The 49,330-nt window shown below is 61.4% G+C and carries 40 protein-coding genes, 5 tRNA genes and 1 riboswitch; of the genes, 10 read left to right on the top strand and 35 right to left on the bottom strand.

The annotated features are described in order from the left end of the window. Positions 1-2: 2 nt before the first annotated feature. The 17 genes from AC3ZU9_RS18035 to leuC all read right to left on the bottom strand — a co-directional run bounded on the left by AC3ZU9_RS18035 (position 3) and on the right by leuC (position 18,722). A tRNA-Val gene (locus tag AC3ZU9_RS18035) sits at positions 3-75 on the bottom strand. A gap of 107 nt (positions 76-182) precedes the next feature. Further along, complete coding sequence (locus AC3ZU9_RS18030; RefSeq protein ID WP_043205657.1) at positions 183-947, bottom strand: SDR family oxidoreductase; 765 nt, start codon at positions 945-947, stop codon at positions 183-185. 11 nt (positions 948-958) lie between these two features. Continuing rightward, a complete protein-coding gene (locus AC3ZU9_RS18025; protein ID WP_014719150.1) occupies positions 959-2,170 on the bottom strand; it encodes an O-succinylhomoserine sulfhydrylase in 1,212 nt (403 codons plus the stop codon). A gap of 65 nt (positions 2,171-2,235) precedes the next feature. Continuing rightward, entirely contained in the window at positions 2,236-3,741 is a 1,506-nt protein-coding gene (purF, locus tag AC3ZU9_RS18020; RefSeq protein ID WP_015884965.1) for an amidophosphoribosyltransferase, read from the bottom strand. A gap of 41 nt (positions 3,742-3,782) precedes the next feature. Beyond that, on the bottom strand, positions 3,783-4,340 hold the full coding sequence (locus tag AC3ZU9_RS18015; protein ID WP_015884966.1) for a CvpA family protein: 558 nt from the start codon (positions 4,338-4,340) through the stop codon (positions 3,783-3,785). Positions 4,341-4,534: 194 nt separating this feature from the next. Beyond that, positions 4,535-5,197 carry an SPOR domain-containing protein gene (locus AC3ZU9_RS18010; RefSeq protein WP_490091134.1) on the bottom strand — a complete coding sequence of 221 codons (663 nt, stop codon included), beginning with the start codon at positions 5,195-5,197 and terminating at the stop codon, positions 4,535-4,537. Next, a complete protein-coding gene (gene folC / locus AC3ZU9_RS18005) occupies positions 5,181-6,488 on the bottom strand; it encodes a bifunctional tetrahydrofolate synthase/dihydrofolate synthase (RefSeq protein WP_490091133.1) in 1,308 nt (435 codons plus the stop codon). The genes AC3ZU9_RS18010 and folC overlap by 17 nt, the downstream gene beginning before the upstream one ends. Then, the gene (gene accD / locus AC3ZU9_RS18000; protein ID WP_490091132.1) at positions 6,485-7,405 is read right to left on the bottom strand and encodes an acetyl-CoA carboxylase, carboxyltransferase subunit beta; all 921 of its coding nucleotides are present in this window, start codon (positions 7,403-7,405) and stop codon (positions 6,485-6,487) included. The genes folC and accD overlap by 4 nt, the downstream gene beginning before the upstream one ends. A 244-nt stretch (positions 7,406-7,649) precedes the next feature. Further along, complete coding sequence (locus AC3ZU9_RS17995; RefSeq protein WP_490091131.1) at positions 7,650-8,282, bottom strand: phosphoribosylanthranilate isomerase; 633 nt, start codon at positions 8,280-8,282, stop codon at positions 7,650-7,652. A 64-nt stretch (positions 8,283-8,346) separates the two neighbouring features. Then, positions 8,347-9,171 carry a tRNA pseudouridine(38-40) synthase TruA gene (truA, locus tag AC3ZU9_RS17990; RefSeq protein ID WP_043205660.1) on the bottom strand — a complete coding sequence of 275 codons (825 nt, stop codon included), beginning with the start codon at positions 9,169-9,171 and terminating at the stop codon, positions 8,347-8,349. Positions 9,172-9,454: 283 nt separating this feature from the next. Continuing rightward, complete coding sequence (locus AC3ZU9_RS17985; RefSeq protein WP_015884971.1) at positions 9,455-12,016, bottom strand: FimV/HubP family polar landmark protein; 2,562 nt, start codon at positions 12,014-12,016, stop codon at positions 9,455-9,457. 160 nt (positions 12,017-12,176) lie between these two features. Continuing rightward, a complete protein-coding gene (locus AC3ZU9_RS17980) occupies positions 12,177-13,187 on the bottom strand; it encodes an aspartate-semialdehyde dehydrogenase (protein ID WP_046035318.1) in 1,011 nt (336 codons plus the stop codon). 237 nt (positions 13,188-13,424) lie between these two features. Further along, positions 13,425-14,537 (bottom strand): aspartate-semialdehyde dehydrogenase, encoded by a 1,113-nt coding sequence (gene asd, locus AC3ZU9_RS17975; RefSeq protein WP_015884973.1) that lies wholly within the window; start codon positions 14,535-14,537, stop codon positions 13,425-13,427. A 64-nt stretch (positions 14,538-14,601) separates the two neighbouring features. Then, complete coding sequence (gene leuB / locus AC3ZU9_RS17970; RefSeq protein WP_490091130.1) at positions 14,602-15,684, bottom strand: 3-isopropylmalate dehydrogenase; 1,083 nt, start codon at positions 15,682-15,684, stop codon at positions 14,602-14,604. A gap of 53 nt (positions 15,685-15,737) precedes the next feature. Further along, positions 15,738-16,502, bottom strand: coding sequence for a class I SAM-dependent methyltransferase (locus AC3ZU9_RS17965; protein ID WP_102062130.1), 765 nt, complete (start codon positions 16,500-16,502; stop codon positions 15,738-15,740). Positions 16,503-16,648: 146 nt separating this feature from the next. Then, on the bottom strand, positions 16,649-17,293 hold the full coding sequence (gene leuD, locus AC3ZU9_RS17960; protein ID WP_015884976.1) for a 3-isopropylmalate dehydratase small subunit: 645 nt from the start codon (positions 17,291-17,293) through the stop codon (positions 16,649-16,651). A 10-nt stretch (positions 17,294-17,303) separates the two neighbouring features. Further along, complete coding sequence (gene leuC, locus AC3ZU9_RS17955) at positions 17,304-18,722, bottom strand: 3-isopropylmalate dehydratase large subunit (protein WP_015884977.1); 1,419 nt, start codon at positions 18,720-18,722, stop codon at positions 17,304-17,306. A 140-nt stretch (positions 18,723-18,862) separates the two neighbouring features. Here leuC and AC3ZU9_RS17950 point away from each other — a divergent pair, with 140 nt between their 5' ends. Together AC3ZU9_RS17950 and AC3ZU9_RS17945 are read left to right on the top strand one after the other, a co-directional pair. Continuing rightward, positions 18,863-19,753 (top strand): LysR family transcriptional regulator, encoded by an 891-nt coding sequence (locus AC3ZU9_RS17950; protein WP_015884978.1) that lies wholly within the window; start codon positions 18,863-18,865, stop codon positions 19,751-19,753. Positions 19,754-19,818: 65 nt separating this feature from the next. Beyond that, complete coding sequence (locus AC3ZU9_RS17945) at positions 19,819-23,115, top strand: EAL domain-containing protein (RefSeq protein WP_046035316.1); 3,297 nt, start codon at positions 19,819-19,821, stop codon at positions 23,113-23,115. Here AC3ZU9_RS17945 and AC3ZU9_RS17940 read toward each other — a convergent pair. The 13 genes from AC3ZU9_RS17940 to uvrB form a co-directional block, all read right to left on the bottom strand. Next, entirely contained in the window at positions 23,112-25,046 is a 1,935-nt protein-coding gene (locus AC3ZU9_RS17940; protein ID WP_102062129.1) for a hypothetical protein, read from the bottom strand. The two genes, AC3ZU9_RS17945 and AC3ZU9_RS17940, sit on opposite strands and share 4 nt — an antisense overlap. 69 nt (positions 25,047-25,115) lie before the next feature. Next, positions 25,116-26,066, bottom strand: coding sequence for a hypothetical protein (locus tag AC3ZU9_RS17935; protein WP_490091129.1), 951 nt, complete (start codon positions 26,064-26,066; stop codon positions 25,116-25,118). An 80-nt stretch (positions 26,067-26,146) separates the two neighbouring features. Continuing rightward, on the bottom strand, positions 26,147-27,886 hold the full coding sequence (locus AC3ZU9_RS17930; RefSeq protein WP_490091128.1) for a hypothetical protein: 1,740 nt from the start codon (positions 27,884-27,886) through the stop codon (positions 26,147-26,149). A 563-nt stretch (positions 27,887-28,449) separates the two neighbouring features. Next, the gene (locus AC3ZU9_RS17925) at positions 28,450-29,427 is read right to left on the bottom strand and encodes a tRNA dihydrouridine synthase (RefSeq protein WP_122810202.1); all 978 of its coding nucleotides are present in this window, start codon (positions 29,425-29,427) and stop codon (positions 28,450-28,452) included. A gap of 55 nt (positions 29,428-29,482) precedes the next feature. Beyond that, positions 29,483-29,917 carry an acyl-CoA thioesterase gene (locus AC3ZU9_RS17920; protein WP_064055150.1) on the bottom strand — a complete coding sequence of 145 codons (435 nt, stop codon included), beginning with the start codon at positions 29,915-29,917 and terminating at the stop codon, positions 29,483-29,485. 40 nt (positions 29,918-29,957) lie between these two features. Continuing rightward, on the bottom strand, positions 29,958-30,791 hold the full coding sequence (locus AC3ZU9_RS17915; protein WP_043206304.1) for an alpha/beta hydrolase: 834 nt from the start codon (positions 30,789-30,791) through the stop codon (positions 29,958-29,960). 14 nt (positions 30,792-30,805) lie between these two features. Then, entirely contained in the window at positions 30,806-31,345 is a 540-nt protein-coding gene (locus AC3ZU9_RS17910; RefSeq protein ID WP_043205666.1) for a TetR/AcrR family transcriptional regulator, read from the bottom strand. A gap of 182 nt (positions 31,346-31,527) precedes the next feature. Next, positions 31,528-31,603: transfer RNA gene (locus tag AC3ZU9_RS17905), tRNA-Glu, on the bottom strand. Between the two features lie 77 nt (positions 31,604-31,680). Beyond that, positions 31,681-31,756, bottom strand: a tRNA-Ala gene (locus AC3ZU9_RS17900). A gap of 50 nt (positions 31,757-31,806) precedes the next feature. Continuing rightward, a tRNA-Glu gene (locus AC3ZU9_RS17895) sits at positions 31,807-31,882 on the bottom strand. A 77-nt stretch (positions 31,883-31,959) separates the two neighbouring features. Beyond that, positions 31,960-32,035 (bottom strand) — tRNA-Ala (locus AC3ZU9_RS17890). A 147-nt stretch (positions 32,036-32,182) separates the two neighbouring features. Next, complete coding sequence (gene gltX, locus AC3ZU9_RS17885) at positions 32,183-33,664, bottom strand: glutamate--tRNA ligase (RefSeq protein ID WP_015884987.1); 1,482 nt, start codon at positions 33,662-33,664, stop codon at positions 32,183-32,185. Between the two features lie 196 nt (positions 33,665-33,860). Beyond that, entirely contained in the window at positions 33,861-35,876 is a 2,016-nt protein-coding gene (gene uvrB / locus AC3ZU9_RS17880) for an excinuclease ABC subunit UvrB (protein ID WP_122810201.1), read from the bottom strand. Positions 35,877-36,219: 343 nt separating this feature from the next. On the opposite strand from uvrB, the gene AC3ZU9_RS17875 reads away from it, so the two are divergent. Next, positions 36,220-37,416, top strand: coding sequence for an amino acid aminotransferase (locus tag AC3ZU9_RS17875; protein WP_015884988.1), 1,197 nt, complete (start codon positions 36,220-36,222; stop codon positions 37,414-37,416). Positions 37,417-37,722: 306 nt separating this feature from the next. Further along, the gene (locus AC3ZU9_RS17870) at positions 37,723-37,932 is read left to right on the top strand and encodes a hypothetical protein (protein WP_046035306.1); all 210 of its coding nucleotides are present in this window, start codon (positions 37,723-37,725) and stop codon (positions 37,930-37,932) included. Positions 37,933-37,949: 17 nt separating this feature from the next. Here AC3ZU9_RS17870 and ptrR read toward each other — a convergent pair whose 3' ends face one another. Continuing rightward, positions 37,950-38,822 carry a putrescine utilization regulator PtrR gene (ptrR, locus tag AC3ZU9_RS17865; RefSeq protein WP_490091127.1) on the bottom strand — a complete coding sequence of 291 codons (873 nt, stop codon included), beginning with the start codon at positions 38,820-38,822 and terminating at the stop codon, positions 37,950-37,952. 103 nt (positions 38,823-38,925) lie between these two features. Here ptrR and AC3ZU9_RS17860 point away from each other — a divergent pair, with 103 nt between their 5' ends. Further along, complete coding sequence (locus AC3ZU9_RS17860) at positions 38,926-40,317, top strand: aldehyde dehydrogenase family protein (RefSeq protein ID WP_093541174.1); 1,392 nt, start codon at positions 38,926-38,928, stop codon at positions 40,315-40,317. A 117-nt stretch (positions 40,318-40,434) separates the two neighbouring features. Here AC3ZU9_RS17860 and AC3ZU9_RS17855 read toward each other — a convergent pair whose 3' ends face one another. Further along, positions 40,435-41,343, bottom strand: coding sequence for a LysR family transcriptional regulator (locus AC3ZU9_RS17855; protein WP_102062123.1), 909 nt, complete (start codon positions 41,341-41,343; stop codon positions 40,435-40,437). Between the two features lie 112 nt (positions 41,344-41,455). Here AC3ZU9_RS17855 and AC3ZU9_RS17850 point away from each other — a divergent pair, with 112 nt between their 5' ends. Next, the gene (locus AC3ZU9_RS17850) at positions 41,456-42,655 is read left to right on the top strand and encodes an MFS transporter (RefSeq protein ID WP_490091126.1); all 1,200 of its coding nucleotides are present in this window, start codon (positions 41,456-41,458) and stop codon (positions 42,653-42,655) included. A gap of 3 nt (positions 42,656-42,658) precedes the next feature. On the opposite strand, the gene AC3ZU9_RS17845 is transcribed toward AC3ZU9_RS17850, so the two are convergent. Together AC3ZU9_RS17845 and AC3ZU9_RS17840 are read right to left on the bottom strand one after the other, a co-directional pair. Beyond that, a complete protein-coding gene (locus tag AC3ZU9_RS17845; RefSeq protein WP_046035301.1) occupies positions 42,659-42,964 on the bottom strand; it encodes a protealysin inhibitor emfourin in 306 nt (101 codons plus the stop codon). A gap of 14 nt (positions 42,965-42,978) precedes the next feature. Continuing rightward, positions 42,979-44,040 (bottom strand): M4 family metallopeptidase, encoded by a 1,062-nt coding sequence (locus AC3ZU9_RS17840; protein ID WP_015884994.1) that lies wholly within the window; start codon positions 44,038-44,040, stop codon positions 42,979-42,981. 128 nt (positions 44,041-44,168) lie between these two features. On the opposite strand from AC3ZU9_RS17840, the gene AC3ZU9_RS17835 reads away from it, so the two are divergent. Next, complete coding sequence (locus AC3ZU9_RS17835; protein WP_122810198.1) at positions 44,169-45,098, top strand: DNA/RNA non-specific endonuclease; 930 nt, start codon at positions 44,169-44,171, stop codon at positions 45,096-45,098. Positions 45,099-45,575: 477 nt separating this feature from the next. Here the strand turns inward: AC3ZU9_RS17835 and AC3ZU9_RS17830 are convergent, their stop codons facing one another. Then, a complete protein-coding gene (locus tag AC3ZU9_RS17830; RefSeq protein ID WP_015884996.1) occupies positions 45,576-46,019 on the bottom strand; it encodes a hypothetical protein in 444 nt (147 codons plus the stop codon). Between the two features lie 103 nt (positions 46,020-46,122). Further along, positions 46,123-46,317: riboswitch (cobalamin riboswitch) on the top strand. 116 nt (positions 46,318-46,433) lie between these two features. Between AC3ZU9_RS17830 and AC3ZU9_RS17825 the strand changes: the two genes are divergently transcribed. From AC3ZU9_RS17825 to AC3ZU9_RS17815, 3 genes are read left to right on the top strand one after another with little or no spacing between them, the layout of a single operon-like run. Further along, positions 46,434-47,444 carry an ABC transporter substrate-binding protein gene (locus AC3ZU9_RS17825; RefSeq protein WP_102062120.1) on the top strand — a complete coding sequence of 337 codons (1,011 nt, stop codon included), beginning with the start codon at positions 46,434-46,436 and terminating at the stop codon, positions 47,442-47,444. Further along, positions 47,441-48,445 carry a FecCD family ABC transporter permease gene (locus AC3ZU9_RS17820; RefSeq protein ID WP_015884998.1) on the top strand — a complete coding sequence of 335 codons (1,005 nt, stop codon included), beginning with the start codon at positions 47,441-47,443 and terminating at the stop codon, positions 48,443-48,445. Before AC3ZU9_RS17825 ends, AC3ZU9_RS17820 begins: the two co-directional genes overlap by 4 nt. Then, a complete protein-coding gene (locus AC3ZU9_RS17815) occupies positions 48,442-49,206 on the top strand; it encodes an ABC transporter ATP-binding protein (RefSeq protein WP_122811171.1) in 765 nt (254 codons plus the stop codon). Before AC3ZU9_RS17820 ends, AC3ZU9_RS17815 begins: the two co-directional genes overlap by 4 nt. Positions 49,207-49,330: the final 124 nt, after the last annotated feature.

Below are 49,330 nucleotides of genomic sequence, written 5' to 3'. Positions count from 1 at the left end.
GGTGGGTGATGACGGGATCGAACCGCCGACCCTCTGCTTGTAAGGCAGATGCTCTCCCAGCTGAGCTAATCACCCTTTGCTTCGTTGAGGCCGCGAAATTTACGCAGGTAGCGGACCTAAGTCAATAGCCCGCTTGAAGTTTTTCTGAAAAAGACAAAATGGCTTCAAGACGGCTATCCGCTCTACTCGCTGTAAATCATCTTCTTGCTCATGCCACCGTCCACCACGAACTCTTGCCCGGTGACAAACCCCGCCTGACGCGACAGCAGCCACGCCACCATCGCCGCCACGTCCTCTACGGTACCCACCCTGCCCGCCGGATGCTGGGCATGATCAGCATCACTCAACGGCTCGGCACGACGCGCTGCAGGATCACGCGCATCGATCCAGCCAGGGCTGACCGCATTGACCCGCACTTCCGGCCCCAGGCTCATCGCCAAGGCATGCGTGAGGGCCAACAGGCCACCCTTGCTCGCCGCGTAGGCCTCGGTGTCCGGCTCAGACTGGCGAGCCCGGGTCGACGCCAGGTTGACGATGGCGCCACCATGGGCCCGCAGATACGGCGCACAGTGCTTGGCCAATAACATCGGCCCACTGAGGTTCACGGCCAGCACACGATTCCAGTAGGCCAGGTCCAGGCTTTCCAGGGTCATATTGCGCGGGTCCGCCACCGCTGCGTTGCAGACCAAGGCGTCCAGGCGCCCAAACTGCCCCAATACCTCGGCGACACCTTGGGCGACTTGCTTCTCGTCAGCCACGTCCATGCTGATAAACCAAGCGTTCTCACCCAGCACCTTGGACACCTTGGAACCGCGCTCGCGGTCCAGGTCCGTCAACACCACTTGCCAGCCTTCGCTGATCAGCCACGCGGCAATCCCGAGGCCTATGCCACGCGCCGCGCCCGTGACCAGCGCAACACGCCCGTTACTGGCGGCCGCAGCTTCCATGGACCACTCGATCACAAGGCAGCCAGCCCGCGAGCCAGGTCAGCTTGCAAGTCAGCCACGTCTTCGAGGCCGACCGCGATGCGGATCAGACTGTCACGGATACCCGCCGCCTCACGCTCCTGCGGCGCCAGGCGACCGTGGGACGTGGTGCTCGGGTGGGTAATGGTGGTCTTGCTATCCCCCAGATTGGCGGTGATAGAGATCAGGCGGGTCGCATCGATAAAGCGCCAGGCCCCGTCTTTGCCACCCTTCACTTCGAAGCTCACCACGGCGCCGAAACCTCGTTGCTGGCGCTGGGCCAACGCGTGTTGCGGGTGGCTCTTGAGGCCGGCGTAGTGCACCTTCTCGATACCGTCCTGCTGCTCCAGCCACTCGGCCAGCGCCTGGGCGTTGGCGCAATGGGCCTTCATGCGCAGGCTGAGGGTTTCCAGGCCTTTGAGGAAGATCCAGGCGTTGAACGGGCTCAAGGTCGGACCGGCCGTGCGCAGGAAGCCGACGACTTCTTTCATCTGCTCGCTGCGACCCGCAACCACACCGCCCATGCAACGACCCTGGCCGTCGATGAACTTGGTGGCCGAGTGCACGACGATGTCCGCGCCCAGCTTCAACGGCTGTTGCAGCGCCGGCGTGCAGAAGCAGTTGTCGACCACCAGCATGGCGCCCTTGGCGTGCGCCACTTCGGACAACGCCGCGATATCCACCAGCTCCGCCAATGGGTTGGAGGGCGACTCGACGAACAGCAGCTTGGTGTTGGCCTTGATCGCCGCCTCCCAGCCGGACAGGTCCGCCAGCGGCACGTAGTCCACTTCGATGCCGAAGCGCTTGAAATACTTCTCGAAAAGGCTGATGGTCGAGCCGAACACGCTGCGCGACACCAGCACGTGGTCGCCGGCACTGCACAGGCTCATTACCACCGCCAGGATCGCCGCCATGCCAGTGGCCGTGGCCACTGCCTGCTCAGCACCTTCCAACGCCGCGATACGCTCTTCGAACGCGCGCACAGTCGGGTTGGTATAACGCGAATACACGTTGCCCGGCACTTCGCCAGCAAAGCGCGCAGCCGCATCGGCCGCCGTACGGAACACATAGCTGGAGGTGAAGAACATCGGGTCACCGTGCTCACCTTCCGGTGTGCGGTGCTGGCCGGCGCGCACAGCCAGGGTATCGAAAGCTACGCCATCGAGGTCGCTGTCCAACCGACCGGCATCCCATTCCTGACTCATGCTGCGACTCCTTACTCAATTCTTTATTTAAGATACAAAACCGGCCCCTCAGGGCCGGTTGTCACTCAGTTGTTGTACAGATCGATGATCGCACTGACCGCCTGGGTCTTGATCTTCGACGAGTCGTTACGCGCCTGCTCGATCTTGTTCAGGTAGGCCTCGTCGACGTCACCGGTCACGTACTTGCCGTCGAACACGGCGCAGTCGAACTGGTCGATCTTGATCTTGCCACCGCCGACCGCTTCGATCAGGTCCGGCAGGTCCTGGTAGATCAGCCAATCCGCGCCGATCAGGTCGGCAACGTCCTGGGTCGAACGGTTGTGAGCGATCAGTTCGTGGGCGCTCGGCATGTCGATACCGTACACGTTCGGGTAACGCACGGCAGGCGCAGCGGAACAGAAGTACACGTTCTTCGCGCCGGCTTCGCGGGCCATCTGGATGATCTGCTTGCAGGTGGTGCCACGCACGATGGAGTCATCCACCAGCATCACGTTCTTACCGCGAAATTCCAGCTCGATGGCGTTGAGCTTCTGGCGCACCGACTTCTTGCGCGCAGCCTGGCCCGGCATGATGAATGTCCGGCCAATGTAGCGGTTCTTCACGAAGCCTTCGCGGAACTTGACGCCCAGGTGGTTGGCCAGCTCCAGCGCAGCGGTACGGCTGGTGTCCGGGATCGGGATCACCACGTCGATGTCGTGCTCTGGACGCTCGCGCAGGATCTTCTCGGCCAGCTTCTCGCCCATGCGCAGACGTGCCTTGTACACCGAAACACCGTCGATGATCGAATCCGGACGCGCCAGGTAGACGTGTTCGAAGATGCACGGGGTGAGTTTCGGCGCCACGGCGCACTGGCGGGTGTGCAGCTTGCCATCTTCGGTGATGTACACCGCTTCACCCGGCGCGAGGTCGCGGATCAGGGTGAAGCCCAGCACGTCCAGGGACACGCTTTCGGAAGCGATCATGTACTCGACGCCTTCGTCGGTGTGACGCTGGCCGAACACGATCGGACGAATACCGTGCGGGTCACGGAAGCCGACGATGCCATAACCGGTGACCATGGCCACTACGGCGTAGCCACCGACGCAACGGTTGTGCACGTCGGTGACGGCGGCGAACACGTCTTCTTCGGTCGGCTGCAGCTTGCCGCGCTGGGCCAGTTCGTGGGCGAACACGTTGAGCAGCACTTCCGAGTCGGAACTGGTGTTGACGTGGCGCAGGTCAGATTCGTAAATCTCCTTGGCCAGTTGTTCAACGTTGGTCAGGTTACCGTTGTGCGCCAAGGTGATGCCGTACGGCGAGTTGACGTAAAACGGTTGAGCTTCGGCCGATGTCGAGCTACCGGCAGTCGGGTAACGCACATGACCAATGCCCATGTGCCCGACCAGGCGCTGCATGTGACGCTGGTGGAACACGTCACGTACCAGACCATTATCCTTGCGCAGGAATAACCGGCCGTCGTGGCTGGTCACAATACCGGCAGCGTCCTGGCCGCGGTGCTGGAGGACGGTTAGCGCGTCATACAGCGCCTGATTGACGTTCGACTTACCGACGATACCGACGATGCCACACATGCGACGCAACCCCTACTTAATGAATCTTGACTGAACACAGCTTACTGAGGCGTTTTGGCCGGTAAGAGGTGTTCCTTGAACGGAAGATCAGCGGGTACGCTGATTCCGCTGGCCAGCCACTGACTGCTCCACCCCAGAATGAGGTTCTTGGACCAGTCTGCAACCAATAGAAATTTTGGCACGAGTACCGACTCCTGCCACCACGAATCCTGCTGTACCGGCCCCAGGCTCAACAGCCCGACCGCCACGACCACCAGCAACGCGCCACGCGCAGCGCCGAAGGCCATGCCGAGAAATCGATCGGTCCCGGAGAGGCCGGTGACACGTATCAACTCGCCAATAAGATAATTGACCATTGCTCCCACCAGCAGCGTGGCGATGAACATGATGGCGCAGCCCGCGATGACGCGAGCCGAAGGTGTCTCGATGTATCCGGCCAGGTAGACCGACAATGAACCGCCGAACATCCAGGCTACGACTCCTGCGATGATCCAGGTCAGCAACGACAATGCTTCTTTTACGAAGCCGCGGCTTAGACTGATCAAAGCGGAGATGGCGACGACTGCAACAATCGCCCAATCAACCCAGGTAAATGGCACGTTTGAGCCTACGGACGGATGAGGCGGCGCATTTTAGCAGAGCGCTGGGCTGTCGGTAAGCTGTGATTGCGGCTGCTTTGCAAATCAATAGTTTGTGGCGAGCCAACGCGATTTCAAGGCCACCCCAAAACGAATGTGGGAGGGGCTTGCCCCTCCCACACTTGACTGCATTCCAAGCTCAAAGCGCTGCGAAATCAGCCGCGCTCAGGCTGGAAACGGGTCACAAAACCCTTCAGGTTCTGCTGGCGATCCAGCAAGTCCCGCAGGCGATCCGCCTCGGCACGCTCGATCAGCGGCCCGATAAACACGCGGTTCTTGCCATCGGCGCTGCGGATATAGGCGTTATAGCCCTGGCTACGCAGCTTCTTCTGCAACGCGTCGGCGCCTTCGCGATTGCCCAGGCTGGCCACCTGAATCGACCAACTGATCGGCAGACCATTCGGATCGATACGGCTCTGCCCCACCTCCGGCTTGCCCGGTGCGGCAGGTTGCGGCGCTACCGGCTTAGGTGCAGGCGCGGGCGCAGCGGGCTTGGCGGCGGCAACCGGCGCGGCGGGCGCCGGCTTGACCACTGGCACGCTGGGCTGCACCGGCATCGACGGTGCCTGCTGCGCGGCCACTTCATCATCGGTCGGCACGGGTTCTTCCTCCGGCAACGCCTGAGGCTCAGGCACCACCACCGGCTCAACCTGAACCTGCGGCACCCCCTGGGCTTGTGGCGCGGCCGGAGCCTCAACCAACACCTGACGCTCTTCGTCCTGGCGAGAAAACAGCATCGGCAGGAAAATCACCGCCAGCGCCACCAGAACCAAGGCTCCGACCATTCGCTGCTTGTATGCGCTATCCAGTAATGCCATGTGCAGCTTCCTCCGTGGAGCGCCGGGCCAACCACTCAAGCGCCTCGGCAACACAATAAAATGACCCGAACAACAGAATCTCATCATCGGGCGTGGCAATGGCGCACTGTGCTTCAAGGGCATCGGTCACGCTTGCATACGACGCCACCGCTGCACCAAGGTTCTGCAAGGCCACTTCCAGTTCAGCGGCCGGACGGCTGCGCGGGGTATCCAGCGGCGCCACGGCCCAGGCCTGGACATTGCCCAACAAGGGCGCAACCACACCTTCCAGATCCTTATCAGCCAGCAGACCAAAGACCGCAAGGCGACGACCGACCGGCGGCGTGCGGGACAGCCGCTGCGCCAGGTACTCGGCCGCATGGGGGTTATGCCCCACATCCAGCAGCAGGTTCAGGCGCTTGCCTTGCCATTCGAACTCACGGCGATCCAACCGCCCGACCACGCGCGTGGCCAACAAGGTGGTGGCAATCTGCTCGGCGTTCCACGGCAGGTCCAGCAACAGATAGGCCTGCAGCGCGAGTGCGGCGTTTTCCATCGGCAGGTTCAGCAACGGCAGATCGTGCAACTCTACAGCCTGGCCACGGCCATCGCGCCCACACCATTGCCAGTGCCGCTCACCGATCTCGAGGTTGAATTCTCGGCCGCGCAGGAAAAACGGGCAATCCAGCTCACGCACCTTATCCAGCAGGGTATGCGGCGGCTCCACGTCACCGCACAGCGCAGGCTTGCCCTGGCGGAAGATCCCGGCTTTTTCATAGGCCACGGATTCACGGGTATTGCCCAGGTAGTCGGCGTGGTCCACACCAATGCTGGTGACCAACGCCAGATCGGCATCCACCACGTTGACCGTGTCCAGACGCCCACCCAGGCCGACCTCCAGCACCACCACATCCAGTTGCGCACGCTCAAACAGCCAGAACGCCGCCAGGGTGCCCATCTCGAAGTAAGTCAGGGAAATCTCGCCCCGGCCCGCATCGAGTGCGGCGAAGGCTTCGCAGAGTTGCTCATCCGAGGCTTCGACGCCATTGAGCTGCACCCGCTCGTTGTAACGCAGCAGGTGCGGGGAATTGTAGACGCCGACTTTCAGCCCTTGGGCCTGCAGCAGCGCCGCGACAAAGGCACAGGTAGAGCCTTTGCCGTTGGTACCGGTCACCGTGATCACGCGCGGTGCCGGGCGGCCTAACCCGAGGCGGGCCGCTACCTGTTGCGAGCGCTCCAGGCCCATGTCGATGGCGGACGGATGCAACTGCTCAAGGTAGGCGAGCCACTCGCCCAGGGTACGCTGGGTCATAGGTTCGCAGGCACCGGCGGCACAACGATCGGCTCAACTTTAGGCGCGACGTAGTCGGGCGTCGGCAGGCCCATCATCTGTGCCAGCAGGTTGCCCAGGCGTGGACGCAGTTCACCGCGCGGGATGATCAGGTCGATCGCGCCGTGCTCCAGCAGGAACTCGCTGCGCTGGAAACCTTCCGGCAGTTTTTCACGTACGGTCTGCTCGATCACACGCGGGCCGGCAAAGCCGATCAGCGCCTTCGGCTCGCCGACGATCACGTCACCCAGCATCGCCAGGCTGGCGGAAACGCCGCCGTAGACCGGGTCGGTCAGCACGGAGATAAACGGGATGCCTTCTTCACGCAGACGCGCCAGTACCGCGGAGGTCTTGGCCATTTGCATCAGCGAGATCAGGGCTTCCTGCATACGCGCGCCACCGGAGGCGGCGAAGCAGATCATCGGGCAACGGTTTTCCAAGGCGTAGTTGGCCGCGCGCACAAAGCGCTCACCGACGATGGCACCCATGGAGCCGCCCATGAACGAGAACTCAAACGCCGACACCACGACAGGCATGCCCAGCAGCTTGCCGCTGACGGAAATCAGCGCGTCTTTCTCACCGGTCTGCTTCTGCGCAGCGGTCAGGCGGTCCTTGTACTTCTTGCCGTCGCGGAACTTGAGACGGTCAACCGGCTCCAGGTCCGCGCCCAGCTCGCTACGGCCTTCGGCATCCAGGAAAATGTCGATGCGGGCGCGGGCGCCGATACGCATGTGGTGGTTGCACTTGGGGCAAACGTCCAGGGTCTTTTCCAGCTCCGGGCGGTACAGCACCGCGTCGCAGGATGGGCACTTGTGCCACAGACCTTCAGGAACCGAGCTTTTCTTCACCTCGGAACGCATGATCGAAGGGATCAGTTTGTCTACTAACCAGTTGCTCATGCTTTCTTTCTCCAGTACCGGTGGCTTGAACACAGCCCCGCGTATGCCCTTGAGCTAAATTCATATGTGGCGATGACACATGCTGGACGGGGTCAGACGTTCGACCGGCCTGTTCCCGCATGTATCCTCAGCCTTCCAGACAACCTGCCAGCGCAGGGTTGCCACTTCATTTCCGGGCCACCCACAGGCGGCGCCGGGCTGTTTTACACAGTGGTAGTTATGGACGGCGGCAGACTGCCAGCCGTCACATCGCACCGCTGCTGTTGCGCACGGCCTGCATGAACGCGCGAATCTTGCTGTGATCCTTGATGCCCTTGCCCTGCTCTACTCCACCGCTGACATCCACGGCATACGGTTGTACCTGCTCGATCGCCGCCCCGACATTCGTGGGGTTGAGCCCACCGGCCAGGATGATCGGCTTGCTCAACCCCGGCGGAATCAGCGACCAATCGAACGCCTCGCCGGTACCGCCAGGCACGCCTTCGACGTAGGTGTCCAGCAGGATCCCGCGAGCGCCACTGTAGGCGGCACACGCTGCCGCGATATCGTCCCCGGACTTGACGCGCAGCGCCTTGATATACGGGCGCTGGTAGCTTTCACACTCGCCGGGTGTTTCGTCGCCGTGGAACTGCAGCATATCCAGGGGCACGGCATCCAGGGTTTCGTTGAGTTCGCAGCGGCTGGCGTTGACGAACAAACCCACGGTGGTCACGAACGGCGGCAGTGCGGCGATGATCGCCCGCGCCTGCAACACATTCACCGACCGCGGGCTCTTGGCGTAAAACACGAAACCAATGGCGTCCGCCCCCGCCTCGACTGCCGCCAGCGCGTCTTCTATGCGGGTAATCCCGCAAATCTTGCTGCGAACGGCTGACATGTCGTGGAAACCTCAGGGGTTGGGCCGAGAAAGTCCCGGATGGTAACAAAAGCTTTTCCGGGCGTCAGCCGCCAAGTTCGCTGAAACCTGTGAGGAAGTGTGGCCCGATGAAACGCTCCGGCAATTCGAACTCGTCGCGGTACTCCACATCCACCAGGTACAGGCCGAACGGATGCGCCGTGACCCCGCCGGTACGGCGAACCCGGCTTTCCAGCACTTCCTTGGCCCACGCCACCGGGCGCTCGCCGGTGCCGATGGTCATCAGCACCCCGGCAATGTTGCGCACCATGTGATGCAAGAAGGCCCCGGCGCGGATATCCAGCACGATCATCTTGCCGTGGCGGGTCACGCGCAGGTGGTGGACTTCCTTGATCGGCGACTTCGCCTGGCACTGGCCGGCACGGAAGGCACTGAAATCATGCACGCCCACCAGGTGCTGCGCGGCTTCGGCCATGCGCTCGGCGTCTAGTGGGCGGTGGTTCCAGGTGATTTCTTCGTTGAGGTGCGCCGGGCGGATCTGGTCGTTGTAGATCACATAGCGATAACGCCGGGCAATGGCCTTGAAGCGCGCATGAAAATGCGCAGGCATGACCTTGGCCCAGCTGACGCTGACATCATGGGGCAAATTGATATTAGCTCCCATCACCCAGGCTTTCATTGAGCGCTCAGCCTGGGTGTCGAAGTGCACCACCTGGCCGCAGGCATGCACGCCAGCATCGGTACGCCCGGCGCACATCAGCGACACTGGCGAGTCGGCAACTTTGGACAGGGCCTTCTCCAGGGTTTCCTGCACTGTCAGCACGCCGGATGCCTGACGCTGCCAGCCGCGATAACGCGAGCCCTTGTATTCCACGCCCAGCGCGATGCGGTAAAAGCCTGCAGCCGCCATTTCGGCGGCCGGATTATCTATATTTGCCAAGAACTGAGAGCCTGATGAGTTGCGCGAAGGCGGCCATTATAAAGGCGACTACACAGTGGCGGGCGCTTTTGTAATGGATTGGCTTGAGCCAACGTGGGAGGGGGGCTTGCGGTGGTGGGTGGGGTTATTCCTCCAGATCTAGTGGGGCTGCTTCGCAGCCCAGCGCGGGGCAAGCCCGCTCACTACAAGAAGCCCGATTACCATAGGAAGCCCGATCACCACGGCAAGCCCCACACTGGATTTGCGTCGCCCGTTAAATACGGCCGAGCATTTCCTTGGCCTCGCCACGCTGCGCCTCGTCACCCTCGGTCAGCACTTCGGAGAGGATGTCCCGTGCGCCGTCCGCATCACCCATGTCGATATAGGCCTGGGCCAGGTCGAGCTTGGTTGCCACTTCGTCTGTGCCGGAAAGGAAGTCGAACTCCGGCTCGTCATCGCCCATTGCCGCGTCTTCCGCGGTGAACGATGGTTCGATGGACGGGTGTTCCAAGCTCTGGGACAGACGGTCCAGCTCGGCGTTGACATCATCCAGCTCCGACGCGAACGCATCAGGCTTGGCGCCCGCTTCCGGCTCATCGGCCAGGGACAGGTCGAAATCTTCCGGCAGGTCGAAGTCGTCCAGTGCCGCAGGCGTCAAGGTCGGCGGCTCAACGGCCGGCACGTCCTTCATCTGGTCTTCCAAGCCTGAGAGGAAGTCGTCATCGGATTGCGCCGAAGCCGGCGCATCCAGTTGCAGGTCCAGGTCGAAGTCCGACAGGTCATCGGGGCTGGCGTTGGCTTCGGTCTGCTGCTTCAGAAGCGACTCGAAGGTCTGCTGATCGTCCTTGACCTCCGCTGGGGAGGCTTCTTCCAAGTCGTCCAGGCTCAGATCGAAATCGGTGTCGAAAGCCTCCGGTTGCGCAGGCGCCGGCTTGTCTTCGAGCAAATCCTTAACGTATTGAGCATCCAGGGCAGCGGCGGCCACCGCCGCGCTGACACCCGCCGCCAACACGGCCATGGCCGGGAAGCGACTCTTGAGCTGCTCGACCTGGGCATGGTTTTCACCATTGGCCACCAGTTGACGCTCCTGGCTCACGAAGCCGTCCTTGTCGTTTTGCAAACCGTAGACTTCCATCAGCTTCAAACGCAGATCGCTGCGCTTGGGCTCATGCTTGATCGCCTGCTGCAATACATCGGCGGCCTGGTTCAGGTGGCCACGATCGATATGGGATTGAGCTTGGGCCAACGCATCGTTGGCGTTTACCGGGGCGACAGCAACGGCCAGCGGCGCCAGCACGGAAGCAACGGTCGGCACAACGACAGCCGGCTCGGCCACCGGGGCCGGTGCTGGCGCGGCGGCCAGCTTGACGTTTGGCGGCGGCACTTCCAGGCCTTCGAAGCTGTCCGGCGGCAGGTCATGGTCGATGTTCGAGGTGAACACCGGCTCTTCAGCCAGCGCCCGCGCCATGCGCAGGTGCTTTTCCTCTTCGAGGCGTGCGTTGCGATGGCGCGCCCACAACAGCAGGAGCAACAGCACCAGCAGGCCAGCCGCACCGCCGACCACGCCGAGTACGATCGGGTTGGTCAGCACGTCATTGAATTTACCTTCGGTGCTGTCAGGCGCTGCATCCGCCTTGACGGGCTCAGGCGCGGGCGCGGCGGGCGCTGGGGTAGCGGTGGCGGCATCCGGCGCGGCCGGGGCAGCCGCCGGTTCGCCGGCCAACTGCGCGGGCATCGCCGCCGTGGCCGCCGTGGCCGAAGCGGCCGGGACACCCTTTTCAGCCTGCAGACGCGCGAGTTGATCGTTTTTCAGTTGAATCAGCTTTTGCAGCTTGTCCAACTGGCTTTGCAAGTCGGCAGCGCGGCTTTTCAGCTCTTCGTTGTCGCGACGGGTGGTGTCCAGTTGCTCCTGGGTCATCGCCAGTTTGTCGCTCAGCGCCGCGCTATCGCCCGCCTTGCCCTTGGCGCCCTTCTTGGCCGCCTCGGCCGACACCAGGCTCAAGTTGTCCTTGGCGTTGGTGCTCGCGGGCGCATTGCCAGCCTGGGTGCGCTTGGTAGCGTCCAGCTGCTGCTTGCCCGCCGCAGGGTTGGTTGCGGCACGTCGCCCCTGGCGCCAGGCGGCGTTCTGCGCGCTCACTTCGGCAATCGCCTGGGGTTGCGGCAGTGCGGTGCTTTGTACGGTATCCGGCAGGCGCAGGACCTGACCAGTTTTAAGGCGGTTGATATTGCCGTCGATAAACGCGTCCGGGTTCAGCGCCTGGATCGCCAGCATGGTCTGCTGAACCGAGCCGCCGTTACGGTTCTTCGCGGCAATTTCCCACAAGGTGTCGCGGGGCGTGGTGGTGTGCTGTGCGGGTTTGCTCACGGCCGGCGCTGTGCTGGACGGCGCTGCCAGGCGCGGTGCTGGCGCGGCGGTCGTCGGTGCGGGCTGGTCGAACTTGGCCGGGTCGAGCAAAACGCTGTAGTCGCGCATCAAACGGCCATTAGGCCATTGCACCTGCAGCAGGAAACGTACGTAGGCGTCCGGCAACGGCTTGCTGGAGGTGACACGCACCACGCTGCGGCCGTTGGGATTGATCACCGGAGTGAACGTCAAGTCATTGAGAAATGCCTGGCGATCAACACCGGCATCCACAAACGCCTGGGACGAGGCCAGGCTCGGCGTGATCTCGGAAGCCGTGAGGCCACCGACATCGAGCAATTCGATTTCCACCGCCAACGGCTGGTTCAACTTCGACTTGAGGGTCATCTCCCCCAGCTGCAGCGCCTGCGCCATACCGGAGGACAGCGCCGAGGCGGCCGCTATTGCTAACACCAGTTTGCGAACTTGAACCATAGCCTCATCCTTTTTGAACACTCCCCGGCCTGCGAGAAGGTTGGTAACCGCTGCCATAAGGCATGGCGAGCCGATAGGTCACCGACGCGCAACTTTTCCTACCTGGGGCCAAGCATAGCGCCTGGCTAGAATCAATCTACAAATTGCCGCCAAGTATCTTTTACGCAAGGCCTTTTATCAACAACTGCGCCAGCTGTACGGCATTCAGCGCGGCGGCTTTGCGTACGTTATCTGACGTCAGCCACAGATTTAGTTCCGCCGGGTCATCCACGCCCGCACGAACCCGCCCTACATAGATCACATCCTGGCCCACGGCGTCACCCACCGCCGTAGGGTAGTCGCCCTCGTCCACCAGCTCTATACCTGGGGCTGCGTCGAGTAGGCGGTTCACGGCAGCGAGGTCCACTGGTGCACCCAGTTGCAGAGACACAGTCAGGCTATCGCCAAAAAACACCGGGGCTTGAACGCAAGTTGCGGAAATCTTTAGCAAAGGTAATTCCAGCACTGCGCGCAGTTCGTGTACCAGGCGCTTTTCCAAGGCGGTATGACCTTGGGCGTCCGGCGTGCCGACTTGTGCCAACACATTGAAGGCGACCTGGCGATCAAAGAATTTCGGCTCCAGCGGGCGCATATTCAGCAGCTCGGCGGTTTGCCGGGCCAGCTCGCTGACGGCCTCACGGCCCTGGGACGACATCGCCAGGCTGGCGGTGACGCTCACGCGCTGGATATCCAGCACGCCACGCAAGGGGGCGAGGACGACTGCCAAGTTGGTCGCCGATGGGCTTGGGCTGCCGAGCTGGAACGGCTTACTCAGGCCATCCAGCACATGGGCATTGGCTTCCGGCACCACTTGCGGCGCCTGCTCGGCCGGCAATGCGCCAGACAGATCAATCAACGAGCAGCCCGCCGCCGTGGCGCGCGGCGCAAAACTTGAGGTGACCGCCGGCCCCGCCGCAAAGAACGCCAGCTGGACTTTACTGAAGTCGAACTCGTCAACCTCCCTCACCCGCACGTTCTTGCCGCGAAACGGCACCGATGCACCGGCGGAGTTGCTGCCTGCCAGCAGATGCAGGGTGCCGACCGGGAAGTCCAGCTCTTCGAGGATCTGCACCAGGGTTTCACCTACGGTGCCGGTGGCGCCGATCACGGCGATATCAAAGGTCGGGTTCATGGGGACTGCCTCGGGCATTGCGGGGGGAGCGGCACTTTACCGGGTGGTGGGGGGCGAGGCAATTAAGCTGGGATTTGTGGCGTGGCTGATGGCCATATCGGGGGCAAGCCCCCTCCCACATTTGGGCGCGTTCGCCAATCAAGGGTGGGAGGGGGCTTGCCCCCGATAAGGCCCGACCAAACAACAAAAAACCCGCGCCTGTCACCAGTCGCGGGTTTCTCTCATTGCCTCAAACTATCAACGTTCCAGCAGAATCCGCAGCATGCGGCGCAGCGGTTCGGCCGCGCCCCACAGCAGCTGGTCGCCTACGGTGAACGCGCCCAGGAACTGGCTGCCCATGTTCAGCTTGCGCAGACGGCCTACCGGTACATTCAAGGTGCCGGTGACCTTGGTCGGGCTCAGCTCCTGCATGCTGATGTCGCGGTTGTTCGGCACCAGCTTGACCCAGGGGTTGTGCTGGCTGATCAACGCTTCGATATCGGCGATCGGCACGTCTTTGTTCAGCTTGATGGTCAGCGCCTGGCTGTGGCAGCGCATCGCGCCGATACGCACGCAGATGCCGTCCACCGGGATCGGGCTCTTGAAGCGGCCGAGGATCTTGTTGGTCTCGGCCTGGGCCTTCCACTCTTCGCGGCTCTGGCCGTTCGGCAGCTCTTTGTCGATCCAGGGGATCAGGCTGCCGGCCAATGGCACGCCGAAGTTCTCGGTCGGGTACGCCTCGCTGCGCATGGCTTCAGCCACACGGCGGTCGATGTCGAGGATCGCGCTGGCCGGGTCGGCCAGTTGATCGGCGACGGCAGCGTGGGTCGCGCCCATTTGCTTGATCAGTTCGCGCATGTTCTGCGCGCCGGCCCCGGAGGCCGCCTGATAAGTCATGGCGCTCATCCACTCGACCAGGCCGGCTTCGAACAGGCCACCCAGGCCCATCAGCATCAGGCTGACGGTGCAGTTGCCGCCGACGTAGTTCTTGGTGCCGGCGTCCAGTTGCTGGTCGATGACCTTGCGGTTCACCGGGTCAAGGATGATCACCGCATCGTCCTGCATGCGCAGGCTGGAGGCGGCGTCGATCCAGTAACCCTGCCAGCCGGCTTCGCGCAGCTTGGGGAAGACTTCGCTGGTGTAGTCGCCACCCTGACAGGTCAGAATCACGTCGAGGGTTTTCAGCTCTTCAATGTTGTAGGCGTCCTTGAGCGGAGCAATATCCTTGCCCACGGACGGCCCTTGGCCACCCACGTTCGAAGTGGTGAAAAACACCGGCTCAATAAGATCGAAATCCTGCTCTTCCAGCATCCGCTGCATGAGCACGGAACCGACCATACCGCGCCAACCGATCAGACCTACACGTTTCATCGCAACTACACCTTGTTAAAAAGTGGGCCGCCTTGCAGCAACAACTGCAAGCGGGCCCGAGAGATTACAGATTCCGCAGCGCGGCGACTACTGCGTCGCCCATTTCTTGCGTACCGACCTTGGTGCAACCCTGCGACCAGATGTCGCCGGTGCGCAGGCCCTGATCGAGTACCAGGCTCACGGCCTTCTCGATGGCATCCGCCGCGTCGCTCAGGTTGAAGCTGTAACGCAGCATCATGGAGACCGACAAAATGGTCGCCAACGGGTTGGCAATGCCCTGGCCTGCGATGTCCGGCGCCGAACCGTGGCAAGGCTCGTACATACCCTTGTTGTGGGTGTCCAGGGACGCCGACGGCAGCATGCCGATGGAACCGGTGAGCATCGACGCCTGGTCGGACAGGATGTCGCCGAACAGGTTGTCGGTGACGATCACGTCGAACTGTTTGGGTGCACGCACCAGTTGCATGGCGGCGTTGTCGACGTACATGTGGCTCAGTTCGACGTCCGGGTAGTCCTTGGCCACTTCTTCGACGATTTCGCGCCACAGTTGGCTGGAGGCCAGCACGTTGGCCTTGTCCACCGAGCAGACCTTCTTGCCACGCACGCGGGCCATGTCGAAACCGACACGGGCGATACGGCGGATTTCGCTCTCGCTGTACGGCAGGGTGTCGTAGGCCTGGCGCTCACCATTTTCCAGCTCACGCACACCGCGTGGCGAGCCAAAGTAGATACCACCGGTCAGCTCGCGCACGATCAGGATATCCAGGCCCGCGACCACTTCCGGCTTGAGGCTCGAGGCGTCCGCCAGTTGCGGATAGAGGATGGCCGGGCGCAGGTTGCCGAACAGGCCCAGTTGCGCGCGGATTTTCAGCAGGCCGCGCTCAGGGCGGATTTCACGTTCGATCTTGTCCCATTTCGGGCCGCCCACGGCGCCGAGCAGCACGGCGTCGGCCGCGCGTGCACGGTCCAGGGTCTCGTCGGCCAGCGGTACGCCGTGCTTGTCGATGGCAGCGCCGCCGATCACGTCGTGGCTCAGCTCGAAGCCCAGGCTGTACTTGCTGTTGGCGAGCTCCAGGACCTTGACCGCTTCGGCCATGATTTCCGGACCAATGCCGTCGCCAGGGAGAATCAGAATCTGCTTGCTCATGCGTTCCTCATTTCATCAAGCGACCCGCCCGTGGGCAGGTCGGGAAAAATCAATCAGCGTTCGGCGAAGACCACCAGCACGTCGGTGCTGAAGGTGCCGTCGGCTTGAATTTCGTAGTAATCGCGCACTTCCTGGCCCATCGCCTGTTGCAGCTCAAGGATCGCGGCACGCAACACCTCTGGCGTGCGCATGCGCTCGACCCAGGAGGTGTATTCCAGGCGCAAACGCTGGCGGCTACTGTTGCGCACGTGCAGACCGGTTTCGCTGAGCTGCTGCATCCACTCGGCGGCGGAGTAATCGCGCACGTGACTGGTGTCGCGCAGCACTTCGGCGGTTTGCAGGTAAGTGTCCAACAGCGGGCTGCCCGGTGACAAGACGTCGACGAACGCCACCACGCCGCCCGGCTTGAGCACGCGGCGCACTTCGCGCAGGGCCAGGCGGAGGTCGCTCCAGTGGTGGGCCGAATAACGGCTGAACACGAAGTCGAACTCACCGTCGGCGAACGGCAGGCGTTCGGCGGCACCCTGTACGGTGCGGATGTTCTCAAAGCCGCGGTCTACCGCAGCGGTGGCGACGACGTCGAGCATCTGCTGGGAGAGGTCATAGGCCACGACCTCTTTAACCAGCGGCGCCATATTGAAACTCACATGACCGGCACCGCAACCCAGGTCCAGCAGTCGCGCAGCTCCCTGCCCGACCAGTTCGGCCTGTAACAGCGCGAATTCGGTGCCTTGGGCGTGTACGGCACTGCTCAGGTAGGCCGAGGCTTGCTCGCCGAATTGTTTTTGCACGACTTGGGTGTGGGCGGTGGCGGTCATGGTGGTTTTCCTTGGGTTTTGGGGTGGTTGTACGGGCGCTATCGCAGGCAAGCCAGCTCCCACATTGATCGGTGTTCTCCTGAACAACTCGGTCAACTGTGGGAGTCGGGCTTGCCCGCGATGGGGCCAGCACGACCTACCTCATATCAGGCATCACGAAACAACCAAGGCTGGCTCGCCCGGTGCTTGGCTTCAAACGCGGCAATCGCATCGCCGTCCTGCAAGGTCAGGCCGATATCGTCCAGGCCGTTGATCAGGCAGTGCTTACGGAACGCATCCACTTCAAAGTGATACACCTTGCCGTCCGGACGCGTCACGGTTTGCGCGGCCAGGTCGACGGTCAACTGGTAGCCCTCTTCGGCTTCCACCTGCTTGAACAGCTCGTCGACTTCGGCATCGCTCAAGATGATCGGCAACAGGCCGTTCTTGAAGCTGTTGTTGAAGAAGATGTCAGCGTAGCTCGGCGCGATGATGCTGCGAAAGCCATATTCTTCCAGCGCCCACGGCGCGTGCTCACGGCTGGAGCCGCAGCCGAAGTTTTCCCGCGCCAGCAGCACGCTGGCGCCCTGGTAACGCTCGGCGTTGAGCACGAAGTCCTTGTTCAACGGGCGCTTGGAGTTGTCCTGGTAGGCGTAGCCCACGTCCAGGTAGCGCCACTCGTCGAACAGGTTCGGGCCGAAACCAGTGCGCTTGATCGACTTCAAGAACTGCTTGGGGATGATCTGGTCGGTGTCGACGTTGGCACGGTCCAAAGGGGCGACAAGGCCAGTGTGTTGAGTAAAAGCACGCATCGGGTATTCCTCAGATCAATTCGCGAACGTCGATGAAACGACCGTTGACGGCAGCGGCAGCGGCCATGGCCGGGCTGACCAGGTGGGTACGCCCGCCGGCGCCCTGACGCCCTTCGAAGTTACGGTTGGAGGTGGACGCGCAGTGCTCGCCCGACTCCAGGCGGTCGGGGTTCATCGCCAGGCACATCGAGCAGCCCGGCTCACGCCATTCAAAACCGGCTTCGAGGAAGATCTTGTCGAGGCCTTCAGCTTCTGCCTGGGCTTTCACCAGGCCTGAACCCGGCACCACGATCGCCTGCTTGATGGTCGAGGCGACTTTGCGGCCCTTGGCGATCACCGCCGCGGCGCGCAGGTCTTCGATCCGCGAGTTGGTGCAGGAACCGATGAATACGCGATCCAACTGAATGTCAGTAATCGCCTGGTTGGCTTTCAACCCCATGTACTTCAACGCGCGCTCGATGGAGCCCCGCTTGACCAGGTCAGCCTCTTTAGCCGGATCCGGCACGTTCTGGTCAACCGCCAGAACCATTTCCGGCGAAGTGCCCCAGCTGACTTGCGGCTTGATCTGGGCCGCGTCCAGCTCGACCACCGTGTCGAACACCGCATCGGCGTCGGACACCAAGTCTTTCCAGGCTTCGACCGCTGCATCCCAATCCGCGCCTGCAGGTGCGAATGGACGCCCCTTGACGTAGTCGACGGTCTTTTCATCCGCCGCCACCATACCCACACGGGCACCGGCTTCGATGGACATGTTGCAGATGGTCATGCGGCCTTCGATCGACAAGTCGCGAATCGCACTGCCGGCAAACTCGATGGCATGGCCGTTACCGCCGGCTGTACCGATCTTGCCGATCACCGCGAGCACGATGTCCTTGGCGGTCACGCCGAACGGCAACGTGCCTTCGACCTTCACCAACATATTCTTCATCTTTTTGGCGACCAGGCACTGGGTGGCGAACACATGTTCCACCTCGGAAGTGCCGATGCCGTGGGCCAAGGCGCCGAACGCACCGTGGGTGGAGGTGTGGGAATCGCCGCAGACCACGGTCATGCCCGGCAAGGTGGCGCCCTGCTCCGGGCCGATCACGTGCACGATGCCTTGACGCACGTCATTCATCTTGAATTCGGTGATGCCATATTCGTCACAGTAGTCGTCGAGGGTCTGCACCTGCAAACGCGACACTTGGTCGGCAATGGCTTCGATACCGCCCTTGCGCTCAGGGGTGGTGGGTACGTTGTGGTCCGGGGTGGCGATGATGGAATCGACGCGCCAAGGCTTGCGCCCGGCCAGCCGCAGGCCTTCGAACGCTTGGGGCGAGGTCACTTCATGGATGATGTGACGGTCGATATAGATCAGCGACGAGCCATCGTCGCGCCGTTTCACTTCATGGGAATCCCAAAGCTTGTCGTAAAGCGTTTTGCCGGCCATCAGTCGGTCCTCATCAGCGGTGTTTCTCTATGCCGGGCTTTTCAATAACCCTTTGGCTTGTGAGGCTGATGGTATGGCGCTACATTAAATAACTCAAATTCATATTTTTTATGCTTTGGATTACCAACTGGAATACCACCATGGACTTGGCCAACCTCAATGCCTTTATTGCCATCGCCGAGACCGGCAGTTTCTCCGGCGCCGGTGAACGCCTGCACCTGACCCAGCCGGCCATCAGCAAACGCATCGCCGGCCTGGAGCAACAATTAAAGGTGCGCTTGTTCGACCGCCTGGGCCGTGAAGTCGGCTTGACCGAAGCCGGACGAGCCCTGCTGCCACGCGCCTATCAGATCCTCAACGTGCTGGACGACACACGTCGCGCCCTGACCAACCTCACCGGTGAAGTCAGCGGGCGCCTCACGCTGGCCACCAGTCACCACATTGGCCTGCACCGCTTGCCGCCGGTGCTGCGGACCTTTACCCGGGAATACCCGAATGTGGCGCTGGATATTCAGTTCCTCGATTCAGAAGTGGCCTACGAAGAAATCCTCCATGGCCGTGCCGAAGTGGCGGTGATCACCCTGGCGCCCGAGCCCCACCACCTCGTGCGTGCCACACCCGTGTGGGACGACCCACTGGATTTCGTGGTGGCGCCGGAGCACAGCCTGATCAGCAATGGCCGTGTCAGCCTGGCCGACATTGCCGGCCACCCGGCCGTTTTCCCCGGTGGCAACACCTTTACCCACCATATTGTCAGCCGGCTGTTCGAGGCCCAGGGCCTCACGCCGAACATCGCGATGAGCACTAACTACTTGGAAACTATCAAGATGATGGTGTCCATCGGCCTGGCCTGGAGCGTATTGCCGCGCACCATGCTCGATGATCAGGTAGCAAGTATCGCTTTGCCGGGCATACAGCTCAGTCGCCAGCTAGGCTATATCGTGCACACCGAAAGGACGCTGTCGAACGCTGCGCGGGCTTTCATGAGCCTATTGGATGCACAGGTCGATCTGCCAGGGATACCGGCATGAAACCGTGCGGCCTCAGGGCCTGAATAAACCGCGCTATACGCCCATCGAGCCAAGGCCCTTTGATAATGCGCAACCCCGTCGATTCCGTGCCACCCCTGCCCCGCATTTACGCCCTTGACCCTCAAGAGGCGGAGCAAAGCTGGGACAGCGCCCCGCAACTGCTGGCAGCCCTTAATGCTGCCCGGCTGGGTGCGTGGTGCTGGGAAATCGACACCGGGCGCATCAGTTGGTCACGGGGCACCCAGGCGCTGTTCGGTTTCGACCCCCGCCAGCCGCTGCCCAAGGACCTGGATTACCTGGACCTGCTGGCCCCGCAGGATCGCGGCCGGGTGATACGGGCTTTTCACGCGGTGCTGGCTGGGGAGCCGTTCGAACAGGCCATGCACCACCACATTCAATGGCCGGATGGCACCCATCACTGGCTGGAAATCAACGGCAGCCTGGCGCCGGACAAGGCCGGGCGGCGCCGCATGATCGGGGTGATCCGCGAGACTACACGCCAGCGCGAACGCGAGCACGCCCTCAGCCACTCCGAAAAGCGCTTCGCCACGCTGTTCCACCTGTGCCCCAACATGGTCCTGCTGACCCGCCAGGCCGACGGGCTGATCAGCGAAGCCAACCAGTATTTCGAAATGCTCTTCGGCTGGCCGGTGGCCGACGCTATCGGGCGCACCACCCTGGACCTTGGCCTATGGCGCCACCCCGAGCAACGCGCGCAGTTGGTCAAGGCCACACAGCGCAAGGGCGAGCCCATCACCATGGAGGTGCAATTTTGCGCCAGTAATGGCCAGATCCACGATGGCACCCTCAGCGCGCAAAAGGTCGAACTGGAAGGCGAGGCCTATTTGCTCAGCACCTTCCTCGACACCACCGAGCGCAAAAACGCCGAACAGGCGCTCAAGGACAGCCAGGAGCGCCTTGACCTGGCCCTGGACTCGGCGCAACTGGGCACCTGGGACTGGCACATCCCTACAGGCATGCTCTACGGCTCGGCGCGCGCCGCTCAGTTACACGGCCTGCCGCCGGAACCGTTCCACGAATCCTTCGATGCTTTTTTCGAGGGCATGCCCGGTGAAGAGCGCGAAAACATGCGCAACGCTTACCGAACCCTGCGCGAGGGCCCGGCCGGCAACTATCAACTGACCTACCGGGTGCCCATGGAAGACGGCAGTTCACGTTACCTGGAAAGTCGCGCCCGCCTCTACCGCGACGCCCAAGGCGCGCCACTGCGTATGGCCGGGACCTTGCTGGACATCACCGACCAAGTGGAACGTGAACAACGCTTGACCGCCTCCGAAGAAAAATTCGCCAGCCTGTTCCAGGCCAGCCCCGACCCCATCTGCGTCACCTGCCTGGACGGCGGCGCGTTTATCGAGATCAACCCCGCCTTTACCCAGACCTTCGGCTGGACAGCGGCCGAGGTGATCGACAAAAGCGCCGAGCAGATTGGCCTGTGGGACGAGTCGAGCAAGCGCCTGGAGCGTATCGAACGGGTGATCCGCGAGCAGGCGCTGAACAATGTGGCGATCATGGTGCATCACAAAAACGGCCAAAGCCTGACCTGCGTGATTTCCAGTCGCCTGATCAAGGTCGGCGACCAGCGGTGCATTGTCACCACGCTGCGCGATATCACCCAGCAACAACGCTCGGAAGCGGCCCTCAAGGCCAGCGAAGAGAAGTTCGCCAAGGCCTTCCATTCCAGTCCCGACGCCATTTCCATCACCGAGCGCGATACCGGGCGTTATGTGGAGGTCAACGATGGTTTCTGTCGCCTGACCGGCTACCGTGCCGAGGAGGCTATCGGCCTGACCCTCTACCAGATCGGTATCTGGGCCGATGAAAACCAGCGCTCGGCGCTGTTGGCCGAGCTGCAGATCAAAGGCCGCATCCACCATCTGGAAATGCTTTGGCACAACAAGCGCGGCGAGTTGCTGGCAGTGGAAGTGTCGGTGGAGCCCATCACCCTGAATGAAACCCCGTGCCTGCTGCTGACCGCCCGCGACGTAAGCCTGCTGAAAAACGCCCAGGCGCAGATCCGCCACCTGGCCTACCACGACCCGCTGACCAACTTGCCCAACCGCGCCCTGTTGATGGACCGCCTCAGCCAGCAGATCGCCCTGCTCAAGCGCCATAACCTGCGCGGCGCGCTGCTGTTCCTCGACCTCGACCACTTCAAGCACATCAACGATTCCCTCGGCCATCCGGTGGGGGACACGGTGCTGAAGATCGTCACCGCACGCCTGGAAGCCAGCGTGCGCATGGAAGACACCGTGGCGCGCCTGGGGGGCGATGAATTTGTGGTGCTGCTCAGCGGCCTGGACGGTTCGCGCATGGAAGTCAGCGCCCAGGTACAGGAACTGGCCGACACCCTGCGCGAATTGCTCTCGGAGCCCATGTTCCTCGATGGCCACCGCCTGCAGGTCACGCCGAGTATTGGGGTGGCGCTGATTCCCGATCATGGCTCCACCCCCGCCGACTTGCTCAAGCGCGCCGACATCGCCCTGTACCGCGCCAAGGACTCAGGGCGCAACACCACGCAGATGTTCCACAACAGCATGCAAAAAACCGCCAGCGAACGCCTGCGCATGGAGACCGACCTGCGCCTGGCCCTGTCACGCGGCGAGTTCAGCGTGCACTACCAGCCGCAAGTGGACGCGCGCGGCAACAAGATCGTCGGCGCAGAGGCCCTGGTGCGCTGGCAGCATCCGCAACTGGGCGCGCAGTCGCCCGCCGAATTTATCAAGGTGCTGGAGGACAGCGGTCTGATCCTTGAAGTCGGCACCTGGATCCTTGATGAAGCCTGCGCGGCCTTTCAACAGCTGATCGCGGAGGGCTTGGTGGACCCGCTGAATTTCAGCCTGTGCGTGAATATCAGCCCACGGCAGTTTCGCCAGAACGATTTTGTCGAGCGGGTGGAGCGCAGTCTCAAGCAACACCAACTGCCATTCAGCCTGTTAAAGCTGGAAATTACCGAGGGCATCGTGATCCAGAACCTGGACGACACCATCAGCAAAATGCGCCGCCTGAAAAAGCTCGGCGTGAGCTTCGCGATGGATGACTTCGGCACCGGCTACTCATCGCTCACGTACCTCAAACGCTTGCCGGTGGACGCGCTGAAGATCGACCAATCCTTCGTGCGTGACGCCACCCATGACCCTAACGACGCCGAAATCATCCGTGCCATCGTGGCCATGGCCCGCAGCTTGAACCTGGAGGTGATTGCCGAAGGTGTGGAAACCCAGGAGCAATTGGCATTTCTGCAAGGCCTGGGTTGCCATCTGTACCAAGGGTATTTGCACAGCCGGCCACTGCCTATGCTCGGATTCAGGGAGCGCTTGATCGCAGGCGACGGCCGGGCCTAAATCAGTTTGAGTGCAACGCCGCCCTTTTGCATCCATTCCGAGCCTTGCAAGTCGCGCTTGACGCCATATTCATCCAGGGCGCCCTCGACCACCACCACGGAGTGCCAGAAGTTCGCCAGGGTGCCTGGCACGCCTGACGCGAGTTCCTGCACACTGCTTGGCCGAGTAAAGGCGTACAAGCCAAGGCGGCGCAATGCATCGCCGGGCATCTCACCGTCGTTCAGCGTTTGCAGCGCAGCGCCAAAGCTGCCCCCGGCCTTGAACTCATGATTCTCCCGTTGGGCGCGCTTGGCGCTCACCGCATAAAGGAACACAGCGTCGTCAACCAGGCCCTTATCCTCCCCCTTGAAGTTGGCGGCTGCTCGTGCCATTTCCAGCTCGGCATGGGTGAGCGTCACCGTGCAGGCGTCGCGCATGGTGATGGTGAAACCTTCCAATGTTTCAGTCACACGCTTGTAGATGCCCAGCGGGTTTTGCCCGTACTTCATCATCGCCGCCTTGATCGCCGACACCGTGACACAGTTGCCCTCCACGCCTTGATAGAACCCGGCCCAGATATCGGCAGGCGGAACACCTACAGGCGCCGCCGAGAACTGCGCAGGCCTACCCTTGTGCGGTTCGCCGGGTAAATCCGCAGCAAGTTGATAGCCGTAGTCCTTCACGACAGCCGCTTTCCCACCCTGACCATGCTTGATGCCCTCGACGACCAACTCGCCTGAAAAGTTGAACGTATTGGTGACGCCGACGCTGTGTGGTTCAAGCAACTTGCCGGGTGGTGCAACCCGCAAAAAACCGATCAGGCCCATGCCCCTCAAGACGTTGTAAGGCGTTTCTCCACGCAAGGTGCCCGATAACGCCGAATCAAACTGAACATTGCGTTCAATTTGCTTGCGCTTGGCAAACGCGGCCAGCATGAAATGGGCGTCCGTGATCATGTGCGCGTCCGGGCCGGTAAACCGTGAAGCTTCGCTGGCACGCTGCAGCTCTTGCCGGGATAACGTCAGTTCAAACCCATCCTTCATGGTGACGCTGTACCCGCTCTGCGTACCCTCGACTTTTTCAAACATGTCGGAGGGCGAACGACCGAACCTGAGCATCATCAGTTTGATGACGGCGGCATGGCTACTCAGGTCGAATACTTCACCAACATTTCGCGAGGACGTGGTGAAACCCTGCAACACCTCGGCGGCCTGGGGGCGGACATTCTTCGTGGGCGGGTCGGCTTCGGGCACGACGACCGGCGTGACAGGGGACGGGATGATGCGGGGCTTCGGCGCGCTATCGTTCACCAACGTGTACAGATAACTACGATCAGGTGAGCTCTCCCTGCCGAAGCGGTGCGCCTTGCCAGCGTGAATCAGGGACGACCCCGCATCATAGCTATCTACCACACCGTTACCCCCTTCGCCGACAACCGTCGCGGTGGGTACATATTGGAGATGACCGGACAACCCCATGCCTTTGAGCATGTTAAACGTCGTCTCCCCCTGCAAAGACTCGGTCAATACCGCCTCAAAACCTGCCAGGCCAGCGGCGTTGCCACTGCCGAGTTGTTTGCGTTTGATGAATACAGCCAGCGCCAAATAGGCACTGCTCAAGATATCGCTATCATTGCCGGCAAAACGCGACGCGGCGGCCGCCTGCTGCAACTCCTGCCGGGAAAGATGCAGCTGGATACCATCTTTCATGGTCACGTCATAACCATCACCGGTGCTGCGTACATCATTGAACATATCGGTAGGACGCGCGCCAAAGGTGAGCATCATCAGCTTGATGACTGCACTGTGTGAACTCGCGTTGAAATGCTCGCCAAAGCGACGCTCCGGCGCATCAAATGCAGTGAGGGGCGTAACTTGTTTTTCCAAGTGACTCGACAACAGCGGCGCCATCGACATTGAGCGAGCAGAAGAACCCGTTGCGAACGTACTCATATCATTAACTCTTAAATGAAATAGTCGGGCGAATCCGTGACCGATAATTCGGGCCGTCGAACGGCGTTATCAGATCAACGCAATGGCTTGCCCCTCTGTGGGTCGGCCGCCTTTACGTCCGTAGATCTCCTCACTCCCGTTCACCACCGCAACCGAGTGCCGGCGCCTGTTGACCATCCCGATCAACGATTGGTCAGCGAACTCACGCACCGACACGCGCTTCATATGAGCTTTTAACCCCAGGCGTTTGAAACCTTCCCCCGGCCCGTGTTCATCCTCACCATTATTGAGCGTGGCGATGGCCGCATTAAAACTTCTATTCGCCCAGCCGTCGTTGTTCTCCATTTGCGCTCGCTTGGCAGAACACGCAAACAGGAAGTGCGCATCCTTTAGCATTCCAGGATCATTAAGTTGCACAAAGTTGGAACCACGAATAGCGCTATTCAACTCTGACTTCGTCAATTTCAACTCAAACCCATCGCGCATAACGACTTTAAAACCCTCTGCGACCGGCTCAACAGACGTGTAGATATCCTTTGGGCTTTGACCAAACTTCGCCATCGCCGCCTTGATGGCGGAAACGGTTACGCAATTACCATCCTTTCCTTGCCGAAAGCCATTCCAGATATTGTCGGGTTTTTCACCTTTACGCTTAGTGGAAAGTTCGGGGATCGGCTCGCGTCGCTTATCGGTGGGTGTTGTATCAGGAGCCGGTAGCACACGGGGTTGTGGTAGAGGTACGTCATTCTGGGTCGAATCAGGTGGGGGTACATCTTTACGCAAAAGCCTCTGCAACTGGTTGAAGAACTGTGCGAACAGATCTACCAGCATCCCCATCAAGGCCGTAGGGTCTGCGTTGTTACTGAAACCTTGGGGCGTCACGTCTATACGGGGCGCCGGTGTCGCCTCATTTGCATTGGCCCGGTTAACGGAAGCCGATGCGCCGCGAGTACCAGGGTCAGGGACTCGGAAGGGCTCGATGGAAAGTCGTGCAGCAGGGTTATGGCTTATCGATGACATGCTTCAAATCTCTCTGAGTGCTCCCTGACCGCATGGGCCAGGGAGCGGACATTGATGCTCAACGCCTCAAGACAGCAGGCTCAGAAGCGTGGACGGAGGCTGGGCCTTGCAGCTCGATGGTTGTCGAAACGGTTGTGCGAAGCCTTGTTGAAACCGTCCACGTCATCCGGTGCGGGGCAGGTAATGTCCGGAGTGGGCGGAGTGTCGGGCTTCGGGTCCACGGTGGACGGGGTAACCGGAGACTGTGGCACCGGTCGCTTATCGACATTCGTCGTCACCGGCGGCTGTGGCGCCGGTTGCTTATCGACATTCGTCGACACCTGCGGTTGTGGCGATGGTTGCTTATCGACTTTCGTCGTCACCGGCGGCTTTGGTGATGGTCGCTTATCGACATTCGTCGTCACCGGCGGTTGTGGCGATGGTTGCTTATCGACATTCGTTGACACCGGCGGTTGTGGCGATGGTTGCTTATCGACATTCGTTGACACCGGCGGTTGTGGCGATGGTTGCTTATCGACATTCGTTGACACCGGCGGTTGTGGCGATGGTTGCTTATCGACATTCGTTGACACCGGCGGTTGTGGCGATGGTTGCTTATCGACATTCGTTGACACCGGCGGTTGTGGCGATGGTTGCTTATCGACATTCGTTGACACCGGCGGTTGTGGCGCAACTTTTTCACCGGTATGCGGGCAGTGACAGCCCTGGACCTGCACGGTCAGGTTGATCTCCGAAGACTGTTTATTATTCTGTTCAACACGGGTGAGAGGCGTTAATTCCGGCTTGCTACTAGGCAAGAGCGTGAGTGGCACGCTCGTAGTCGTAGCCGCTTTGGAATCCTGGCCCGGCTTCGTGTTGGCCTTGGCATCCCCTTCAGTAACAAGCTTGGGTAGCACGCTGGTCTGCGTAGTCGCCTTGGAATCCTGTTCCGGCTTCGTTTTGGCCTTGGCATCCCCTTCAGTAACAAGCTTGGGTGGCACGCTCGTCTGCGTAGTCGCTTTGGAATCCTGCTCCGGCTTCGTGTTGGCCTTGGCATCTCCTTCAGTAACAAGCTTGGGTGGCACGCTGGTCTGCGTAGTCGCCTTGGAATCCTGTTCCGGCTTCGTTTTGGCCTTGGCATCCCCTTCAGTAACAAGCTTGGGTGGCACGCTCGTCTGCGTAGTCGCTTTGGAATCCTGCTCCGGCTTCGTGTTGGCCTTGGCATCTCCTTCAGTAACAAGCTTGGGTGGCACGCTGGTCTGCGTAGTCGCCTTGGAATCCTGTTCCGGCTTCGTTTTGGCCTTGGCATCCCCTTCAGTAACAAGCTTGGGTGGTACGCTCGTCTGCGTAGTCGCTTTGGAATCCTGCTCCGGCTTCGTTTTGGCCTTGGTATCGGCTTCAGGAACAAGCTTGGATGGCACGCTCGTATTCGTAGTCACTTTGGCGTCAGGGCCCGGCTTGGTTTTGGTCTTTGCATCCGTTTCGGGAGTCCCTTTGTCGGATACGCCCGTGTCCGCAACAACCTTGGAATCGGCGCCAGGTTTCAGTGGGGGCTGGGCATCCAGTTCACCGGGCAACTTGGGCAGCACCCCCATGCCGGCGAGCATGCTACGCATCGCCTTCACCGCGAACTCAAACATGGCAAACAACTTTTCCAGGGACTCCTTATTCACGCTCACATTGTTTTCTTTTGGCGCAGGATGACTGTCTTTCAGAAACTTATTCGCGCTGTCCGTGGACGAGGTCAGTTCAAGCGGCTTATTCATGGGCACTGATGATTGATTAAGTTGTGCGTAATCCGTGTTCATCGGCACGAACTGTTTGGTCGATACATTAGACATATTTTTATTCCTTAAGCTGTGCCATCCCCCGCACTGACAGAGGAGGCACACTGAGTGATTTAGAGTATGAAACAACCGTGAGCACTACAAACTCGCAAGATTCGTGGGGCGTAACGGAGATGAGTTCCGAAAAACCGCAGCTCATATAAGGAAACCAAATGACCGATGGGAACTTTTACCTATGGACATCCAGCGAGAAATCAAGGCTGAGCGTGGATCATTCGCCTCTTTAACACACACATCGGGTAACACCCCGGCAAAAAAGCAACTTAAAGAAAACATTCAACTTAATTAGCTCATCCAACGTATGTTAATTGACGCGCACGCAATGACTTGGGCAGCCGAGCGACAAAATCACGCATTAAAACTTAGTAGCAGTCGAGCCAGCCGCTCATGGTTACTTTCATATATCCCGCAACACCCCAACAACTGTCCAATGACTATGAATATTGAAAATCGCCCCAGACATCATGCCGTTACGCCCCACGTAACTTTTCAGGCAAAAAAAAAGGCGCCTTTCGGCGCCCGTTACAGCAAAGGATGAAACACTTATATATGTAAACTTAATCTTTCAACACCGCTGACTGCTCTCGTTGACTGGGCATACCCAGCAAACGTCCGACCTGCTCCAGGTCTGTCTCCCTGCGCATCAGGGTAAATAACTCCACAGCCTCAGGGTAGTTGCGCGTGAGCATCGCCAGCCATTGCTTCAAGCGGCCCGGTGCTTGACGTTCGGTCAGTTGCGCCACCGACTGGGTCCAGAAATCCTGAAGCATGGGCTGCATCTCTGCCCAGGTCATCTCGACCACTTCCTCGCCCGCCCGCGCCGCTGCGATCTGCCGCGCCAAGTCCGGACGTGCTACAAGGCCACGACCCAGCATGATGTCTTCGACGCCGCTGATTTCCCGGCAACGGCGCCAATCTTCGACACTCCAGATATCACCGTTGGCGAACACCGGCACCTTGACCACGTCCTGGACCCGCGGGATCCATTCCCAGTGGGCCGGCGGCTTGTAGCCATCGGTCTTGGTGCGCGCATGCACGACAATATGTGCCGCGCCGCCTTCGGCCAGGGCGGTGGCGCAGACCAGGGCGCCATCCGGGCTGTCGAAACCCAGGCGCATCTTGGCAGTGACCGGTATGTGAGCCGGTACCGCGCGGCGCACGTGCTCGACGATTTGATTAAGCAGCTCCGGCTCCTTAAGCAGCACCGCGCCGCCCCGGGATTTGTTGACGGTCTTGGCCGGGCAGCCGAAGTTGAGGTCGATGACTTGCGAACCCAGCTCACACGCCAGGGCGGCGTTTTCCGCCAGGCACACCGGGTCAGACCCGAGCAATTGCACACGCAGCGGCACGCCGGCAGCGGTGTGGGCACCGTGCAGCAGTTCCGGGGCGAGCTTGTGGAAATACGCTGGGGTGAGCAGGCGGTCATTGACGCGGATAAACTCGGTCACGCACCAATCGATACCGCCGACGCGGGTCAGCACGTCCCGCAGGATGTTGTCGACCAACCCCTCCATGGGCGCCAAAGCAATTTGCATGGAAAACACTCAACAAAAATCGTGGCGCAGTTTACTGGGTTTCCCACAGCAACCGTTAACCCCCTGTCAGGGCGGGGCCGTAACCGTCGAGAAACTCGGCGGGCATGCGCTTGGGCTTGCCGCTGGACAGTTCGATGCAGACAAAGGTGGTGTGCGCGCGCAACAGCGTTACGCCGTCACGCGGCCGGACCAGCTGAAAACGCCGGGTCATCTTCAGGCGCTGGTCCCAGTCGACGATCCAAGTGGCCAGTTGCAATTCGTCGCCTTCATAACCTGCAGCCAGGTAGTCGATCTCGTGCCGCACCACGGCCATGGCACGGTCCAGGCGGCGATATTCGGTGAGGTCCAGCCCCAGGCGCTGGGAGTGGCGCCAGGCGCAGCGCTCCAGCCAGGACACGTACACCGCGTTATTGGCGTGACCCAGGCCGTCGATGTCTTCAGATGCAACCTGCAGATCGATGATAAACGGCGTTGCCAAATCCCAACCCATGCCTTGCTCCCAGTCGATTAATGTCGGCGGGGAGAGTGTATCAGGCGCTTTGCAGCGCCTGTAAACGACGGCCGGCCAACAGCGCCAGCACAGCGTCGATCACACGCGGATCAGCCAGCACTTTCTGATGACCGCCCTGCTCCAGCCGCAACAGGCGGCTGTCGAACCAGGCTTCGTGGATGGCCTGAGACGCCTTGACCGGGACGAAGGTATCGTCTTCGGCATGCACGATCAGGCCGGGAATATTCATCTGGTAATGGGCCACGTCCAAGTGTTTGAGCGGCATTCCGAACGTCAACTCGACTTCCTGGATAAACGCCGAACGCGCCCGCGCCGGCAAACCGACCATCTGGGTAAACCCGCGCAGCACGTCCAAAAAGCGCGACGGCGAGGCAATACTCACCAACGCCTCGGTGCGCAACCCCAACTGCACCGCGAGCATCGCACTGGCGCCCCCCATGGAATGGCCGATCACGGCGTGCAGCGGCGGCAACTCGGCGGCGGCTTCAAGCATGGCGCGGGCAAACAGCAGCACATGGGCTTCACGCCCTGGCGAACGGCCATGGGCAGGACCGTCCAGGGCAATCACCGAGTAACCATTGTCGACCAGCGCAGTGATCAGGCTGGCAAACTGCGTGGGCCGGCCTTCCCAACCGTGCATCAACAACACCGCAGGCCCTTGGCCCCAGCGCAGGGCGGACAACCCGAAACGCAAGGTGATGCGCTCCGATTGCGCCAGCAGCGGCAGTTCCCAGTCGCGCGGTGGCAGGTCGCGTGGCGTCATGAAGGCGCGACGCATCCGATTGGCCACGGTTTGGGGGGCCAGGCGCCCCAGCGTGCCGTTGAAGCGACGAATCCAGGTCAGCGTGCCCATCATGCAGCCCTCTTCTAGCGCACGGCCGACTTGGCGGCGCGCAGCACACGGTCAGACAGTTCCCCCGGCCCCAAGGCGCGGGCCAAGGCCAGGCCACCGATCATCAGCGCCATGTCAGCCAGGGCTTTGTCGGTGTCTTCAGGGCCCGCGGCGAGTTGCGCCGCCATCAGCTCGCAGTGGTCGTTCAGCGCCTGGCGGAATTCATCCGGCAGTCGGCTCATCTCGCCGACGGTCGCGGGGATCGGGCAGGCCTGGGCGGTTGAGTCACGGTGCTTGCGCGACAGGTAAAATGCCGCCACCAGGCCTCTGCGCTCCTCGCCGGTGAGCTGTGAATCCATGTCGTCAATCGATGCGCGACGCTTGGCCAGCAACTGGGTGAAGGCCTCCAGCATCAGCGCGTCCTTGCTTTCAAAATGCGCGTAGAAACCACCGACGGTCAGCCCCGCCGCGCCCATGACTTCACCCACACTCGGTTCGGCCGGGCCACGCTGGATCAACGCAGCGCTGGCGGCCTGCAAAATACGTTCGCGGGTTTGCGCTTTTTTATCGCTCATCATTGCCTCCGTCGTTCATGGGTTGAATATTATTACCATAATAATATTTGGCAAGCGACAGGCATGACCGTCGGTCAGAAGAGAAAGCAAGAAGGGAAGAAAGAATTGGCCAAACGCCAGACAAACAAAAGGGCCATTCAATAATTGAATGACCCTTAAAAATCCCGCAGAGCGGGTAATCGTGGCGTCCCCTAGGGGACTCGAACCCCTGTTACCGCCGTGAAAGGGCGGTGTCCTAGGCCACTAGACGAAGGGGACACAAACCTTCTGTACATTGATCAGGCTGAGACTGATCGATTCAAGGACGGTGTGGCCGGAACCTTGAACCTGTAAATTGGTGGAGCTAAACGGGATCGAACCGTTGACCTCTTGCATGCCATGCAAGCGCTCTCCCAGCTGAGCTATAGCCCCGGATTTTTCGTCTCGCGACGCAGCAGACCTTTCGAGCTGCTTGTTGAAACTGGCGTCCCCTAGGGGACTCGAACCCCTGTTACCGCCGTGAAAGGGCGGTGTCCTAGGCCACTAGACGAAGGGGACACAAACCTTCTGTACATTGATCAGGCTGAGACTGATCGATTCAAGGACGGTGTGGCCGGAACCTTGAACCTGTAAATTGGTGGAGCTAAACGGGATCGAACCGTTGACCTCTTGCATGCCATGCAAGCGCTCTCCCAGCTGAGCTATAGCCCCTCATCGGTGAGGACGGGGCGAATCTTAATGGCGGTTTGGAAGTGTGTCAAATTTATTTTCAACAATTTCCAAAATTTTTTGCCGGGATAACAATCACTTACCGGCGAAACCCCGGAAAACCGGGGTTTCGTCGTTTCAACCGCTTGCTCAGGCGATAGCGCCCAGCAGTTTTTCCCACTCTTTGTTTTCTTTCTTCGATACACCACCAAGCAAATCAAGGGCTTGGCGCAGACGGAAACGTGTCAGGTCCGGGCCGAGGATTTCCATTGCATCCAGCACCGACACCGAACTGGCCTGCCCGGTGATCGCGGCAAACATCAGCGGCATGGCGTCGCGCAGTTTCAATTCCAGGGATTCCACCACCGCCTGGATCGTCGCGGTGATCGCATCCTTCTCCCACTGGCGCAGGCTTTCCAGCTTCCACAGGATCAACTGCATCAACTGGCGAACCTGGTCGCCCGAGAGCTTCTTGGACTCGAACAGCTTGGGATCCGGATTAACGCCACCGGCAAAGAAGAAACTGGCCAAAGGCGCGACCTGGCTGAACGTCTCCACCCTGCCCTGCACCAGCGGCGCGATTTTCATCATGTACTCAGGGTTCAACGCCCACTGCTGCACGCGGCTGGCGAACTCCTCGACCGGCAAGTCACGCAGCCACTGGCCGTTGAGCCACGACAGTTTCTCGATGTCGAAGATCGGCCCGCCCAGCGACACGCGGGACAGGTCGAAGTTGTCGACCATTTCCTGCAGCGAGAACTTCTCGCGCTCGTCCGGCATCGACCAGCCCATGCGCCCCAGATAGTTGAGCATCGCCTCAGGCATGAAGCCCATGCGCTCGTAGAAGGTCACCGAGGTCGGGTTCTTGCGCTTGGACAGCTTGCTCTTGTCCGGGTTACGCAGCAGCGGCATGTAGCACAGCTGCGGTTGTTCCCAGCCGAAGTATTCGTAGAGCAGGATCAGTTTCGGTGCCGATGGCAACCATTCTTCGCCGCGCAGTACGTGGGTGATGCCCATCAAGTGGTCGTCGACCACGTTGGCCAGGAAGTACGTCGGCAGGCCGTCGGTCTTCATCAGCACCTGCATGTCCATGCGGTCCCACGGGATCTCGACGTCACCGCGCAGCATGTCCGGCACCACGCACACGCCTTCGCTCGGCACTTTCATGCGGATCACGTGAGGTTCGCCAGCCGCCAGGCGCTGGGCCACTTCTTCCTTCGACAGCAGCAGCGCGCGGCCGTCATAGCGCGGGGTTTCGCCACGGGCCTGTTGCTCGGCGCGCATCTGGTCCAGTTCTTCGGCGGTACAGAAGCACGGGAACGCGTGGCCCATGTCGACCAGTTGCTGGGTGTACTGCTTGTAGATGTCACTGCGCTCGCTCTGGCGATACGGGCCGTGCGGGCCGCCAACGTCCGGGCCTTCCGCCCAGGTAATGCCCAGCCAGCGCAAAGCATCGAAAATCTGCTGTTCCGACTCACGGGTGGAGCGCAGTTGATCGGTGTCTTCGATCCGCAGGATGAATTCACCGCCGTGCTGCTTGGCAAAGCAGTAGTTGAACAAGGCGATGTAAGCAGTGCCGACGTGGGGATCCCCAGTAGGCGATGGCGCAATGCGCGTGCGGACGGTGGTCATGGCTGGTCTCGAATGGGCGATAAAACTGAAAATTGAAACAAGGGGCGAATGGTAACAGCCTGGGTGATTTCTGGAAAACCGAGGCGCGGCCATCGGGGGCAAGCCCCCTCCCACATTTGACCGAGGTCCAACATGGAAATGCGGTCCAGTGTGGGAGGGGGCTTGCCCCCGATGAGGCCGGTAAAACCACCGTAAATCAGACGGTAAGCAAGCGCTCACGCAACTTGCCAATCTCATCCCGCGTCTGCGCCGCCGCCTCAAACTCCAGGTCTCGCGCCAACTGGTACATCTTCTCTTCCAGCTGTCGAATCCGCTTGGTGATCTCACTCGGCGAGCGCAGTTCGTTTTCGTACTTGGCGCTTTCCTCGGCAGCCTTGGCCATGCCCTTACGCTTCTTGCTGCGCGAACCCGGCACGGTTGCGCCTTCCATGATGTCGGCGACGTCCTTGAACACGCCTTTCGGGGTGATGCCATTTTCCAGGTTGAAGGCAATCTGCTTGTCACGACGGCGTTGGGTCTCGCCAATCGCGCGCTCCATAGACCCGGTGATGCGGTCCGCGTAAAGAATCGCCCGGCCGTTGAGGTTCCGCGCGGCGCGGCCGATGGTCTGGATCAACGAGCGCTCGGAGCGCAGGAAGCCTTCTTTGTCGGCATCAAGGATCGCCACCAGCGACACTTCCGGCATGTCCAGGCCTTCGCGCAGCAGGTTGATCCCCACCAGTACATCGAAGGTGCCCAGGCGCAGGTCGCGGATGATTTCCACCCGTTCCACAGTGTCGATGTCCGAGTGCAGGTAGCGTACGCGCACGCCGTGGTCGGCCAGGTAGTCGGTCAAGTCTTCGGACATGCGCTTGGTCAGCGTGGTGACCAGCACCCGCTCTTCGAGGGCCACGCGCTTGGTGATTTCCGAGAGCAAGTCATCCACCTGGGTCAACGCCGGGCGGATTTCGATTTCTGGGTCGACCAGCCCGGTCGGACGCACCAGTTGCTCGATCACGCGGCCCGCATGCTCGGCCTCGTAGTTGCCCGGCGTGGCCGACACAAAAATGGTTTGCGGGCTGATGGCTTCCCACTCGTCAAAGCGCATCGGCCGGTTATCCAGCGCCGACGGCAGGCGGAAACCGTATTCCACCAGGGTTTCTTTACGCGAGCGGTCGCCCTTATACATCGCGCCGACCTGCGGCACGCTGACGTGGGACTCGTCGATCACCAGCAGCGCGTCGGGCGGCAGGTAATCGTAGAGGGTCGGCGGCGGCGCGCCGGATTCACGGCCCGACAGGTAGCGCGAGTAGTTTTCGATACCGTTGCAGTACCCCAGCTCCAGGATCATCTCCAGGTCAAAGCGGGTGCGCTGCTCCAGGCGCTGGGCTTCCACCAGCTTGTTGTTGGAGCGCAGGTATTCCAGGCGCTCGGCCAACTCGACCTTGATGCCCTCGATGGCGCCCATAAGGGTTTCACGCGGGGTCACGTAGTGGCTTTTCGGATAGAAGGTGAAGCGCGGCAGCTTGCGGATCACTTCGCCGGTCAACGGGTCGAAGGCCGACAGGCTCTCGACTTCATCGTCAAACAGTTCGATGCGGATCGCTTCCAGGTCGGATTCGGCCGGGTAGATGTCGATCACGTCACCACGCACCCTGAAGGTGGCGCGGGCAAAGTCCATGTCGTTGCGGGTGTATTGCAAGCTGGTCAGCCGACGCAGCAGCTCGCGCTGGTCGAGCTTGTCGCCGCGATCAACGTGCAGCACCATCTTCAAATAGGTTTCCGGGCTGCCCAGGCCGTAGATGCACGACACCGTGGTGACGATGATCGCGTCCTTGCGCTCCAGCAGCGCCTTGGTCGCCGACAGCCGCATCTGCTCGATGTGGTCGTTGATCGACGCATCCTTCTCGATAAAGGTATCGGAAGACGGCACGTAGGCTTCGGGCTGGTAGTAGTCGTAATAGGAAACGAAATACTCCACCGCGTTGTTCGGGAAGAACGCCTTGAACTCGCCGTAGAGCTGCGCGGCCAGGGTTTTGTTCGGCGCCAGCACCAGGGTGGGGCGGTTGATCTGCGCGATCACGTTGGCGATGCTGAAGGTCTTGCCCGAACCGGTCACCCCGAGCAGCGTCTGGTGGGCCAGGCCGGCCTCGATGCCTTCGACCATCTGGCGAATGGCTTCCGGCTGATCGCCAGCGGGTTCAAAGCGGGTGACGAGTTGGAAATCCGACATAACGTACCTCGTGTAGTCACCCCAGACTGTAAACCCGTCGAGGACGAAATAGACCACCACCCGCGAAGATTCAGCGCGGATCGTAGGAAAAAACCATGATAGCCATAGAAGTGGTGGCGAATGTGGCGGGTTTCAAGGCAATCGTCCTGACTGCCGTCTACGATCAACGTTGCAATAAGACTAACGGTCGGCAAATAAACCGAAAAACTTGGCCGAAAAGCCGTTTCGGTGGTCGCCCTCGGCAGTGAGGGCCTCTATACTAGCTCCCCGTTTGTGCACCGCTCTAGTGCATTCGGCTGGAGCGCGACACGTCCCTCCATTCCCCCATAGAGCTGCCGCAAAAATGAGCCTGTTCTCCGCTGTCGAAATGGCACCACGCGATCCTATCCTGGGCCTCAACGAAGCATTCAACGCCGACACACGAACCACCAAGGTCAACCTTGGCGTGGGCGTTTACTGCGACGAGGAGGGGAAGATTCCACTCTTGCGTGCCGTTGCCGAAGCGGAAGCCATTCGCGTGGCGCAACACGCCGCCCGTGGCTACTTGCCGATCGACGGCATCGCGGCCTACGACAAGGCCGTGCAAACCCTGCTGTTCGGCGCTGAGTCGCCCCTGCTCGAAGCCAACCGCGTCGTCACCGTACAAGCGGTCGGCGGCACCGGCGCGCTGAAAATCGGCGCCGACTTCCTCAAGCAGCTGCTACCCAACGCCGTCGTCGCCATCAGCGACCCGAGCTGGGAAAACCACCGCGCGCTGTTCGAAACGGCCGGTTTCCCGGTGCAGAACTACCGCTACTACGACGCCGCCACCCACGACGTGAACCGTGCCGGCCTGCTCGACGACCTCAATGCCCTGCCGCCACAGTCCATCGTGGTGCTGCACGCCTGCTGCCACAACCCGACCGGCGTCGACCTGAGCCCGGCCGACTGGCAGAACGTGCTGGACGTGGTCAAGGCCAAGAACCTGGTGCCGTTCCTCGACATGGCCTACCAGGGCTTTGGCGATGGCATCCACGAAGACGCCGCCGCGGTGCGCCTGTTCGCTGAGTCGGGCCTGACCTTCTTTGTGTCCAGCTCGTTCTCCAAGTCGTTCTCCCTGTACGGCGAGCGCGTTGGCGCACTGTCGATCGTCAGTGAATCCAAGGAAGAAAGCGCGCGCATCCTGTCCCAGGTCAAGCGTGTGATCCGCACCAACTACTCCAATCCGCCGACCCACGGCGCGGCCATCGTGGCAGCGGTACTGAACAACCCTGAGCTGCGCGCCCAGTGGGAAGCCGAGCTGGCTGAAATGCGCCTGCGCATCCGTGGCATGCGCGAGCAGATGGTCGCCGAACTGGCCAAGGCGGCTCCGGGCCACGACTTCAGCTTCGTCGGCCGTCAACGTGGGATGTTCTCCTACTCCGGCCTGACCGTTGAGCAAGTCACCCGCTTGCGCAGCGAGTTTGGCATCTACGCACTGGATACCGGGCGTATCTGTGTGGCGGCGTTGAACCAGTCGAACATTGGTGCGGTGACCAAGGCGATTGTTCAGGTGTTGTAAGCCTGAAACAGGTGTGATGAAAGGGAAGCCATTCACGGCTTCCCTTTTTTATGGGCGAATGCCGAACCTGTGGTGAGCGAGCTTGCTCGCGCTGGGCTGCGCAGCAGCCCCATCCCCTGCCACCTGGAACTTCCTGAGAGAACGCGGTGCCTGAACAAGGGGCCGCTGCGCGCCCCAGCGCGAGCAAGCTCGCTCACTACAGGTTCAGCGCTCGCCACGGGAATTGCATCGTTTGCAAAAAATTCACTGGGCGCAGCACTCAGCCCCTAAACTGACCGTCGATTGCCCCTTTGTTGTGAGATCCCTATGAGAAACGAAGACCTGGACCTGCGTGCCGACCGCGACGAGCTGGACCACTTCACCCCACGCGCGCCGCAAGCCAAGCGCCAGAAGAGCCTGGTGCTGCAAGTGGCACTGGGTGTGTTCCTCGGTGGACTGGCGCTGTGGCTGGTGCAATTGGGCGCGACGGCGATCATGGCGAAATTGGCCATGGGCACCCTGCAATTCGGCGGCTGATACCTCCCACATTAGATCTAGGAGGCAACCAGGTCGCATTCCTCCAGCAACTTCACGAAGCTGTTCAAACTCTGCGACACCGTGCCCCGGCGCCAGATCAGCCAGGTATGCAGCGTGCGAAAACTGTCCATCAGCGGCCACAGGCTCACCGTGGTAAACCCCGGCATGCTCTCCAGCATGCTGCGCGGCATCAACGCCAATCCGGCGCCGGCGCTGACGCAGGCGAGCATGCCGTGATAGGACTCAATCTCGAAAATCTTGCCTGGCACCGCGCCGTCCTGTGAGAACCAGCGCTCGAAGTGGTGCCGATAGGAACAGTTGGAGCGGAAGGTGTAGATGTTCTCACCATTCACATCCTGGCCCCGGGTGATGGGCGCGTGATGCAGCGGCGCGATCACCACCATCTCCTCTTCAAACACTGCCACGCCTTCCAAGGTGGAATGCAGCACCGGCCCGTCGACGAACGCAGCCGTCAGCCGCCCCGACAGCACGCCCTCGATCATCGTGCCCGAGGGCCCGGTGCTCAGGTCCAACTCAACCTTGGTGTGCTTCTGGTTATACGCCGCCAGCAACGCCGGGATACGCACGGCCGCGGTGCTCTCCAGCGAACCGAGGGCAAACGCGCCCTGGGGCTCCTCCCCCGCCACCGTCGCGCGGGCTTCCTGCACCAGATCGAGGATGCGCCGCGTATAGCCGAGGAAATTCCACCCGGCCGGTGACAGGCGCAGGCGACTTTTCTCGCGGATAAACAATTCCACACCCAGGTCCTGCTCCAGTTGCTTGATGCGCGTGGTCAGGTTCGATGGCACGCGATGAATCAACTGCGCGGCGGCGCTGATGCTGCCTTGCTCGGCAACGGCCTTGAAGATTTCCAGCTGCACCAGATCCAAGTCATTCTCCAATCGTGAACGTATTGCTTAATATTATTCAGTTTCCAGAAAACATGCATCCCCGTAGGCTTACCCCATTCCACTCATTCAGCCGGACGGTGCCATGAACGCTATTTCTCATCAGACTCACGCCCTGTCGATCAACCCCGCCACTGGCGAAACAGTCGGCAGCTACCCCTACGAAAGCGCGTTGCAACTGGACGCCGCCCTCGACCGCGCCACCGAAGCCTTCCGCACCTGGCGCCGCCAGCCGGTGAGCCAGCGCGCCGAAAGGCTGCTGGCCCTGGCCGGCGCCTTGCGCGAGCAAGCCGAAGACATGGCGCAGATGATCACCCTGGAGATGGGCAAACCCATCGCCCAGGCCCGTGCCGAAATCGAGAAGTGCGCGCTGCTCAGCGAATGGTACGCCGCCCATGGCCCGGCCATGCTCGCTCCAGAACCGACCCTGGTGGACAACGGCAGCGCCCAGATCGAGTACCGCCCGCTGGGCCCTATCCTCGCCGTGATGCCGTGGAACTTCCCGGTGTGGCAAGTGCTGCGTGGCGCCGTGCCGACCATGCTCGCCGGCAACACCTACGTGCTCAAACACGCCCCGAACGTGATGGGCAGCGCCTACCTGATCAAGCAGGCCTTCCAAAAAGCGGGCTTTGCGGAAGGCCTGTTCGAAGTGATCAACGTGGCCAACGACGGCGTGTCCGCAGCCATCGCCGACCCACGTATCGCCGCCGTCACCCTCACCGGCAGCGTGCGTGCCGGGATCGCCATCGGTTCACAAGCCGGTGCTGCGCTGAAAAAATGCGTGCTGGAGCTGGGCGGCTCCGACCCCTTCATCGTGCTCAACGACGCCGACCTCGACGCCGCTGTGCAAGCCGCACTGATCGGCCGCTTCCAGAACAGCGGCCAGGTCTGCGCCGCCGCCAAGCGCCTGATCATCGAGGAGGGTGTGGTAGAAGCCTTCACTGCCAAATTCCTCGACGCCAGCCGTGCCTTGGTCATGGGCGACCCGACATCAGCGGCCACCTACATCGGCCCGATGGCCCGTTTCGATTTGCGTGACGAGCTGCACGGCCAGGTCCAGGCCACGCTGGAAGAAGGGGCGACCCTGCTGCTGGGCGGCCACAAAGTGCCCGGCGCCGGCAATTACTACGCACCGACCGTACTGGCCAACGTCACCGACCAGATGACCTCGTTCAAACAGGAACTGTTCGGTCCCGTTGCCTCGATCATCACCGCCCGCGACGCCGACCACGCCGTGGCCCTGGCGAATGACAGCGAGTTCGGCCTCACCGCCAGCATCTTCACCACCGACGCGGCGAAGGCACGGGACATCGCCAACCAACTGGAAACCGGCGGTGTTTTCGTCAACGCCTTCAGCGTCTCCGACCCTCGGGTAGCGTTTGGGGGGATCAAGAAGAGCGGCTTCGGGCGTGAGTTGTCGCACTTCGGCGTGCGGGAATTCTGCAACGCGCAGACGGTGTGGCTGGATCGCAAGTAAGCGAAGCCTCACCGCCTGTCGCAACGGCACCGCTCAACTGTGGGAGGGGCAAGCCCTAATGCCCTTAGCTGACTGGCATTAGGGCTTGCCCCCTCCCCCCAGTTAAATCACCTGAAGCTATTGCTTCCCAAGCCCGGCCACCAATGCCTCCAGTACCACGCGTACCTTGGGCAACGCCTGGCGGCTTTTGACCCAGCCCAACGTGATTGCCGCCCCTTGGGTGGCCAGGTGGGGCAACACCTCGACCAGCGTCCCTTCCTGCAGCGGTTGCTGGACCATCCACGAGGGCAATTGCACGATGCCGCAACCGGCCAAGGCGGCCATCAACAGCCCGTCTCCATTGCCCACCACCAGTTGCGGGGTGATCTGCCGGCGTCGGGGAGCGCCCTGTTCATCCGCGAAATTCCATGGGCTGATGCGCCCGTCCACCCAGCCGTAGGCGATGCACTGATGGTGCTCAAGATCGTCTTCCGACAGCGGGGTGCCGTGCCGCGACAAGTAGACCGGCGAGGCATACAAGCTATGCCATTCATGGGCGAGCACACGCTGCCCGACGGTTTCCGGCCAGGCATTCGTGCCGCCGATACGCACCACAATGTCCACGCCTTCCTCGAACGGCTCGATGAACCCGTCGCCAAACGTGAAGTGCGCCAATAGCAGCGGATGCGCCTGCAAAAAAGGCAGTAACACCGGCAGTACCTGCGCGCGCCCCAATGCGCTGGGCAGGTCGATGCGCACACGACCGCGGGCCTCGGTATTTTCCACGTGCAGTAAAAGCTCGGCCTCTTCCAAGTCGGCCAGTACGCCCGTGCACGTCCGGTAAAACGCCACACCGGCATCGGTGAGGGACAAGCGCCGCGTGGTGCGCTGGAACAGCCGAACACCCAAGCGTTTTTCCAGCCGCGCGATGCTTTTACTGATGGCCGAGGCGGTCAGGTTCATTTTCTCGGCGGCGGCGGTAAAGCTGCCGTGGTCCGAGACACACACAAACACATCGATACCCTTCAAGCGTTCGGAAGAAAACATGCACATCCTGTATTGGTGAATTCAGTTCAGGCAACTTAGTAAAAAGCATCCTAAATCAGAAATCAGCTCAACAGTAAGCTATGACCGGATAAACCCTGGCACTGAGGCTCGGATGCTGACCACGCTGAAAAACTACCCCCTGGCCGTCAACCTGCTAATGGGCGCGTCCCTGGTGCTGACGCTCGCCAGGGCGATCACCCTGCCCTATCTGGTGATCTACCTGTCGAGCCAGTTCCAGTTGGGCGTCGCCGACATCGGCCTGGTGATCGGCGGCTCGCTGATCATCGGCTCTTTGTTAAGCCTGTATGGCGGCTTTCTGGTGGACAGCCTGCCCAGTCATCGCTTGATCCTCGGCTGTTGCGCGGTGTTCACCGGCGGTTTTTTGGGGGCGTTTATCGCTCAGGATCTGTGGGTGTTCTACGTCTGCCTGGTCGCGATCAACCTGGCCTACGCCGTCATCGATATCGCGGTCAAATCCGGGTTTGGCCGACTGCTTCCCGCCGAGGCGCGCAGCGAAGCGTTTTCGATCAAATACACCCTGACCAATATCGGCTATGCCGTCGGCCCGTTCCTCGGTGCTGGGCTAGCCGCACTGGCCATCAGCCTGCCCTTTTTGGCCTCGGCGGGGCTTGGGGCCGGGTTCTTCATGGTTTATTGCGTGTGGGGCGACAGGCACTGGGCGCCAACCCACGCCAGCCAGCCCGCCGCGCCCTTCCTGGCGGTGGGCAAATTACTGCTGAGGGACTACCGCCTGGTGTGCTTTACCTTGGGCGGCATCCTCAGCGCCGTGGTGTTTGGCCAGTTCACGGCTTACCTCTCGCAATACCTGGTCGTCACCACCACGCCCGAGGCGGCCTACCGGATTATCAGCAGCGTGGTGGCCACCAACGCGCTGATGGTGATCAGCCTGCAATACACGATTGGCAAGCGGATCACCCATCAACACCTGCACCTGTGGCTCGCCGGAGGGCTGGCGATGTTCATCGTCGGGTTGGCGGGGTTTGGCTTGTCCACCTCGCTGACGTTCTGGGTGGTGTCCATGGCGATCTTCACGCTGGGCGAAATCATCGTGTTCCCTGCCGAATACATGTTTATCGACATCATCGCGCCCGATCATCTGCGCGGCATGTACTACGGCGCGCAAAACCTCGGCAACGTCGGCGCGGCACTGGGGCCGGTACTGTGCGGGATGGTGCTGGTGTCACAGCCGGCCCATTGCATGTTCTACCTGCTGGCGCTGTTTGTGATCGCGGGCGGGTTGCTCTACTGCCTGGGCGCGTCCCTCGCGGACAAGGTGCACGCCCCGACCTGAACCTCAATCACGGATATGCCGCCGCACGCACTGCACCAGGCCGTCCAGCGCCTGCGACTTCACCGGCGCGAGCACACAGACGGTGTGCTCGCGCTGGCCTTCTGTCACGGTCAGCGTGTAATGCACCTGGCCCGGATTACCGGGGGTCGGTGCGTTGCTTTGCGGCAGCTGGAAGAAGTCGGCGGCCTCGATAAGCTGCCGCAACTCCTGCTGGTCCTGCTCGGGCAGTGTGGCCAGTTCCACCGTACGCGGCTTGGCCAGGCCCGGAAAATACCCGGCCCCGCCGTTTTCCTTGATCGAAATTTGCATGGTTGTTCCTCACGTCAGACAGAAATGCCGACCGCCTTCCAACCGTCCTTGACCGCCTTCTGTTCATCCTTGTTCGCGCCGTAGAGTCGACCGGCAACATCGTAGGTAATGCGCGCAAAACGCAGGAACCCCGAATTGGGCCGCAACCGCGCATCGCGCAGCGCGTCATACCAGATGCGCCCGGCGCGCTCCCAGGCAAACCCGCCGAGTTTTGTCGCGACCTGGTAGAACGCATGGTTGGGAATGCCGGAATTGATATGCACCCCGCCATTGTCCTCGTAGGTCTGCACAAAATCATCCATGTGCCCCGGCTGAGGGTCCTTGCCCAGCAGTTTGTCGTCAAACGCCGTGCCGGGGGCTTTCATCGAGCGCAGGGCGGTGCCTTTGATCTTTTTGGTGAACAGCCCTTTGCCGATCAGCCAATCGGCGTCCTCTGCGGTTTGCTTCAACGCGTATTGCTTGATCAACGAACCGAACACGTCCGACAGCGACTCGTTCAACGCGCCGGATTGGTTGAAATACATCAGTTTGGCCTCGTCCTCGGTCACGCCATGGGCCAACTCATGGCCAATCACATCGAGCGCCACCGTGAAGCGGTTGAACAGTTGCTCATCGCCATCACCAAACACCATCTGGGTCGAGTTCCAGAACGCATTGTTGTAGTTCTGGCCAAAGTGAACGGTAGCGTCCAAGGCCATGCCGGCATCGTCGATGGAGTTACGGTCGAACACCTGATCGAAAAAATCGAAGGTGGCGCCCAGGCCATCATAGGCCTCGTCCACCGCGGCATCACCACTGGCGGGCTGGCCTTCGCCACGCACCAGCTTGCCGGGCAGGCTATCGGTGCCTTCGGCGCTGTAGATCGAACGCCGTTTGTCGGCGCCCATGACCAAGGCCATGCGGGCCGGGCCCTTGGCGGGCACCGCGACCATGCGCAGCGAGCGGAACGTGCTGTCCTTGGCGCGGGTGCGCAATGCGACATCCCGTTGCGCCTTATCGCCATTACGTGCGATCTGGTCGAGCATGTACGGCGGAATCAGGCAGAAAATCGGGTGACGGGGGTGGCGAACACACATGGTCAGGCTCCATTGAGTATGTGACAACGTCCAGGCAACCGATTCAGGATAGCCCCGAGACGTTAACGCGTGTCATCAATTGTCATTAACCTATGTTGCAGTCGTGTTTATCCAAGGAGGACTTACCGATGCCTGCCCGTAAAGCCAAAATCGATCTTTCCCACCGTCCACGGCTCGCCGACCTGCGCCCGTTGATTGCGCCCAGCCCCACCCTCTTGGAGGCCAGGGCGGCGACACCCCACGTCACACCGGCCAAAGACTTGAAGGACCGCCGCGGCTACACAGAAGACTTTCTCGGCAATTTCGTGGTGCCCTGGCCCACGGTTGAAGAGGCCTTGGCGGGGGATGCACAGAAGGAGCGCCTGGACTACACACACTTCTCGATAACGATGTCCCGCTCAAAACGGCTCGCGCTGTATGTAGGCGTCAACATCGACGGCGGGCAGCATGTGGACATCGTGCGCAACAACGACACCTGGGCCTATGACGGCCGCCTGCCCATCGACGCGCAGGTGGGCGAAGCGCTCTACGCCAGCAATGGCCTGGATCGCGGCCACCTGGTACGCCGCCAAGACCCCAACTGGGGCGACGACGCTAAAACCGCCAACCTCGACACCTTCCATTTCACCAACTGCTCGCCGCAAATGAGCGGGTTCAACCAGAAGACCTGGCTGGAACTCGAAGACTACATCCTCGACAACACCCAGCGCTGGAAAGCCCGCGCCACGGTGTTTACCGGCCCGGTATTCGCCGATGACGACCGCGTCTACCGGGGCGTGAAAATCCCCAAAGCGTTCTGGAAAGTGGTCGCCTACCTCAGCGACGACGGCAAACCTTCCGCCAGCGCCTACATGATCGACCAGAGCCGCGAACTGGGCCAACTCGATCTGGTGTTCGGCCAACTCCGGACCTACCAGCGCAGCGTCATCCAGATCGAACGCCTGACCGGCATCCGCTTCGCCAACCTGGCCGACTACGACGGTTTCAGCAACGAAGAACGCGCCACCGGCACGCGGATTGAAGCACTGATACAAGGTCCAGAAGACATTCGGCTCTAACCGAGCCCTCACATGTTGATAACGACCAACGCCAACCACGATGCGAAGCGAGCCGCTCTTGATCTTGATCTTGATCTTGATCTTGATCTTGATCGTGCTTTTGATCTTAGGCGCCCCGTCAAACACGCTGGCCGAACGCAGGCTTGAATCCGTGGGTAACCCGGCAGGACGCCGGGTTAGCCGCCCCGCGCCATGGATGGCGCGTGGCGGCGGCCCACGGATTCAAGCCGGAGTGAGGGCACACCGAGCCTAGGCGAGGTGCCGAGTGTTGGGGCGAAGCGTTTTTGGTTACTTTTGGCGCTCTTCCAAAAGTGACCCGCCGTAAGGGCGGAACCCACAGCGGCCGTTACCGCAGCAACGGATATGTACCCGGTCTGACCCAACATCCAGGCCATCTGTCAGGCCGCCAGCGGGAGCAAGCTCCCTCGCCACAGGTCCGGCACCGTACCCAGAGTTATCAGGCCAACGGGCAAACCCTCATTGCGCATTGATGTAATGAAACTGCGCCTGCGTTTTCTCGACCGCCGCACGCACCGTGTCCTTCTGCGCCTCAGTACCCGAGTAGTAAATCTGCATCCCCTTCAAATCCTGCCCTTCGACTGCTTTGCCGATCACCGCAACATCAACCGGCGTGCCGGCACCGATAATCAAAAAGAACACATCGCCCAAGCGTTTGGCATCGAGCAGCTCTCCCCTGAGGCGAGCGGCGTTTTGCTCACCCGCCATGGAAATCGCCAGGGTATCGCCGAACATCCCGCTTTTGGGGATGCTCATCGTGTGCAAACGGAGCTTGTCCGACCCGGCCGGCATCGACGCGACATACGCGGTGGCGGCCTCGTCAAGAATCTGCTTTTCAGATTTACCCTGGGTGGCACAACCGGCGAGCGTGGCTACGAGGGCGAACGCGAGAAATAATTTCACTGTGTATTCCTTGTGATAAAGCGATCCATTGGCTGCGCATCATAGGAGCCCCACCGCCAAAGAGCCACCGTTGGCGTCACGGCCTCCCGTTCAACCTCGCGATCGACTACCATACCGCGCCGGTTCCCAAACGGGACTAATAGGGAATCCGAAGCGCGGTCCCCCCGCGTCAATCGGAACTGCCCCCGCAACTGTAGGTGCTGAGCCTGCTCCTCGATGCCACTGGACCTTGTCCGGGAAGGCCGGAGCGTGGCGACGACGCATCAGTCAGGAGACCTGCCGGCTCAAGCTCAATCACTAACCGGCGGGGTGTCCGGGAAGGACATTCTTGCCTGTCTCTACCACAGCGCTCGAGGGTGTATTTCCGAACCGTACCTCCCCAGTTGCACGTACGGTTCACTCGGAGATCGTCCCATGCTGCCACGCGTTACCGCCCTGCTCACCGGCATTGGCTTCTGTGCCCTGGCCCACGCCGCGCCCACCCACTACCCGCTCACCGTGGAAAACTGCGGCAGTAGCCTCACCTTCCAGCAGGCGCCGGCGCGCAGCGTGACCATCGGCCAAGCCGCTACCGAGATGCTCTACGCCTTGGGCGTGGGCGATAAAGTGGTCGGCACTTCGCTGTGGTTCAACAGCGTGTTACCGCAGTACAAGGCACAGAACGACCGCATCGAGCGCCTGGCCAACAACGAGCCGAGCTTCGAAGCCGTGATCGCCAAACGCCCGCAACTGGTGGCCGCCGAGCTGGAATGGGTGGTCGGGCCGCAGGGCGTGGTCGGCACCCGCGAGCAATTCCATGAACTGAAGATCCCCACCTACCTGCTGCCCTCCGACTGCGAAGGCAAGGACAACCTGGTGGGCGCGGACGGCACGCGGCTGGAGCCGTTCCGTATCGAGACCATTTATAAAAGCATCAGCCAATTGGCGCAGATCTTCGACGTACAGGATCGCGGCCAGCAGTTAAACGACGAACTCAAGGCGCGCTTGGCCAAATCCGTCGCCACCGTGCAGAGCAAAGGCCTCAAGCAGGCCAGCGCGTTGGTGTGGTTCTCCAGCTCGGAGATGGCCAGCGACCCGTACGTGGCCGGCCACAAAGGCATTCCCCAGTTCATGCTGCAAACCCTCGGCCTGTCCAACGTGGTGCAGTCCGATGAAGAGTGGCCCGCCGTCGGCTGGGAAACCATTGCCAAGGCCAACCCGACCTTCCTGGTGATCGCCCGCATGGACCGTCGCCGCTACCCCGCCGACGACCATGAAAAGAAACTCGCCTTCCTGCGCAGCGACCCAGTGACCCGCAACATGGACGCGGTGAAAAACAACCGCATCATCATCCTCGACGCCCTGGCGTTGCAGGCCAGCATCCGCATGTTCGACGGCCTTGAACAACTGGCCACGGCCATCGACGGCTACGACCTGCCAAAATGATGCGCACCCTATTCGCCCTGGCATTGCTGCTGATCGCCGTACTCGCCGGCGTGGCCATCGGCGAAACCGCCATTTCGCCGCAGGTCGTGCTCCAGGTGCTCGCCAACAAACTGTGGGCGGCCGGCTACGTGCTCGACCCCATTGATGAAGGCGTGGTGTGGAACTACCGCCTCACCCGCGCGCTGGTCGCCGCCGCCTGCGGTGCGGGGTTAGCGACGTGCGGGGTGATCCTGCAATCACTGTTGCGCAACCCGCTGGCCGATCCGTACCTGCTGGGCATCAGCGCCGGCGCATCGACCGGCGCGGTATTGGTGGCGTTGATGGGCGTGGGCGGCGGGTTGATTTCGTTGTCCGCCGGCGCGTTTGTCGGTGCGATGGCGGCGTTTGCGCTGGTGATCCTGCTGGCCCGCGCCAGCGGTTCGGCCAGCGGCACCGGCCAGATCATCCTCGCGGGCATTGCCGGTTCGCAGTTGTTCAATGCGCTCACCGCGTTCCTGATCACCAAATCGGCCAGTTCCGAACAGGCGCGCGGCATCCTGTTTTGGCTGCTGGGCAACCTCAGCGGCGTGCGCTGGCCATCGGTGTGGTTGGCGGTGCCGGTGGCGGTCGTGGGTTTGGCCGTTTGCCTGTGGCACCGTCGGGCGCTGGATGCGTTTACCTTTGGCAGCGACTCGGCAGCGTCCCTCGGCATTCCGGTGCGCCGGGTGCAGTTTGTGCTGGTGGGCTGCGCGGCCCTGGTGACGGCAGTGATGGTGTCGATTGTCGGCTCCATCGGCTTCGTCGGGCTGGTGATTCCGCATGCTGTGCGCCTGCTGCTCGGCACCGGGCACTCGCGCCTGCTGCCGGCGAGCGCCTTGGGTGGCGCACTGTTTTTGATTGCGGCGGACGTGCTGTCACGCACGCTGATCAAGGGCCAGGTGATTCCCGTTGGCGTGGTCACGGCGCTGGTGGGCGCGCCGGTGTTTGCACTGATCCTGATCGGCCGGAGGAACGCGCGATGACGGTTCTGAGCTGCACCGGGCTGGGTTTCAAGGTGCGCGAGGCCGAGCTGCTGCGCGACATTCATCTGGACGTACACCTGGGCGAAACCCTCGGCATCGTCGGCCCGAACGGCTCGGGCAAATCGACCTTGCTCAAACTGCTGGCCGGCCTGCGTACACCCGCGTCCGGCGAAGTGTTACTGGGCGGCCGGCGCCTGGGCAGCCTGTCCCGCCGCGACATCGCGCAGCAACTGGCGGTGGTGGAACAACAGGCCGACACAAACGACGCCATCCGCGTGTTCGACGCCGTGGCGCTGGGCCGTACGCCGTGGTTGTCGGCGTTGAGCCCGTGGTCCTTGGATGACGACGCCATCGTGAAACAGGCCTTGCATGACGTCGACGCCACCCACCTGAGCCAGCGCGCCTGGCGCAGCCTCTCGGGCGGTGAACGTCAACGCGTGCACATCGCCCGTGCATTGGCGCAACGGCCGCAGATCCTGTTATTGGATGAGCCGACCAATCACCTGGATATCCAGCATCAACTGGGGATTTTGGAGGGCGTGCAACGGTTGCCTGTCACCACCTTGATTGCCCTGCATGACCTGAACCAGGCGCTGACCTGTGACCGCTTGGCGGTGCTGGACCACGGGCGGTTGGTGGCGCTGGGCAAACCCCTGGACGTGCTGACGCCACAGCGGTTGCAGGAGACATTTGGGGTGCAGGCGCACTACCTGACAGACCCGTTTGATGGGGCGAAAATCCTGCGGCTACGCCCGATCTAAAGCCTGAGTAGAGCGTTACTGTAGTGAGCGGGCTTGCCCCGCGCTGGGCTGCGCAGCAGCCCCAATAAGGCCGCTGCATTCCTCCAGGTCGAACCGTGGCGTATGGCTTCAGGGGGCTGCTTCG

It is taken from the genome of Pseudomonas sp. A39 (genome assembly GCF_058145955.1).
This window is presented reverse-complemented; position numbering and strand designations above follow the sequence as displayed.

What these genes read in the sequence shown, in the direction of transcription:
- AC3ZU9_RS17925 (WP_122810202.1), bottom strand. Translation starts at nt 29,427, where the DNA reads ATGCAAATTGCTTTGGCGCCCATGGAGGGGTTGGTCGACAACATCCTG.
- AC3ZU9_RS18025 (WP_014719150.1), bottom strand. Translation starts at nt 2,170, where the DNA reads ATGAGTCAGGAATGGGATGCCGGTCGGTTGGACAGCGACCTCGATGGC.
- AC3ZU9_RS17985 (WP_015884971.1), bottom strand. Translation starts at nt 12,016, where the DNA reads ATGGTTCAAGTTCGCAAACTGGTGTTAGCAATAGCGGCCGCCTCGGCG.
- purF (WP_015884965.1), bottom strand. Translation starts at nt 3,741, where the DNA reads ATGTGTGGCATCGTCGGTATCGTCGGTAAGTCGAACGTCAATCAGGCG.
- folC (WP_490091133.1), bottom strand. Translation starts at nt 6,488, where the DNA reads ATGACCCAGCGTACCCTGGGCGAGTGGCTCGCCTACCTTGAGCAGTTG.
- asd (WP_015884973.1), bottom strand. Translation starts at nt 14,537, where the DNA reads ATGAAACGTGTAGGTCTGATCGGTTGGCGCGGTATGGTCGGTTCCGTG.
- leuC (WP_015884977.1), bottom strand. Translation starts at nt 18,722, where the DNA reads ATGGCCGGCAAAACGCTTTACGACAAGCTTTGGGATTCCCATGAAGTG.
- AC3ZU9_RS17820 (WP_015884998.1), top strand. Translation starts at nt 47,441, where the DNA reads ATGATGCGCACCCTATTCGCCCTGGCATTGCTGCTGATCGCCGTACTC.
- truA (WP_043205660.1), bottom strand. Translation starts at nt 9,171, where the DNA reads ATGGCGGCTGCAGGCTTTTACCGCATCGCGCTGGGCGTGGAATACAAG.
- leuD (WP_015884976.1), bottom strand. Translation starts at nt 17,293, where the DNA reads ATGCGTGCTTTTACTCAACACACTGGCCTTGTCGCCCCTTTGGACCGT.
- AC3ZU9_RS17920 (WP_064055150.1), bottom strand. Translation starts at nt 29,917, where the DNA reads ATGGGTTGGGATTTGGCAACGCCGTTTATCATCGATCTGCAGGTTGCA.
- AC3ZU9_RS17850 (WP_490091126.1), top strand. Translation starts at nt 41,456, where the DNA reads ATGCTGACCACGCTGAAAAACTACCCCCTGGCCGTCAACCTGCTAATG.
- AC3ZU9_RS17945 (WP_046035316.1), top strand. Translation starts at nt 19,819, where the DNA reads ATGCGCAACCCCGTCGATTCCGTGCCACCCCTGCCCCGCATTTACGCC.
- accD (WP_490091132.1), bottom strand. Translation starts at nt 7,405, where the DNA reads ATGAGCAACTGGTTAGTAGACAAACTGATCCCTTCGATCATGCGTTCC.
- AC3ZU9_RS17860 (WP_093541174.1), top strand. Translation starts at nt 38,926, where the DNA reads ATGAACGCTATTTCTCATCAGACTCACGCCCTGTCGATCAACCCCGCC.
- AC3ZU9_RS17825 (WP_102062120.1), top strand. Translation starts at nt 46,434, where the DNA reads ATGCTGCCACGCGTTACCGCCCTGCTCACCGGCATTGGCTTCTGTGCC.
- AC3ZU9_RS17995 (WP_490091131.1), bottom strand. Translation starts at nt 8,282, where the DNA reads ATGTCAGCCGTTCGCAGCAAGATTTGCGGGATTACCCGCATAGAAGAC.
- AC3ZU9_RS17845 (WP_046035301.1), bottom strand. Translation starts at nt 42,964, where the DNA reads ATGCAAATTTCGATCAAGGAAAACGGCGGGGCCGGGTATTTTCCGGGC.
- AC3ZU9_RS17815 (WP_122811171.1), top strand. Translation starts at nt 48,442, where the DNA reads ATGACGGTTCTGAGCTGCACCGGGCTGGGTTTCAAGGTGCGCGAGGCC.
- AC3ZU9_RS17915 (WP_043206304.1), bottom strand. Translation starts at nt 30,791, where the DNA reads ATGGGCACGCTGACCTGGATTCGTCGCTTCAACGGCACGCTGGGGCGC.
- AC3ZU9_RS17840 (WP_015884994.1), bottom strand. Translation starts at nt 44,040, where the DNA reads ATGTGTGTTCGCCACCCCCGTCACCCGATTTTCTGCCTGATTCCGCCG.
- AC3ZU9_RS17855 (WP_102062123.1), bottom strand. Translation starts at nt 41,343, where the DNA reads ATGTTTTCTTCCGAACGCTTGAAGGGTATCGATGTGTTTGTGTGTGTC.
- AC3ZU9_RS17940 (WP_102062129.1), bottom strand. Translation starts at nt 25,046, where the DNA reads ATGAGTACGTTCGCAACGGGTTCTTCTGCTCGCTCAATGTCGATGGCG.
- AC3ZU9_RS17965 (WP_102062130.1), bottom strand. Translation starts at nt 16,502, where the DNA reads ATGACCGCCACCGCCCACACCCAAGTCGTGCAAAAACAATTCGGCGAG.
- AC3ZU9_RS17910 (WP_043205666.1), bottom strand. Translation starts at nt 31,345, where the DNA reads ATGAGCGATAAAAAAGCGCAAACCCGCGAACGTATTTTGCAGGCCGCC.
- gltX (WP_015884987.1), bottom strand. Translation starts at nt 33,664, where the DNA reads ATGACCACCGTCCGCACGCGCATTGCGCCATCGCCTACTGGGGATCCC.
- AC3ZU9_RS17980 (WP_046035318.1), bottom strand. Translation starts at nt 13,187, where the DNA reads ATGAACCCGACCTTTGATATCGCCGTGATCGGCGCCACCGGCACCGTA.
- AC3ZU9_RS17875 (WP_015884988.1), top strand. Translation starts at nt 36,220, where the DNA reads ATGAGCCTGTTCTCCGCTGTCGAAATGGCACCACGCGATCCTATCCTG.
- AC3ZU9_RS17935 (WP_490091129.1), bottom strand. Translation starts at nt 26,066, where the DNA reads ATGTCATCGATAAGCCATAACCCTGCTGCACGACTTTCCATCGAGCCC.
- leuB (WP_490091130.1), bottom strand. Translation starts at nt 15,684, where the DNA reads ATGAGCAAGCAGATTCTGATTCTCCCTGGCGACGGCATTGGTCCGGAA.
- uvrB (WP_122810201.1), bottom strand. Translation starts at nt 35,876, where the DNA reads ATGTCGGATTTCCAACTCGTCACCCGCTTTGAACCCGCTGGCGATCAG.
- AC3ZU9_RS17950 (WP_015884978.1), top strand. Translation starts at nt 18,863, where the DNA reads ATGGACTTGGCCAACCTCAATGCCTTTATTGCCATCGCCGAGACCGGC.
- AC3ZU9_RS18010 (WP_490091134.1), bottom strand. Translation starts at nt 5,197, where the DNA reads ATGGCATTACTGGATAGCGCATACAAGCAGCGAATGGTCGGAGCCTTG.
- AC3ZU9_RS17930 (WP_490091128.1), bottom strand. Translation starts at nt 27,886, where the DNA reads ATGTCTAATGTATCGACCAAACAGTTCGTGCCGATGAACACGGATTAC.
- AC3ZU9_RS18030 (WP_043205657.1), bottom strand. Translation starts at nt 947, where the DNA reads ATGGAAGCTGCGGCCGCCAGTAACGGGCGTGTTGCGCTGGTCACGGGC.
- AC3ZU9_RS17870 (WP_046035306.1), top strand. Translation starts at nt 37,723, where the DNA reads ATGAGAAACGAAGACCTGGACCTGCGTGCCGACCGCGACGAGCTGGAC.
- AC3ZU9_RS17835 (WP_122810198.1), top strand. Translation starts at nt 44,169, where the DNA reads ATGCCTGCCCGTAAAGCCAAAATCGATCTTTCCCACCGTCCACGGCTC.